Source organism: Mesorhizobium sp. M0047 (assembly GCF_040323315.1).
In the GTDB taxonomy this organism is placed as follows: domain Bacteria; phylum Pseudomonadota; class Alphaproteobacteria; order Rhizobiales; family Rhizobiaceae; genus Mesorhizobium.
Window position 1 is genome coordinate 281634 of record NZ_JAMYUW010000002.1, and the last position, 57671, is coordinate 339304.

Below are 57671 nucleotides of genomic sequence, written 5' to 3' on the forward strand. Positions count from 1 at the left end.
CGCCGAATTGGGCGTCATTGCATCCATGCAGCCGCCACATCCGCCCGGCGCGCTGAACTTCCCGCTGGAACCGACACTCTCGCGCATCGGCCGCGAGAGGTGGCCGCTGAGCTATGCCTGGCGCACGCTCAAGGATGCTGGCGCTCGCGTTGTGTTCGCTTCCGACTGGCCGGTGTCGCCGATCGATCCGATCCTGGGCATACAAGCGGCGGTGATGCGCAAACCTTGGGCAGAAGGCCTGCCGGACCAGAGTTTCTCGCTGCGTGAAGCGGTTGCCGGCTATACGGTCGAGGGCGCCTATGCCGAATTCGCCGAGCACCGCAAAGGCACGCTGAAACCCGGTTACATGGCCGATTTGGTGGTTTTGTCGGCGGATATCGAGAAGACGGCTCCGGCCGATCTGGACAAGGTGCGACCGGTGACGACGATCTGCGGCGGAAAGGTAACCTATCAGGCCTGACAATGGCATGAGGCTTGCTGGTGCATGGCTTGCTAGCCGAGATAATGAACTGAACTGTGATTCAATGCCGGACTTGCCAACCTACCGGCCATGTGGTCACATCGAACAGGGGAAGAGCTCCGCCAGCAAGAGCGGGGTCAACAGTGAGGCGTAATCGTGCCGGACAAACCGGGTCGGAATGCGATTGAAGTAGTAAACGTCAGCAAAATTTTCGGATCAGGTGAGGGGCAGGTCGCTGCCCTCGACACGGTCTCGGTATCCATCCGCGAGAACGAGTTCTTCACGCTGCTTGGCCCATCCGGCTGCGGCAAGACGACGTTGCTCAGGCTGATCGCCGGCTTCGACTTTCCAACGGCCGGTGAAATCCTGCTCTATGGCCAGGACATCGCGCCGTTGCCGCCCTTCAAGCGGCCGGTCAATACCGTTTTGCAGTCCTATGCGCTGTTCCCGCACATGACGGTGGCCGACAATATCGGCTTTGGCCTGGAGATGCTGGGCAAGCCGAAGGCCCAGATCAAGGTGCGCGTGGCCGAGATGCTGAAGCTGGTCAAGATGGAAGCACTCGCCGGTCGTCGCACCAGCCAGATCTCCGGCGGCCAACAGCAGCGCGTGGCGCTGGCCCGGGCGCTCGCGCCCCAACCCAAGGTGCTGTTGCTCGACGAGCCGCTCTCGGCACTCGACTACAAGCTGCGCAAGGAGATGCAGATCGAGCTGAAGCGGCTGCAGCACGAGACCGGCATCACCTTCATCTTCGTCACCCACGACCAGGAGGAAGCACTGACCATGTCGGATCGCATCGCGGTGATGTCATCGGGCAAGATCCTGCAGGTCGGCTCGCCCTGGGATATTTACGACAAGCCGGCGGAACGCTTCGTGGCCGACTTTATCGGCGAAACCAACTTTCTGACTGCCGCAATTGCCGGCGTCAGCGATGGAAAGGCTCAAGCGACGCTCAAATCCGGCGCGACGATCAATGCCACGGTCGCGGAAGGCTTCCAGCCGAAAGACAAAGCCACCGTAGTGGTGCGGCCTGAGCACGCCAAGCTGACCGCCGCCAAGGGCGATCTTTCCGGGACTGTGGAAAACATCATCTATTTCGGCACCGATACACACATTCACGTCCGTCTCGATAGTGGCGAGGATTTCACCGTTCGCCAGCAGAACACCCGCAGTGCAGGCTGCGGTTTCGAGCAAGGTGACAAGGTCGGCATTGCCATCGGCAACGATGCCGCACAGGTGTTGAGGGACTGATGGTAGCCGCCACACTCTCAAAAGCCGCTTTGTTCGAGACAGGGGCAGCCAAGGCCACGGCGCGGCGCAACCGACTGCTCTCCGTTCCGGCGCTGGTCATCATCGGCATTTTCGGAGTGCTGCCGCTAATCATCATATGCGTCTATTCGTTCCTCGTCGCGGCACCCTATGGCGGCGTACAATGGCAATTCTCGACCGACGCCTATCTGAACTTCTTGTTCCAGCGCGATATTTTCGACGACACGCTACAGTTCACGCCGGACTTCCTGATCATCTATTTGCGCTCGTTTCTGTTTGCGGTGGTGACGACGGTCATCTGCCTGCTGCTCGGCTTTCCCACCGCTTACTTCATGGCGACGCGGGCGCCAGCGCAGCGCAATTGGTGGGTGCTTTTGATCACCATCCCGTTCTGGTCGAACCTTTTGGTCCGCACGTTGGCGATCATGTTCATCATCCGCGACGAAGGCCTGATCAACAATGCGCTGATGGCATTGGGTGTGATCGATAAACCGATCACGATGCTTTACACCAATTTCGCCATCCAACTCGGACTGCTCTACGCCTTCCTGCCGTTCATGGTGCTGCCGCTCTATTCGAGCCTGGAGAAGCTGGACTTCCGGCTGATAGAGGCCGCGTACGATCTCTACGCGACACGCCGGCAAGTCTTATGGCGTGTGATCATCCCGCTGTCGCGGCCTGGCATTATTGCCGGTTGCCTGCTGGTCTTCATTCCCGCACTTGGCGCCTATGTGACCCCACTTATCCTCGGCGGTGGCATACATCTGATGATCGGCGATCTCATTGCCCAGCAATTCGGATCCGGGCGCAACTGGCCGTTGGGCTGTGCCCAGGCTTTGATCCTGATGGCTGCGGTGCTGGTGGCGCTCTTCTTCTACGTCCGCAACACGTCGGGGAGGATGCAACATGGCTGATCCCCGCAATATCGACATCAAGGACCAGCCGGGCTTCCGCTCTATCGCCATCATCTGCCTATGCGTGCTCTACGTGCCTGTCCTGATCCTGATGATCTTCTCGCTGAATAGTGGTTCGCTGGTCACGCAGTGGGAAGGTCTTACGCTCAGCTGGTACGGCAGTGCGCTGCTCAACGAGGAATTCCACAGCGCTGCCAAGAACACGATGATCATTTCGGTGACCGCAACGATCATCTCGACGATCACAGCCACTCTGGCTGCGATCGGCATGACCCGGGTCAAGCCGTGGCGGGGCTTGTCTACAGCCTTTATGATCATCAACCTGCCGTTGATGGTCCCGGAAATCATCACCGCGGTGGCGACGCTGTCCTTCTTTGCCCTGATTGCCGGAATGTTCGGGCTGAACTTCGGCATCGGCAACCTCATCCTCGCCCACACTGTTTTCTGCATTCCTTTTGCCTACATGCCGATTCGGGCGCGGTTGGAGGATATGGACCTGACGCTCGAATACGCGGCCGCGGATCTCTATGCGACGCCTTGGAATGCATTCAAGCGTGTGACGCTGCCCTTACTTGTTCCCGGCATAATGTCGGGTGCCGCACTCGCCTTCATCGTGTCCTTCGACGATTTCACCATCACACAACTCGTCGCGGGGCCAGGGCAGACGACACTGCCGCTCTATATCTGGAACCAGATCAGGCGGCCGATGACGCCGGAGATCAACGCCATCTCCACCATTTTGCTGCTGGTCTCGATCCTCTTCGTCTCAGTATCGTTCCTGATCGCGCGCCGACGCGCCAATTGAATTAATGGGAAGGCAAAGGAGAACAAAAATGTCTAGGAAGATGATGGCTGCCGTTTCGACGGCAGCGCTTTTGTGGGCACTGCCTGCGCTCGCCGATGGCGAATTGCATATCTACAATTGGGGTGATTACACCAATCCCAAGCTGATCGAGAAGTTCGAGAAACAGTACAATGTGAAGGTTACGCTGGACGACTACGATTCCAACGAAACCATGTTGTCGAAAGTGCGCGCCGGCAATTCCGGTTACGACATTGTGGTGCCCTCCGACTACACTGTGAAGATCATGGTGGACGAGGGCCTGCTCGAAAAGACCGAGCCCAACGCGATGCCGAACGGCAAGAATATCGATCCGCGTTTTGTCGACATCTATTGGGACAAGGGCCGCCACTACACCGCGCCGTGGCAGTTCGGCACCACGACTTTCGCGGTCAACATGGACAAGTTCAAGGGCGACATCGACACGCTCAGCATCCTCTTCGACCCGCCGGCAGAGCTCAAGGGCCAGATCAACGTGCTCGACGACGTCAACACCGTCATGCATGCGGCCGAGCGTTATGCCGGCGTGCCGCGCTGCGGTGCCGACAAGGCCAATCTGAAAAAGGTCAACGACATCCTGATGGCCGCCAAGCCGTCGTGGAAGACCTTCAGCTACGACACCATCACCAAGATCACCTCCGGCGACGTAATCGTGACGGAACAGTGGAACGGCGCGACCTACCGCTCGCGGCAGAAAATCCCCGCCATCAAGTATGCCTATCCGAAGGAAGGCATCGAAGGCTGGATGGACAATGTGGCGGTGCTGAAAGGCGCCAAGAACCTCGATAATGCCAAGCTGTTCCAGGATTTCGTCATGGCCCCGGAAAACGCGGCGCTGATCTCGGAATTCGCTGGCTATGACAACGGCATTGCCGGCAGCCACAAGTTCCTGCAAGCGGATTTCGCCAATTCGCCCGAACTCAACCCCCCGGCAGGTGCGCCGGCAGCGGAATTCGTTCCGCCGTGCCCGCCTGAAGTGGTCGAGATCTACAACAAGATCTGGACCAACCTGCGCAAGTAAGGCTCGGTTCAAAATCTTACGGAAGGGGGGCATCGGCCTCCCTTCTTTGCGCTTAGGAGAGGCTCAATGATGTCCTATCGCAACAGCGACCCGCGTCTGCCGATCATGCAGGGCTCGCCACCCGCCATGGTGGTTCCCAAGCTTGACTGGGACCGGCCGCCGTGGAACCGCTGGGCGTTCCAGCACATCCGCGAATTCCTGCCGACCGCCGAAGTCTGGCGCGGCAATGGCCATCGCCACCGTTTCGAACGCGCCGAGGTCGATCTCGACGGGCTGGCGGTCGAGGACAGCACAGGCGCGCCGACGACGCTCGCCGGGCTGCTCGACGAGACCTATACGGACGGCTTCCTGGTGCTCAAGGACGGCAAGGTTGCCTATGAGCGCTATTTCAACGACATGGGCGAACGCACGCTGCACCTGTCGCAATCGATGGCGAAATCCATCACCGGTTCGGTGTTCGGCATACTGGTCGGGCGCAACTTGATCGATCCGGCCAGGCCGGTGACGACCTATCTGCCGGAACTCAGCGCGACAGGCTGGGCCGGAGCCAGCGTCCAGCATGTGCTGGACATGACCAGCGGCGTTCGCTTCTCCGAGGAATATACCGACCGCTATTCCGACATCGGCCAAGTCGACGTCGCCACCGGCTGGAGCCCGTGCCGCCTGACAGCGACCCGGACTTCCGCTGGCCCTCGCATATGTTCGAACTGATCCTGGGCTTGAAGGAAACTCTCCGCCCGCACGGGGCTGCCTTCGAATACCGCTCGATTGAGACCGACGTGCTTGCCTTCATCATGGAGCGCGTGACGGGCAAGCGGCTGCCGCAGCTGGTTTCGGAAGAACTCTGGCAAAAGCTCGGCGCTGACGAAAGCGCCTGCTTCACCGTCGACAGCGCCGGTTATGCGGTGGCCGACGGCGGCTTCAACGCGACGCTGCGCGACTACGGCCGCTTTGGCCAGCTGATCCTCGACAATGGTGGCGGCGTCGTGCCGGCCGAATGGATCGAGGCGACACGCAACGGCACGCATGGGCCGGATTTCAGCCCCAGCCTGCCGGAGGGCAGCTATCGCAACCAGTTCTGGATCGAGGACCCGCGCTCGCGCGCTCTGATGTGCCGGGGCGTGTTCGGGCAGATGATCCATATCGACTGGAACACCGGAATGGTCGTGGTGAAGCTTTCGACCTGGCCGGATTTCAGCAATGTCGCCTATTCCATGGCAACGCTGAAGGCCGTGCACGCCATCGCCGCCGCGTTGAGCTGAGCCCGCAAGAAACGACCCGGGAAGAAACGCCATGACCGGCAAGACCGCGTTCGAGACCCGGTACGGCTTCCGCCGCAACGAGGTGCTGCTCGCCAACTGGCGCGAAAACCCGTTCAACCGATGGTCGTTCCAGAATCTTGGCGAACTGGTGCCTACCGCCCGCGTGGCGGCAGCGCCGGCTGGTGTCGAGATGCCGGTCCGGGACATGAGCGGCCTGCTCGACGAGAAGGTCACGGTCGCCAGCACACCGGAGACGGTGGCTGAATTTCTCGGGCGTTCGAGCACCGATGCGCTGACGGTGATGAAGGGCGGCAAGATCGTCGGCGACTGGTTCGCGCTGCACATGGATTTCGGCGCCCGCCATATCATCTTTTCGATCAGCAAGTCGCTGACGGCCATCATTGCCGGCATATTGGAAGGCGAGGGGGTGTTCGACCCGGAAGCGTCGGTGACGCAGTATATTCCTGAGGCCGCCGGCTCTGCCTATGGCGATGCGAGCGTGCGGCATGTGCTCGACATGAGCGTCAGCCTCGATTTCGAGGAAGCCTATCTCGACCCGGAGAGCGCATTCGCCCGCTACCGCCGCGCCACGCTGTGGAATCCTGGCGGCGGCAGGGAGAGCCTGCGGGAATTCATCCTGACCCTGCAGCATCTTGCCGAGCCGCATGGCCAGACCTTCCGCTACCGCTCGCCCAATTCCGACCTGCTGGGTCTGTTGCTCGAGAGCGCGTCCGGCCAGCGTTTTGCCGACCTGATGCGTGAGAAATTATGGCTGCCGCTTGGCACCGTCAGCGACGCTTCGATCAGCGTCGACATGGAAGGCACGGCCCGCACCGCCGGCGGCATTTCGGTGACGCCGCGCGACCTGGCGCGCGTTGGCGAGATGATGCGGCAAGGCGGGGTGGCCAATGGCCGACGCATCGTGCCGGAAGCCTGGGTGCGAGACACGGTTGCTACCGGCGGCAGTGCCGCCGCCTGGCAGCGCGGCACGATGCGGCCATTGTTTCCCAAAGGCCGTTACCGCAACAAATGGTACCAGACTGGACACGAAAACGGCGTCTATTGCGGCATCGGCATTCATGGCCAGTGGCTCTATGTCGATCCGAAGACCGAAGTGGTGATCGCCAAGATGTCGTCGCAGTCGGAACCGGTCGACGATCGGCTCGATGCCGAGATCGTCGCCTTTTTTGGGGCGCTGAGCCGCATGGTCTGAGCGCCGCATTAGCATGCGCATTCCTGTGGACCCGCCGGGCTGATCAAAGCGCGGCGGTTGGCGGACCGAGCATCTGCGCCTATGGTCCCCGCTCTTTCGACGAGAGCAGGAACGACATGGCATCCGACATCAAGCGCATCGCAGCCATCATCGCGGCCGAGATCAGTGCCCGGCCCGAACAGGCGGTCGCTGCGATCGAATTGCTCGACGAGGGCGCGACGGTGCCGTTCGTGGCGCGCTACCGCAAGGAGGTCACCGGCGGGCTGGACGACACGCAATTGCGCGACCTTGCCGAACGGCTTGCCTACCTGCGCGAGCTCGATGCCCGCCGCGACACCATCCTTGGCTCCATCCGCGAGCAGGGCAAGCTGACCGCAGAGCTTGAGGGCAAGATCGTCGCCGCCACCACCAAGGCGGAACTGGAAGATATCTATCTGCCCTACAAGCCCAAGCGCCGCACCAAAGCCGAGATCGCTCGGGAGCGCGGGCTGGGGCCGCTGGCGGAAGCCATTCTCGCCGACCGCTCGCTCGTTCCGGCCGAACTGGCGCTAGCTTATGTCAGCGAAGATGTTGCCGACGCCAAGGCGGCGCTCGACGGCGCGCGCGACATCCTGTCGGAACAGTTCGCCGAGAATGCCGACCTGATCGGCAAGTTGCGCACCCACATGAAGGAACGTGCTTTCATGCGGGCCAGGGTGGTCGACGGCAAACAAGAGGCCGGCGCGAAATTCTCCGATTATTTCGACCATGTCGAGCGCTGGGCGAATGTGCCGAGCCATCGCGCGCTGGCGATGCTGCGCGGCCGCAACGAGGAAGTGCTGTCGCTCGACATCGAGGTCGATGCCGACGACGCTTCGCCGGTGAAGCCGGTCGAGCGGATGATCGCCAATGCCTATGCCATCGGCGGCAGCCTGCCGGGCGACCGCTGGCTGATGGAGGTGGCGGGCTGGACCTGGCGCATAAAACTGTCGCTGCACCTGACGCTCGATTTGATGCGCGATCTGCGCGAACGAGCGGAAGAGGAAGCGATCCACGTCTTTGCCCGCAATCTAAAGGATTTGCTGCTCGCGGCTCCCGCCGGTTCTCGTGCCACGATGGGGCTCGACCCCGGCATCCGCACCGGCGTCAAGGTGGCGGTGGTCGACGGAACCGGCAAGGTGCTGACCACGACGACGGTCTATCCGTTTCCGCCGAGGAACGATGTGCGTGGCACACAGGCGGAACTCGCCAAGCTTATCCGCCTGCACAAGGTCGAACTGATCTCGATCGGCAACGGCACCGGCAGCCGCGAGACGGAAAAGCTGGTGGCGGACATGCTGTCCGACATGCCGGCGGACGGTGGCCCGAAGCCATTGAAGGTGATCGTTAGCGAGGCGGGCGCCTCGGTCTATTCGGCATCGGCGACGGCGGCGGCGGAATTCCCCGGCCTCGACGTATCCTTGCGAGGCGCCGTGTCGATCGCCCGGCGGCTGCAGGATCCGCTGGCCGAGCTGGTCAAGATCGAGCCAAAATCGATCGGCGTCGGCCAATATCAGCACGATGTCGACCAGTACCGGCTGGGACGTTCGCTGGAAGCGGTGGTGGAGGATGCCGTCAACGCCGTCGGCGTCGATCTCAACACCGCCTCGGCGCCACTCCTGGCGCGCGTTTCAGGTCTCGGTGCGTCACTCGCGGACGCCATTGTCGCGCATCGCGATGCGACCGGCCCTTTCGCCAGCCGGAAGGATCTGCTGAAGGTCGCCCGCCTTGGACCTCGGGCGTTCGAGCAAAGCGCCGGCTTCCTGCGCATTGCCAATGGCAGCGAGCCGCTCGATGCCTCGTCGGTGCACCCCGAAGCCTATGGCGTGGCGAAGAAGATCGTTGCCGCCTGTGGGCGCGATGTCCGTTCGCTGATGGGGGACAGTGCAACACTGAAGGCGCTCGACCCGCGCGTCTTCGTCGATGAGCGTTTCGGCTTGCCAACGGTGCGCGATATCCTGGCGGAGCTGGAAAAGCCCGGCCGCGATCCGCGTCCCGGTTTCAAGACGGCGACCTTTGCCGACGGCATCGACGACATCAAGGATCTGAAGCCCGGCATGCTGCTGGAAGGCACGGTCACCAATGTCGCCGCCTTCGGCGCCTTCGTCGATATCGGCGTCCATCAGGACGGGCTGGTGCATGTCTCGCAACTGGCCGACCGGTTCATCAAGGATGCGCATGAGGTGGTCAAGGCTGGCGACGTGGTGAAGGTGCGGGTTGTCGATGTCGACATCAAGCGCAAGCGCATTGCGCTTTCGATGCGCAAGGACGGGGGCGAAGGCGGGGCACCGCGCGGTGGGCCGCGCGACAATGGCGGCGGCAGGCCAGCGCCACGTGCACCGGCGCCGCAGCGCCAACCGGAGCGGCCCGCACAGCAAGGCGCGTTCGGCGCGGCGCTGGCCGATGCGCTGAAGCGGAAGTAGCTACCAAGCCAGAACTGCCGGCTCCTTCTCAACCTGACCCAGCAACCAGTCGCGAAAGCTGGCGACGGGGGGATGGCCGCGCTTGTCGTGCGGGACGACGAGATAGTAGGCGCTGCGGCTTTGCATCGGCTGGCCGGGCGCCAGCACGAGCTGGCCGCGATGCAATTCGCCTGCGATGAGGATCAGCGGCAACAGCGCCACGCCGAGGCCAGCCATGCAGGCCTGGGCAGCGGTGCCGAACTGTTCGAACTGCATGCCGGGTCCGCTCGGCGCGCTCAGCCCCTGATGCTCGAACCATTCGGTCCAGGCGCCGGGCCGCGTCGCCATATGCAGCAGCGGCAAGCGGCCGATATCGGCCGGTGAGGCGATGGCGCGGCCGGCGAGGAATTCGGCCGAGACCACCGGCGCCACCGTTTCGCGAACCAGAAGCGTCGAGTCGGCCTCCGGCCAGTCCGGCAGGCCGTAGTGGATTGCCGCATCCAGCCTCTCCCTAGCGAAGTCGAAGCGGCCGACGCGAGTGACAAAGTTGATGGTGATATCGGGATTGTTTTCGACGAAATCGGGTATCATCGGCATAAGCCAGCGCGTGCCGAAGGTCGGCAATATGGCAAGGTTCAGGATGCCGCTATGCCGATTGCTCATCAATCCAAGGGCTGCGTCACGCAACTGGCCAAGGGCTGAACGCACCGCGTCGGCGTAGATTTCGCCTGATGTCGACAGCCTGACATTGCGGCTGTCGCGCTCGAACAATCGGCGGCCGAACTGATCTTCCAGCAACCTGATCTGCCTACTGACCGCGCCCTGGGTCAGATCAAGCTCTTGGGCGGCGGCGGTGAAACTACCAAGGCGGGCCACAGCCTCGAAGGCGGCAAGGGCGCTGACGTTGGGCAAAAGGCGGCGCTGGACATTCATGATCCATTACTAACGCTCATTGATCGGTGAAGCAATTTCGTTTGATTTTTTCGGGGCGCGGGCCGATAAGCCGGGCCAAGTTTTTGCTTCATGCATGTCGTCATCCCAAAACCGCTGAATACTTTTGGGCGACATGCATTGGTTTGGGAGAACGCCATGGCTGCCGACAAGAATGCATTCGTCTGGGAAGACCCGTTCCTGATCGAGGACCAGCTTTCGGAAGTCGAGCGCATGGTGCGCGATAGTGCTGCGGCCTTTGCCGCCGACAGACTGGCGCCTCGAATCGAGGACGCCTATCTCAACGAGACCTTCGACACCGCTATCTTCCGCGAAATGGGCGAGGCCGGCCTGCTCGGCATCAACATCCCCGAGGAATTCGGCGGGCTCGGCGCCAACTATGTGACCTACGGGCTGGTCGCGCGGGAGGTCGAACGTGTTGACTCGGGCTATCGCTCGATGATGTCAGTGCAGTCGTCGCTGGTGATGTATCCGATCTATGCCTACGGCTCTGACGAACAGCGCAGAAAATACCTGCCCAAGCTTGCCAGCGGCGAATGGATCGGCTGTTTCGGCCTGACCGAGCCGGATGCCGGCTCCGACCCCGGCGGCATGAAGACGCGCGCCGAGAAGACCGCCAATGGCTACAGACTTTCCGGCTCGAAGATGTGGATTTCCAACGCGCCGGTCGCCGATGTGTTCGTCGTCTGGGCGAAGTTGAAGGGCGAGAACGGCAAGGACGAGATCCGCGGCTTTGTGCTGGAAAAGGGCATGAAGGGGCTTTCGGCGCCGACTATCGGCGGCAAGCTGTCGCTGCGGGCATCGATCACCGGCGAAGTGGTGATGGAAGGCGTCGAAGTCGGGGAAGACGCGCTGCTGCCCAACGCCAAGGGCCTTGGCGGTCCATTCGGCTGCCTCAACCGGGCCCGCTACGGCATTTCCTGGGGCTCGATGGGGGCTGCGGAAGATTGCTGGCACCGCGCCCGCCAATACGGTCTTGATCGCAAGCAGTTCGGCAAGCCGTTGGCCGGCACGCAGCTTTACCAGAAGAAGCTCGCCGACATGCAGACCGAGATAGCGCTTGGGCTGCAGGCATCGTTGCGCGTCGGACGGTTGCTCGATGAAGGCAAGATGGCGCCGGAAATGATCTCGATCGTCAAGCGCAACAATTGCGGCAAGGCGCTCGACATCGCCCGCCAGGCCCGCGACATGCATGGCGGCAACGGCATCCAGATCGGCTACCACGTCATGCGCCATGCGCAGAACCTGGAGACGGTCAACACCTATGAGGGCACGCATGACGTGCACGCGCTGATCCTGGGACGGGCGCAGACGGGGATACAGGCGTTCTTCTGAGCGTTCGGCAGCTGCTTAAATTAGGTGCACCGCAACATCTCTGCTTGGAGAATGGCCGCCTGATGTGTCAGGGTTCAGCGAAATCGTTTGAAACGCTGAATTCCGGGGCTTCATGGCAATTCTGGCAGCTGTCTATCACCTGACCCATTACAAGTACGACCGGCCGGTGGTTCTCGGTCCCCAGATCATCAGGCTGCAGCCGGCGCCGCATTCCCGCACCAAGGTGCTCAGCCATTCGCTCAAAGTCGAGCCGGCGAACCACTTCGTCAATCTGCAGCAGGATCCCTACGGCAACTTCCTTGCCCGCTTCGTCTTCCCGGAGCCGGTGACGGAGCTGAAGATCGAGGTCGACCTTGTCGCTGACATGACGGTCTACAATCCGTTCGACTTCTTCGTCGAACCATCGGCCGAGACCTTCCCGTTCGAGTACCCGGAAGAGATACGCGACGATCTCGCCATCTACCGGACGCCGGAGCCGGCCGGCCCGTTGCTTTCGGCCTTGCTCGGAACAATCGACCGCAGCGCGCCGAATACTGTCAATTTCCTCGTCGATCTCAATGCGCGGCTGCAGCGCGAAATTGCCTATATCGTTCGCATGGAGACCGGTGTGTTCTCGCCGGAGGAGACGCTTGCGGCGAAAAAGGGTTCGTGCCGGGATTCGAGCTGGCTGCTGGTGCAGATCCTGCGCAATCTCGGCATCGCCGCGCGCTTCGTTTCCGGCTACCTGATCCAGTTGAAGCCGGATCTGGTGGCGCTCGACGGGCCAGCCGGAACCGCCGTCGACTTCACCGACCTGCATGCCTGGTGCGAGGTCTATCTTCCCGGCGCGGGCTGGATCGGCTTCGACCCGACCTCGGGCCTGCTCACCGGCGAAAGTCATGTGCCGCTGGCGGCGACGCCGCATTTCCGCAACGCTGCCCCGATTTCCGGCATGGCGAGCTTCGCCAATGTCGAATTCGGCTTCGACATGCGGGTCGACCGCATCGCCGAGCATCCGCGCATCACCAAACCGTTCTCGGATCAAAGCTGGCAGGCGCTCGATGCGCTCGGCAACAAGGTCGATGCTGCACTGTCGGCCGGGGACGTGCGGCTGACGATGGGCGGCGAGCCGACCTTCGTGTCGATCGACGATTTCGAGTCGGCCGAGTGGAACACCGCGGCCGTCGGCCCGACCAAGCGTGAAAGGGCCGATGAACTGATCCGAAAACTGCGTGGGCGTTTCGCGCCGGGTGGTTTCCTCCATTATGGCCAGGGCAAATGGTATCCGGGCGAAAGCCTGCCGCGCTGGACCTTTTCGCTCTACTGGCGGGCCGATGGCGAGCCGGTGTGGAGCGACCCGTCGCTGATCGCGCGCGAAAAGAGCGAGGCCGATGTCGGCCCGAAACAGGCCGAAAGCCTACTGACCGCGATTGCCGGCGAACTCGGCATCGACAAAAGCATGGTCAGCGAAGCCTATGAGGATCCGGCCGAGTGGCTGCTCAAGGAGGGCAAGCTGCCGGACAATGTCGATCCGTCCAACTCCAAGCTTGAGGACCCGGAAGAGCGCAGCCGCATGGCGAAAGTGTTCGAACGCGGGCTGACCAAGCCGTCGGGTTACGTGTTGCCCGTGCAGCGCTGGAACAGCCAGGCGTCAGGGCCGCGCTGGCGCTCGGAAAGATGGCATACGCGGCGCGGCCGGCTGTTCCTGGTGCCGGGCGATTCACCCGTCGGCTACCGCTTGCCGCTCGGCACGTTGCCCTATGTGCCGCCGGCGCAGTTCCCCTACATCGTGCCGGTCGATCCATCGCTGCCGCGCGGACCGTTGCCCGCGCGCGAAGCCATATTGCCCGGGACGGCTCCGGCCGAACAGGAAGGCGCCGACGAGATGGCGCGCCGCCAGCAGGCGGCGTCCTTCACGGCGGCGACCGGCCAGCAGGATCGGGTGGAACAGGAGATCACCGAGATCGGCGGCGCGGTGCGCACCGCACTTTCGGTCGAACCGCGCGACGGCCGGCTCTGCGTGTTCATGCCGCCAGTCGAAGCGCTGGAGGATTATCTCGAACTGGTCGCGGCGGCCGAAAACGCGGCAAAGGCGATCGGCCTTCCCGTGCATATCGAAGGCTATGGCCCGCCGCATGATCCGCGCCTCAACGTCATCCGCGTGGCGCCCGATCCCGGCGTCATCGAGGTCAACATCCATCCGGCCTCGAACTGGCAGGATTGCGTGGCGACGACGACGGCGATCTACGAGGAAGCGCGGCAGACGCGGCTTGGCGCCGACAAGTTCATGATCGACGGCCGTCATACCGGCACCGGCGGCGGCAACCATGTCGTTGTCGGCGGCGCGACGCCCAACGACAGCCCGTTCCTGCGCCGGCCGGACCTGTTGAAGAGCCTTGTGCTGCAATGGCAGCGGCGTCCGTCGCTGTCCTATCTTTTCTCGGGCCTGTTCATCGGCCCGACCAGCCAGGCGCCGCGCTTCGACGAGGCGCGTCACGACTCGCTCTACGAACTCGAAATCGCGATGGCGCAGGTGCCGCATCCAGATCAGGGCGCAGCACCTTTGCCGTGGCTGGTCGACCGGCTGTTCCGCAATTTGTTGACCGACGTCACCGGGAATACGCATCGCTCGGAAATTTGCATCGACAAGCTGTTCTCGCCGGACGGTCCAACCGGCCGGCTGGGTCTTGTCGAGTTCCGCGGTTTCGAGATGCCGCCCAATGCGCGCATGAGCCTGGCGCAGCAACTGCTTGTCAGGGCGATTATTGCCCGCGCGTGGAAGAGCCCGCTCGATGGCCGCTTCGTGCGCTGGGGTACCTCGCTGCATGACCGCTTCATGCTGCCGCACTATGTCTGGGCCGATTTTCTCGACGTGCTTGACGACCTCAAGCTCAACGGTTTCGAGTTCAGGCCCGAATGGTTCGACGCCCAGCTCGAATTCCGCTTCCCGTTCTGCGGCGAGGTTCAGCACGCGGGCGTCAAGCTGGAACTGCGGCAGGCGCTGGAGCCATGGCATGTCATGGGCGAGCAAGGCGCGATCGGCGGCACCGTGCGCTTCGTCGATTCCTCGGTCGAGCGGCTGCAGGTCAAGACCGAAGGTCTCAATCCGGAGCGCCACGCGATCGTTTGCAACGGCCGCATCGTGCCCATGAAGGTCACGGACAATCGCGAAGTCGCTGTGGCGGGCGTTCGTTTCAAGGCCTGGCAGCCGGCTTCGGGCCTGCATCCGGCGCTGCCGGTCAACACGCCGCTGGTGTTCGATATCTATGACCGCTGGTCGGGCCGGGCGGTCGGCGGCTGCGTCTACCATGTCGCGCATCCCGGCGGGCGCAACTACGATACCTTCCCGGTCAACGGCAACGAGGCGGAGGCACGGCGCCTCGCCCGCTTCGAACCGCGCGGGCATACGCCGTCCGCCTATGTGCTGCGTGAAGAACAACCGGCGGAAGATTTCCCGATGACCCTTGACCTTCGGCGGCCGGCAAGACTCTGATCAGCGATGGCGAAGGGGAATCACAGACGAGTACGCGGCAAGCCGCAGATCCACAGCCTGCTGGAGCACTACCAGCCGATCGACGGCGTCGTCGACGAGATGGTCGACGCGTCAGGCAATCCCCGCCCGACATGGAAACACTTCATCGAGGCGCTCGACGAGCTGGGGCCTGAAAAGCTTGGCCAGCGATTTGCCCGTGCCGACCAGTATCTGCGCGATGCCGGTGTTTATTACCGCGTCTACGACAAGGCCGGCGCCAATGAGCGCGAATGGCCGCTGGCGCATGTCCCGGTTCTCATCGAAGAGAGCGAGTGGGCGGCGATCAGCGCCGGCCTCGTGCAGCGCGCCGAACTGTTCGAGGAAACAATCGCCGATATCTACGGGCCGAACCGGCTGGTCGAAAAAGGCATACTGCCGGCGGGACTGATCGCGGCGAGCCCGGAGTATTTGCGTCCCGTCGTCGGCACCAAGCCGGCCGGCGGCCATTTCCTGCATTTCTGCGCCTTCGAGCTCGGCCGCGGGCCTGACGGCCAATGGTGGGTGCTTGGCGACCGCACCCAGGCGCCGTCGGGCGCCGGCTTCGCACTGGAGAACCGTGTCGCCACCACGCGCGCGCTGTCCGATATCTATGGCGAGATGCATGTGCACCGCCTTGCCGGCTTCTTCCGCCGCTTTCGCGACGCGCTGATCGGCATGGCCAAGGAGACCGACGGCCGCGTCGCCATCCTGACGCCTGGGCCGCTCAACGAAACCTACTACGAACACGCCTATATCGCCCGTTATCTCGGTATCATGCTGCTCGAAGGCGAGGATTTGACCGTTTCCGGCGGCAGGCTGATGGTGCGCACGGTTTCCGGGCTGATGCCGATCAGCGTGTTGTGGCGGCGGCTCGATGCGGCTTTCGCCGATCCGCTCGAACTGCGAGCGGACTCGCAGATCGGCACACCGGGCCTGGTCGAGGCGATCCGCCAGGGTGCGGTTGCGACCGTCAATGCGCTGGGCTCCGGCCTGATGGAGACACGGGCGCTGCTTGCCTTCCTGCCCAAGATTTCACGCGCCTTGCGGGGCGAGGAATTGCTGCTGCCAAGTGTCGCGACATGGTGGTGCGGGCAAGCAACCGAACGTGCGCATGTGCTGGCCAATATCGATCGCATGGTCATTGGCCCGGCGCTGTCGACGAGACTTGCCTTCGAGGATGACGACCAGACGAAGCTTGGCTCGGCGCTGTCGGCCGGGGAGCGGGCGGAGCTGGTGTCGCGCATCGAACGCGATGGCGGCAACTTCGTTGGCCAGGAAGCGGTGACTCTTTCGACGACGCCCGTCTATGTCGGCGGCTGGCTGGAGCCCCGGCCGGCGAGCCTGCGCGTTTACCTGGCGCGAACGCCCGAGGGCTGGATGGTGATGCCGGGGGGCTTTGCCCGCGTCGGCCTATCGCTCGACCCGACGGCGATCGCGATGCAGCGCGGAGGCCAGGCGGCGGACGTCTGGGTGGTCAGCGAGCGACCGGTGGAGCGCGAGACGCTGCTGCCGCAAGAAGGCGACAGTTTCACGCGCACCAGGCCCGGTAGCCTGCCCAGCCGGGCGGCGGAGAACCTGACCTGGCTTGGACGTTATATCGAACGCTCGGAAGACACGGTGCGCATCCTACGTGCCTATCATGTGCGGCTGGCCGAAACCTCCGACCCGGATATGCCGCTGCTCGCCGACATCAGGGAGTATCTCCAACCTTTCGGCATCGACATCGAGACGGCGATCCCGTCAGGGCTGATCGGTACGCTGGATAGCGCGGTCTACAGCGCCGGTCAGATTCGCGACCGCTTCTCGCCCGATGGCTGGCTGGCGCTGAAGGACCTGTCGAAGACCATCCATCAGTTCGCAACGACGGTAGCGCCAGGCGACGACGCGACCCGGGCGATGACGGTCGTCCTGCGCAAGCTCGCCGGCTTTTCCGGCCTGCTGCACGAGAACATGTACCGCTTCGCCGGCTGGCGCTTCCTCGAGATCGGCCGGAGGCTGGAGCGCGGCATCCAGATCGCCCGTACGCTATCGCGGCTGACCAGCGCCAAGGCGCCGGACGGCGCGCTCGACATGATGCTGGAGATCGGCGACAGCGTGATGACCCACCGTCGGCAATATCCGGTGCAGGCCGGCCGGCGCACGGTGATCGATCTCTTGGCGCTCGACCCGCTCAATCCTCGCTCCATCCTGTTCCAGCTCGAAAGGCTGAAGGCCGAGATCGGCCTGTTGCCATCGCTCGGCGGGCAAGGGCACATGTCGCCGGCGGCGAAGGAAATCCTGCAGCTCAACACTGCCATCGCCATCAAGGAGCCTTCGGACATGACGGCGAAGGCGCTGGACGATCTCGCCCACGAAATCGGCGGCCTCTACAACAGCCTCGCCAAAGCCTATCTCGGCTAAGCAGGTTCCGGAACAAGAAAAGTAGGGCATGCTTTACGATATCAGGCTTCATCTGCATTACGACTATGCCGCGGCGGCCGGCGGCGGCCGCCATCAGATCCGCGTGCTGCCGTCGACGATATCCGGCGTTCAGCGCGTCATCGCGGCATCACTGTCCTTTGCGCCGGCGCCCAACGAGCGTTCTGATTTTTCCGACTTCTTCGGCAACAACGTCACCTCGATCGCCTTTCGCGAGGCGCATGAGACGCTCGACATAAGGATGAGCGCACGCGTATCGGTGTCGCGGCCCGAGCCCGGCCTCGACGTATCGCCCGATATCGGCAGGCTCAGGCAGGAGCTTGCTGCCGTGCGGTCGCTGGCGCCTGATACACCCCACCATTTCCTGACGGCCAGCATTCATGCCGGCATCGATGGTGCGATCACCGGCTACGCTCGCGATAGCGTCGCCGGCTCGGCCGCCGGCACGGCGATGAACCTGTGCAACCGCATCCATCGCGATTTCACCTATGACGGCGAGGCGACCACGGTGCGAACCAGGGCCAGCGACGCCTTCAAGTTGAAGCGCGGTGTCTGCCAGGATTTTTCGCATATCATGATCGCCGGCCTGCGAGGGCTCGGTATTCCGGCCGGCTATGTCAGCGGCTTCCTGCGCACCATCCCACCGAAGGGCAAACCCCGGCTGGAAGGCGCCGATGCCATGCATGCCTGGGTCAAGGTCTGGTGTGGGCGCGACGCCGGCTGGCAGGAATTCGATCCGACCAACGGCATGCGGGCCAGCAACGACCACATCACCGTCGGTTATGGCCGCGACTACTCTGACGTGGCGCCGATCGTGGGCGTTCTCAAGACCACGGGAGGGCAGGTCGGCGAGCAAGCTGTCGACGTCATTCCGGTCGTGCTCGAAAAGGCGTGAGATTCGGGCCGGCGCTGTCGCCCGCCCCCGGCTTTTCCGACCATGCGTGGAACCAGCAATCGGCCAGTGGCTTATCTACGGATATTTGCGCGGAGCTGACATGCTGCAGAAATCCGGATTGTCACACAGCCGGCCGGCTGACGGAGACACTGTGCCGAAAAATGGCACGCCCAGGAACGGGTCGCAAAGCTCGGCCGAACACGCGTCGCTTACCTATGTCAGTGATGCCGAGCCGGGTATCCGGCGGCTGAAGACAGGCAAGGGGTTTTCTTACAGAGGGCCGGATGGGCGGCCCGTCGCCGATGCTACCAGGGCGCGTATCGAGGCAATTGTCATTCCGCCGGCCTGGACGGATGTGTGGATTTCGCCCGACGCCGACGGCCATATCCAGGCAACGGGCAGGGACCTGCGCGGACGCAAGCAATACCGCTACCATCCGCAATGGGCCGAAGAACGCGACGGCGCCAAATATTCGAGCCTCGTCGCCTTTGCCGAAAGCCTGCCGACCCTGCGGCGCAGGATCGACAGCGATCTGCGCCGTCCCGGTTTGCCGTTCGAGCGTGTCGTCGCCGCGGTCGTCTGGCTGCTCGACAACACGATGATCCGGGTCGGCAATGCCGCTTATGCCCGCGACAACAAGAGCTTCGGGCTGACCACGTTGCGTGACCGCCATGTCGATATCGTCGGTTCAAGCCTGCGCTTTGCCTTCAACGGCAAGTCCGGCAAGGAGTGGAAGCTGAAGCTGGTCGACCGCCGTATCGCCAGGATTGTTCGCGGCGCGCAGGATCTGCCGGGCCAGAAGCTGTTTCAGTACCTCGATGACGACGGCAACAGGCGGCCGGTCCATTCAGAGGACGTCAACCGCTATATCCGTGAGGCGGCTGGTGACGCCTTCAGCTCGAAGCATTTCCGCACCTGGGGCGGCACCATCCACGCCGCATCGCTGTTTGCACAGACGGAATTGCCGGAAAGCCAGGCACAGCAAAAGCGGGTGATGAACAGCGTCGTCGACAAGGTCGCCGAGCGGCTGGGCAACACACGCGCGGTCTGCCGCAAATGCTACATCCATCCGCAGCTCTTCGAGGCGTGGTCAAAGGGGCGATTGCTGGACGAAATGGCGCAGGCCAACAAGCATAAGCGCTCGATCGATGGTCTGGACGATGAGGAAGCGCTCGTGCTGCGATGGCTGAAGCTACACGAAAGCTGACCGGCAGCGACGGAGCGTCGCCAAATCCGCCGCCTCGGGATTTTTTTATCGACGCCGTGTCGGGATCGGTCTTACTGTTTCGTCCTTTGACAGAGAAAAGGACCAACCATGCTCTACGCAATCCTCTGCTATGCTTCCGAAGATGTCGTCTGCTCCTGGAGCAAGGCACAGGACGACGAGGTCATGGCCAATCTCCGCGACGTCCAGGACAAATACGTCAAGGCTGGCAGGCTTGGCCCGGTGGCACGGCTCCTGCCGACCACGGCCGCGACGACGCTGAGGAGGGTCAAGGGCGAAGCGGTCGTCATCGACGGTCCGTTTGCCGAGACCAAGGAACAATTCCTCGGCTTCTACACGCTCGAATGCGGCGATCTCGACGAGGCCGTGGAGTTCGCCCGCGAACTTTCCGAGGTCAATCCGAGTGGCGGCTCCTATGAGATCCGGCCGGTCTCGGTCTTCAACCGCAACAAGGTCCCGGCATGACCGAACTTGCCTGGATCAGCTCGGCGATCAGCGCCGCCCGTCCGCAGGCAATGGGCGCGCTGCTGCGTTATTTCCGCGATCTCGATACGGCGGAAGAAGCTTTCCAGGACGCGTGCCTCAGGGCCATCAAGAACTGGCCGCAGAACGGCCCGCCGCGTGATCCAGCGGCCTGGCTGATCTTTGTCGGCCGCAACAGCGGCATCGACGCGGTGCGCAAGCGGGCCAAGCAGGCGCCGATGCCGGAGGAAGACCAGATCTCGGACCTGGAAGACGCCGAAAGCGATATCGCCGAGCGGCTGGACGGGGCGCATTACCGCGACGACATATTGCGGCTGCTGTTCATCTGCTGCCATCCCGACCTGCCGGCAACGCAGCAGATCGCGGTGGCGCTGCGGATTGTCTCGGGCCTCACCGTCAAGCAGATCGCGCGGGCCTTCCTGGTTGGCGAAAGCGCCATGGAGCAGCGCATCACCCGCGCCAAGGCGCGTATTGCGGACGCCGGCGTGCCGTTCGAGACGCCGGGCGCAGTCGAGCGGTCGGAACGGCTCGCCGCCGTCGCCGCCATGGTCTACCTGATCTTCAACGAAGGCTATTCGACCAACAGCGGCGAGGCGCCGGCCCGTGCGCCGCTGTGCGAAGAAGCGATCCGGCTGGCACGGCTGTTGCTGCGGCTGTTCCAGACCGAGCCGGAGATCATGGGGCTGACGGCGCTGCTGCTTCTGCAGCATGCGCGCGCACCGGCCCGTTTCGACGAGAGCGGCGAGATCGTGCTGCTCGAGGACCAGGATCGCAGCCTGTGGAGCCGCAAGATGATCGATGAGGGGCTGGCATTGGTCGACAAGGCGCTGCGCCATCGCAAGCCGGGCCCCTATCAGGTTCAGGCTGCCATTGCCGCGCTGCATGCACGGGCCGAAAAGGCCGAGGACACCGACTGGAACGAGATCGACCTGCTCTACCGCCTGCTCGAGCAGATGCAGCCGTCACCGGTGATCACGCTCAACCGGGCCGTCGCCGTCTCGAAGGTGCGTGGTCCAGCAGAGGCTCTCGCCATGATCGAGCCGCTGGAAGAACGGCTGTCCGGCTATTTCCACTTCTTCGGCCTCAAGGGTGGGCTTCTGATGCAGCTTGACCGGGGCGAGGAGGCGCGTGTCGCCTTTGACCGCGCGATTGCGTTGGCAAACACGGCGGCGGAAGCGGCTCATATCCGCATGCATATCGACCGGCTGATGAAGGACGGCGCCGCCCGCGCACCGACGCAAAAGGCAAACTGAGCGCCGTCCGCATGTCTGGCTCAATCGTGTCGCCTGGGCTTGGACCATGCCGGGGTGGCGATTCTTCCCCGAAACGAGTAATGCCACGCCATGACTGTGCCCGAAGTGCTGACCGGCACGCGGGCGACATTGCGCAAGCATTGGTTCAACGCCATCTGATGGCGATGGATCCGAAAGGGAAAAAATGACGATAGCGAAGGAAACGACCGAGCTTCTGGCGAAACTGGGTGTGGCGAAGGATGCGCTTGTCGGCGGTGACCTGATGGTGCGCAGCCCGGTGACGGGCGAGCAGATCGCGGCGCTTAAGACGATCTCGCCCGCCGATGCGGCCAAGACCATCGATGCCGCGCACAAGGCCTTCCAGGCGTGGCGGCTGGTGCCCGGCCCGAGGCGTGGCGAACTGGTGCGGCTGCTCGGCGAGGAGTTGCGCGCGCACAAGGCCGAGCTTGGCCGGCTGGTCTCGATCGAGGTCGGCAAGATCCCGTCCGAAGGACTCGGCGAAGTGCAGGAGATGATCGACATCTGCGATTTCGCCGTCGGCCTCTCCCGGCAATTGTACGGCCTGACCATCGCTACCGAGCGTCCCGGCCATCGCATGATGGAAACCTGGCATCCGCTCGGCGTCGTCGGCGTCATCTCCGCCTTCAATTTCCCGGTCGCGGTGTGGTCGTGGAACGCAGCACTGGCGCTGGTCTGCGGCGATGCGGTGGTGTGGAAGCCGTCGGAGAAGACGCCGCTGACGGCGCTTGCCTGCGAGGCGATTTTTGCACGCGCGGTAAAGCGTTTCGGTGCTGACGCGCCGCAGGGACTGGCGCCGGTGCTGATCGGTGACCGCGCCGTCGGTGAGATCCTGGTCGATCATCCCAAGGTGCCGCTGGTGTCGGCCACCGGCTCGACCCGCATGGGCCGCGACGTCGGCCCGCGGCTGGCCAGGCGATTTGCGCGCGCGGTGCTGGAGCTTGGCGGCAACAATGCCGGCATCGTCTGCCCGACAGCCGATCTCGACATGGCGCTGCGCGCGATTGCCTTTGGAGCGATGGGCACGGCAGGCCAGCGCTGCACGACGCTGCGGCGCCTGTTCGTGCATGACAGCGTCTACGATGCCCTGGTTCCACGTCTCAAGAAGGCCTACGAAAGCGTCTCGGTCGGCAATCCGCTGGAGACCTCCTCGCTGGTCGGGCCGCTGATCGACAAGGCAGCTTACGAGAACATGCAGAAGGCGCTGAAGGAAGCCGCCGCCCACGGTGGCAAGGTGACCGGCGGCACAAGGGTCGAGAATGGTCACCCGGATGCCTATTACGTGCATCCGGCCCTGGTCGAGATGCCCAGGCAGGTGGCCCCTGTAACGGAAGAGACCTTCGCGCCGATCCTCTATGTGATGAAATATTCGGATTTCGACGCCGTGCTCGACGAGCACAATGCGGTGGGCGCCGGCCTGTCGTCGTCGATCTTCACCCGCGACCTGCTGGAATCCGAGCGCTTCCTCGGTGTCGATGGGTCGGACTGCGGCATCGCCAATGTCAACATCGGCACCTCGGGCGCTGAGATCGGTGGTGCCTTCGGCGGCGAAAAGGAAACCGGCGGCGGCCGCGAGAGCGGCTCCGATGCGTGGAAGGCCTATATGCGGCGCGCCACCAACACGGTGAACTACTCAAAGGCACTGCCCCTCGCCCAGGGCGTCTCGTTCGATATCGACTGACGAGGGCCGCGTTGGGCATTGGCAGCTTTTGTGCCGGTAGCTTTTCACGATAGGAATTTTTTCTTGACTCCGTGACCTCAGCTATGTTACATATTCATCCATGGTGCTGATTTGCGCCAGTGACCCGCCGCGCAGGCGGGTTTTCTCGTTTTCGTCAGCCGCGCCGGCGAAGGCTGCGAAGGATAACCCGAGTTCGTTGCCCTGGGCATCTTCCGCACGGGGATGCCCAGCCGATCAGCTACCTGCCGGCTGGCCAAAAGCCGCGTCGAAAGAGGCATCGACTATGGCCAGCTTGGCGGCCTGGACGGTCATGTATTCCTGGTAGAAGGTGCTCGACACCCACATCACCGAATGGCCGCGCTGGCCGAGCCAGCCGATGCTGCCGAGATTCTCGGCAGCGCGCAGCTTGCGGGCAAGGTGGGTGCGCGACAGCTTGAGCCATTTGGCGAAATCGCCGATCGAAACCACGCTGGTCGCAATCCGCTCCAGGCCGGCATGATCGGGGTCGATGCCCGACATCAGCCAGTCCATGACGATGCCGCCATTGTTGAGCCAGATGAACAGGGAAAAGGTCTGGTTGGGTTCGCGCACCGGCGCGGAGGCTAGCAGGCCGTCCGCCACCAGAGGCTGCAGCCTGGCAACCATTTCGGGATGCTCCAGGAATCTGGCCAAGCGGTCAGCGCCGTCGAGGCGATCCAGCGTCCGCAAATGGGCAAGGACCCAGCCGGTAAAAGTCTGCACGGTTGCCGCTGTCGGCTGCAAGGGATGGGTACGGCCGTCGCCACCCGACACGTATTCGGCAATGTGGTAGTGCAGCATCTCCTTGATGAAAGCGTCGGCCGTGTTGCGGCTAGCCACCGCGTGCTGGTGCACGAACTCGATGAAACGCGATACCGTCAGCTCCTTGCGACGGTCATGCGGGTCGCGCCTGAAATGCATGGCGAGGCCGACATGGCCCATCAGCCAACGCTGCTGCGTGGCGAAAATCGAAGCCAGCCGCGGGCTGTCCTGATAAATCTGGATCAGCGCCAGCGACTGCTCCTGAACGCACCGATGCAACGCCGGATGGCCGGCAATGTCTTCCAATCTCAGCGCCATCTCCTGGTGTTCCGGCTCGACTCCAAAGCGAGTTGCGCTCCAAATTTTTCAGCCTTCGGCAGCTGTGTCCAGAGGGTATCAAATAGCGAGGTTAGGCCCTGTCCGGGTAGCGACCCGTTCATGACGCCCGCGCCGAAAGTCGCCGGAGGCGCCGTGTGATCATTGCGGCGCGCGGTCAGCCGTTTGGCTGAGCAAACCCTGGCATGCGCCGCCAGCCGGTTGGCTCGGCCGAAGATCAGCCGCAGACGCGGACCTCCTCGATCACCCTGTGGTGGTGGCGCCAGTGCTTGATCAGTTCGATGTGGCAGCGGTGATGCCGGTAGTGGCGGCGATATTCGCCGTCGCTGTAGTCGCCATATTGCGCGTTCTGGTCGTCATCATACTGGTTGTCGTAAATACGCCGGTCGTGATGGCGGCGAACGATGATTTCGCCATTGTCGAACTGATCATCCGGTGAATACAGGTCGTCCGGTGAATATTGGTCGTCGTCGGACTGGATAATCACGCTTGCGGCTTGCGTCGGTGCCACCACCGCGGCCGTTGCGGCGAATGCCAATACGGAAGCTAAAATCAATTTCTTCATTCGGTCCTCCTGCGAACTCAAGACCTATCAACTCGTGGACGAACCGGGCGTTCCACAGGACATCTACACGCTTTGCGACGCCTGGGACATCAAGCCGTTATCGGCGCCGGCCATGCGCTCCAGTTGGACAAAGGCCGTCAACGGCAGGTGGTCGGATGCAACCCGCGAAAGCGGCGTGTCATGCGCGTCGACGGCGGCAATCATGCCATGCCTGTTGGCCATGATGCGGTCGAGCGCCAGCAGCGGCAGGTTCGAGGGGAAGGTGGGGACCGCCGGCGGCTGCGGGCCGAACGACGCATGCAGCGTATTGAGCGCAGAGCGGTTGCCGAGGCGCCATTCGTTGAGGTCGCCGAGCAGCAAGGTCGGCTTTTCGTCCGGGCTGTTCATCAGGTCGAGTACGACACGTGCCTGCTGGGAGCGCGAGCGGCGCAGCAGGCCGAGATGGGCGGCGATGATGCGCAGCGTCTGGCTTCCATCGAGGTCGATCTCCGCCACCAACGCGCCGCGCGGCTCCAGTCCCGGAAGTCTGATCTGGTGCACGTCACGAACGACGCCCTTCTTGAACAGCAAGACATTGCCATGCCAGCCATGGCCCTTGCCGGTCGCGGAAATCGGCACCGGAACAAGGCCGGTTTCGCGCTCGAGCCGAGCCAGGTCGAGAAGCCCGATACGGTCGCCGAAGCGGTTGTCGACTTCCTGCAACGCAATGACATCCGGATCGATTTCGCGGATGACGCGGACGGTCCGCTCCGGGTCGAACTTCCTGTCGACGCCGATGCATTTGTGGACATTGTAGGAGGCAACCAGCGTGCCGGTGATGGCCGTGGTCTTGAGTGCGGCAACGTTTGCCTTCCGCATCCGGCGGTCACGAATGGATAACAGCATACTTGCCGGGAGGCTGCGTCCGGTCACGCGCATCGTGTGCCTACCATGGCCGCTGCTTTCACCATGCACTTCAGATAGAGTCTTTCAGTCCATATTCCATGATCGGCATCAAACTATCCGCCTAACACGTCGTTTTGGTAAAGATGGGTTCACTCTCATCCAGAGGCAGGGCTCAATCCATCTAGAGATAGGGCGAACCGAGCCAGAGGGCCCGGTCGAACAGTCTGATGAGGAACGGCCGGGCCTTCAACGCTTCCAGCGTGACCGGTACGGCCGTTGCGAGCGCCGACCGGATGCGCGCTTCGATCTCGCTGGCAAAGCCGGCATCAAGGATTTCGAGGTCGATTTCGAAATTCAGCCGCAGCGACCGGGCGTCAAGATTGGAAGAGCCGACATAGGCCCACACGCCGTCGATCGAAACCAGTTTCGAATGGTCGAAAGGTCCTTCCGTGCGCCAGACGCGGCAATAATGTTTCAGCACCTGGTCGAATTGCGCCGTCATCGCACGGTCGACCAGGAAAAGATTGTTCACCGCCGGCACGACGATGTCGATTTCGACACCTCGCCTGCCCGCTGTTATCAGCGCACTGATCAGTTCGCGATCCGGCAGAAAATAGGGCGACATCAGGCGGATCGATTTGCGGGCGACGGAGAATGCGCCGATCAGCAGCTTGTGGTTGGTCTCGTTGCTGGCGTCCGGGCCGGAAGCGACGGCCCGCACCAGCATCGGCACGCCGGGTGCCGGCGACAGCGGGGCAATACGCCACGCATCGTCCTTCAGCGCTTCGTTGGTGGCGAAGCGCCAGTCCTCGGCGGCGACCGAAAAGAGGTCGGCGACGACCGGACCGGTCACCCGGAAATGTGTGTCCCTGGCGCTGTTGGAGCCGGCGAATTCGGCGGAGAAGCCCTTGCGGATGTTCATGCCGCCGGTGAAGGCGGCGATGCCGTCGACCACGAGGATCTTCCGGTGGGTCCTGAGATTGGCGTAGGGCAGGCGCAGGCCCATGACGATGTTGCCGTTGAAGACATCGGCGGGGATTTTGGCCTCGCGCAAATGGCCAAGGATGCTGGGCACGGAGTAGCGGGCGCCGACGGCATCGATCAGCACGCGGACGGCGACGCCGCGCCGGACCGCGCCGGCCAGCGTTTCGACGAAGAGCCGGCCGACGGCGTCATTGTCGAAAATGTAGGTTTCGAGCAGGATGCTGCGTTCGGCGCCATCGATCGCCGCACACATGGCGGCATAGGCCTCGTCGCCGGTCTCCAGTACTTCTATGGCATTTCCCGGAGTGAGTGCGCGCCGCGCCACCCTGTCGCCCAGTGTTCTCAAGCCGGTGAACCGCTGCCCGTATCGCTCGACGATAAGGGCCTCTTCGGCGGCGACGTCGCGCTCAAGCTTGGCGGATACAGCGTTGCCGGCAAGCGGACGCTGTGCGGTGATCGTGGCGCGACGGATGCGGTTGATGCCGGCGACGGCATAGATCAGCACGCCGAGGATCGGCGACAGCACCATCACGCCGACCCAGCCGGTGGCGGCGCGGACATCCTCCTTGGTCATGACGGCGTGAACGATGCCGGCGGTCGCCATCACCACGGAGATGACCGCGAGAATTTGGGGCCAATGAGTCGCCAGGGTCTCCAACATGGCCGAGACTATCCAGCGCGCGATTGCAGAAGGCAATGCGGCCGATCATGTGCTGAAGTGATCTTGCCAGGCAAATTGCGATGGCAAGCGTTCGATATCGCGAAGAGATACTCAGTGCCGGCGACAGGCGGCCTGGCCGAAGAATTGTAACCTTGGGCAGAGCGGCGAAGCATAGAGACGAGCTGACGCAACGTCATTCCATGCAGCCTCCGGTTGTCGAAGGCTTCCTATGCTTGGCGGCGGACTTGTTGTATGCAAGCGGGAATAAAAAACAATGATGTAACGTTTCGGTCGAGGGCGAGGGGGGCCGCGAATGATGGAGTTCAACTTCGGCGGACCTCCTATGGGTGACGACGACGTCGAATTATCGGCCGAATGCCGGCGCCAGTTGTTGCCGCTCGTGCGCGAAATCGTTCAGGCGGCGGTCGCGGTCGGTTGGAACGAGGAGGATGTTCTTCTCGGCCTTGTCGAACTTGCATGGAATCTGTACGAGGAGCGTCGCGAGGATCAGCAATAGCTGGCGATATTCAGCAGGCCCGCAAGATCTTCGACTGCGTCCAGTATCGGACCTCCCTTTTCCCGGACAAAACGCTTTCTTTGCGCATGGAAGTTCTTCCATAGCCTTAGCATGTGCGTTAGTTTGATTCCCGGGTTGGTGGGCTAAAGGGGATTTCGAACGGCGAGGCGGCTGAGGCGAGGCCCATGAAACATGCGGAGACCTGGGAAGGCGGCGCTTTCCGGGGCGGCGGTCGGGGACGAGTATCCCGACCTGTGTTCGGCGTTATTGCGGAAAGTGCAAGCCCGAGAAGGGCAGCCCAGCGCGGGAGCGCGATGTCTCCGCGCGACTGGATCGCGGAAGCTTCTGGCGACCAGCATTCCTCAGGGATTTTGCCGGCTCGCATAACTGTCCGTGTTCGGCAAAGCCGGCCCGTGGGCTCTCGATACCGTCCGCCGCTGCCGAGCCGACCGGGATTGCCGGCGCCGGGACCGATTGACCGTTCAACGCTTGTCCCTCCGGCATATGATGCGTGAGAGCCGGCACAGGTCCAGTTCGATCAATCACGAATTGTTTTCGAGGGAACGACGTATGCCGCATCAGGTTGAGTTCCATTCGGGAAAGATCAGGAGGCCGAGCCATGCGGCGCCATGATGATCCCCGGGAACCGACTTCCGGGACCGATGCGACGCGACAGCCGACGCTGAACGTGAAAGGCGGGCTTTCGGTGCGCGGTGCGCGCCGCGTGCAGGAATTCCTGAACGAGAACTTTTCGCGCAAGCTGGCACTTTCCGAAATGGCCGCGGTTTGCGGGCTTTCGCCCTATCACTTCATGCGGGCTTTCTCGAAGACGTTCGGGGCGCCGCCGCACCAGTATGTTCTCGATCTGCGGCTGGACTTCGCGGAAAGACTGCTTCTCGACAGGCGCATGACCATCGCGGAGATCGCTCATCTCTGCGGATTTTCAAGCCAGAGCCATTTTACCACGATGATGAAGAAGTATCGCGGTGTCACGCCATTGCAAGCGCGGTCCGGAAAGCTTAGGCGGGAAGCTTAGGCGGACCGGTAGATTGCGCAAGTACTTTGACGCTGGCGGATGATCTCTTATTAAAGCGATTACTAAAGTAACGAGCCGTTAACCTCTACGGTCCTGCGCCGATGTTTTGTCACGAGACAGCAATTTCGTGAAATACCGCAAGCCAGAATCATGGCTTCTTAGCATCAGTTCGTATTGTCAGACATTTTCACGCCGACAGGCGGGCGGAGAGGGACCATGACCGACAATCACATTTCCAATGGCTCGTTTGCGCGGGCGGTGAATTTCGCCGGGCACTGGATCGCGGGCGCCGGTCATGGCTCTCGCTCGACGCGCCGCCGCCTGATGGCGGTGCTGCGCATGGCGCACCGCGTGCTCGGCCTCGGCCGCAAGAATATGGGTCTGGGAACGCTGGGCGTCGGCGGCAGTGTGCGTTCGGCCGGCGCGATCGGCGGCCTTGCCGCGCTCGCCGCGCTCGGCCTCTCCGCGCCGGCCCAGGCGCAATACCAGGCTGGCGGCGGTTCGGCGACAGGCGGCAACGCCGTCGCCATCGGTAACGGTGCCACGACGAATGGCAATAACGCCGTGGCGTTGGGCACCTCCAACAGTGCAACGGGCGACGCTACGATCGCCATCGGCTATTCAATGAGTGTCAATGGCCTCAACTCCATAGGCATAGGTGTCTTCGCAGGCGCAACCGGCGTCAATGCCCTCGCCCTGGGCGGGAATGCCAAGGCCAACGGGGACGCGGCAAGCGCCATTGGCGTCAATTCGGTTGCAGCCGCCGGCGCGGCCGCCTTTGGCCTGAACGCGCGTGCCGACGGAACGAACTCGACGGCGATAGGCTATGTTACCCGGGCGACCGGACTGCGCGCCACCGCGCTCGGGTTTGGTGCAACAGCGTCCGGGCTGGATTCGATTGCTCAAGGTAATAGCGCCGTCGCAAGCAACCAGAATGCCATCGCCATCGGCTTCCAGTCGACCGCGACCGCGGTCAACGCCATCAATCTTGGCAACCGAACTATTGCGGGAGGTGGCGCCCTTCAAGACAGCGCCATCGCCCTCGGCACGGACGTACTGGCGTCTCAGGTCGACGCCACTGCGATCGGACGCCAAAGCAAGGCAACGGGCACGGGCGCCACGGCGATGGGCCGGAACGCCAGCGCCTGGGGTAACCAGTCGATCGCGCTCGGCCTGGGCGCGCAGGCAGGCGTTCAGGCCAACACGGCCTTGCCCAATAGCATCGCCATCGGCACCAATTCGCTATCGTCTGGCGCTTTCGCCACCGCGATGGGCGCCGCCTCGACTGCGAGTGGCGCCAATTCGGCAGCCGTGGGCTTCCAGGCCCAGGCCGCCGGCGCCAATGCCGCAGCCGTTGGTCCCCAGGCAAATGCATCGGCATTAGACTCGGCAGCGTTCGGCAATGTTGCCACGGCTTCGGGCAATTTCGCTCTGGCCCTGGGCAATTCGGCCGTGTCGAGCGGAGTGGGCTCGGTCGCGGCGGGCTCCGGAGCCCAGGCTACGGACGTCTCCGCAACAGCAGTCGGCAACAACGCCACGGCGACAGCCGCGAGCGCAAGCGCGCTGGGCTTGGGTGCCACGGCGAGCGGTATAGACAGTACCGCTCTCGGCTTCGGCACCGTAGCCAACGCCGACAATTCGACTGCCGTCGGACGTCAAGCCCGCGCCACCGGACTCAACAGTACCGCGCTCGGCCGCGGCGCCCAAAGCAGCGCTGTGAATTCCATCTCTCTCGGCGCTGGGACGAGGGCAACCGGAATTAACTCCGTGTATCTCGGCTCGAGCACTTTTGCGACAAGCGCCAGCGGAGACAACGCCATCGGCATCGGCACGGACGTGACGGCATCCGACGCCGACGCCATTGCGATGGGGCGCGACAGCCAGGCGACCGCAACCAACGCCATCGCGGTCGGTCTACAGTCCGCTGCGCTCTCCGCCGACTCCGTCGCCATCGGCACGGGCGCGATCACCGATGGCGGCAAGGCCGTGGCCATCGGCTTCGGCAACCAAGCCTATGGCGACGGCGCGGTCGCCATCGGCGATCCGAGCTACGCCAGCGGCACCGGCGCCTTCACCGGCGGCGCCAACAACATCGCCAACAGCGACGGCACGGCGTCCGCCACCGCAGCCAACATGGCCAGCGGCGCGGTCGCCATCGGCAACAACAACAAGGCGATCGGGCAGGGCTCGGTGGCGCTGGGCAACGGCTCGACCGCCGGTGCCGCTGGCCTCGCCGGCAATGTCGCGCTCGGCGACGGTGCGACGGCGGCGGCGAGCTCCGGCGACGTGGCGCTCGGCTCGGGCTCGGCGACCACGACGGCGGTCGGCACGGCGAGCGGGGTGGTCAACGGTACGACCTACGCCTTCCAGGGCACCAACCCGCTCTCGACCGTCAGCATCGGCGCTCCTGGCGCCGAGCGTACGCTGACCAACCTGGCGGCGGGGCGCGTCAGCGCGCTGTCGACCGACGCGATCAACGGCTCGCAGCTCTTCGCCACCAACCAGGCGGTCGACGCCATCGGTGCTGCCATCACCAACATCAATATCGGCGGCATCAAGTATTTCCATGCCAACTCGACGGCGGCGGATTCCTTGGCATCGGGTACGGACTCCGTCGCGATCGGGCCCGTCGCGACCGCGACCGGGACGAACGCCATCGCGGCCGGCACCAATTCGAGCGCCACCGACGCCAATGCCTCGGCTTTCGGCAGCGGCGCCGTCGCATCGGCCCTCGACGCAACGGCGATGGGCTACATATCCAAGGCGTCGGGCCAATACAGCACTGCCGTCGGCGCCAACGCCAATGCGACAGCCACGTCCAGCACGGCGATCGGCCAGAATGCGTTTGCCACCGGCTTTCAGGCGGCGGCTCTTGGCGCGGGTGCGAATGCCGGCGCCCAGAATGCGCTCGCGCTGGGCGCCCTCTCCAGTGCCGGCAATGCAGGCGACGTCGCGCTCGGCTCGGGCTCGGTCACGGCCGTGGCGGTCGGCACGCCCAGCACCGTGATCAACGGCACGACCTATGCGTTCCAGGGCACCAACCCAACCTCGACGGTCAGCGTCGGCGCGGTCGGCGCTGAGCGCACCATCACCAACGTCGCGGCAGGGCGGATCAGCGGGTCCTCGACGGATGCGATCAACGGTTCGCAGCTGTTCGCCACCAACCAGGCCGTCGACGCCATCGGCACCACGCTCAGCACCATCGGCGGTTCCCTAACCAATCTCGGCAACACGATCGCCAACATCGCCGGCGATACCTCGACTGCTTATACCGACGCCAATGGCATCGGTATCCGCTATGCCCGCACCAACGAGGCGGGCCTGGCGCAGACCGATTCCTTCGCGCAAGGCGTCGGCTCCACCGCGGTCGGCTACCAGGCGACCGCGACGGGCGCCCGCGCCCGGGCGCTCGGCCGCGACAGCAATGTCAGCATCGACGGCGGCGTGGCTCTCGGTTCCGGTTCTGTTTCGGATCGCGCGGTAGCGCCCGCATCGGGATCGATCCTCGCCGGCACCGGCCTCGTTCCCTACAACACCACCGACCTGACACTGCTCGGCGCCGTCTCGGTGGGCACCTCCACCTCCTATCGCCAGATAACCAATGTGGCCGACGGCACGGAGGACCAGGACGCGGTCTCGCTTCGCCAGTTGAAGGGCGCGCTGAGCTCTTTCGCGGTGACAGGGACCAAGTATTTCCACGCTAATTCGACGGCATCGGACTCGCTTGCGGTCGGCACCGATTCGGTTGCGGTTGGCCCGCGCACGACCGTCAACGGCGACAACGGCATTGGCATCGGCAACGGCGCCATCGTGCAGCAGACGGCGCCGGGAGGCATCGCGATCGGCCAGAACGCGACGGTCAATCAGGCCGACAGCATTGCTTTCGGCACGAACTCGACCGCCAACGGCGCCCAGGCAATGGCGCTTGGCGCCGGCGCCACGGCCAACGAGCCGGGCAGCGTCGCTCTCGGCGCGGGCTCGACGACGGCGGCGGCGGTCGCCACCACCGGCACCACGATCAACGGCGTCAACTACACGTTTGCCGGAACCGCTCCGACGAGCACGGTGAGCGTCGGCAGCGCCGGCAACGAGCGCACCATCACCAATGTGGCGGCGGGCCGGATCAGTTCCACCTCCACCGACGCGATCAACGGCAGCCAGCTCTATGCGACCAACCAGGCAGTCGAGGCAGTGCAGGGGAGTGTCGGCGATCTCGCTGAATTCTCCGTCCAGTACGACAAGGACGTGGACGGCAACAAATCCAACTCGCTAACGCTTGCTGGCGGCGATCCGAACGCTCCGGTGGTCATCCACAATGTGGGGGCGGGCGTCGCGAACAATGACGCGGTCAACGTCAAGCAACTCAACGACGGGCTGTCGCTCACGCTGGCAGATTCGAAGACCTATACCGATCAGGTAGCAGGCACGACGCTCCAGCAAGCCAACAACTACACCGACCAGAAACTCGGCCAGCTTAATTCGGACATCAGCGGCATCCGGGACGAAGCACGGCAAGCGGCGGCCATCGGCCTTGCCGCAGCCTCGCTGCGCTACGACGACCGTCCCGGAAAGTTGAGCGTGGCGGCCGGCGGCGGCTTCTGGCGGGACGAGAGTGCGTTCGCCTTCGGCGCGGGCTACACCAGCGAAGACGGCCGTATCCGCGGTAATGTCTCGGGCACGGCGGCGGGCGGAGATGTCGGGGTCGGCGCCGGCCTCAGCTTCACCTTGAACTGAGGCGGGGATGAACAGACTGACCAGACATGCCGGCCTCGGGCTTGCCGCACTGACTTGTCTGGTGCTGTCGGGTAGCCTCGTGCAGGCTGCCGGGCAGGCAGGCTCGACATACAGGATCAAGCCCTCGGACGTGGCGGTCCCACCCGAGGTGAAACTGGGGGACTACCAGCGGACCATCCGTCCCTTCGAAAATTGGACGCTGATCTGCGACGAGAACCTCAAGGCCCGCAAGAAGGTCTGCAATGTCTCGCAGGTGATCGAGGACACATCCGGCAAGATGGCCTTCAGCTGGTCGCTTGCGGCCACGCAGGACGGCAAGCCGTACATGATCCTGCGCACCGCGCCGAACGCCAGGAGCGACGGCCTTGTGTCGCTGAAATTCGACGGACAGGCGAAGCCGATCGACGTTCACTTGAACGGCTGCAACGACGTGGTCTGTGTCGGCATGTTGCCGGTCGGGCCCGTGATGCGCCAGCAGATATCGCAGAGCGCGACGCCGGCGATCTCCTATTCGACCGTCGATGGCCAGACGATCACCGTGACCGCAACACTCAAGGGGCTGACGCAAGCCCTTTCGCCAATCAAATGACCGGGGAAGCATCATGAGCCAGCAGGACCAGTTCATGTCCGCAAAACGCAGCCCGACCGTCGAGCCGGATCGGCAGAGGCTCGCTGAGCCGCCGCGGCGGCGGTGGCCGCGCGTCCTCGCACTTTCGCTGATGGGGCTGACGATGGCTGGCCTGGGCTTCGCCGCCGCGAACTACGTCGCGATGACCAGCCTGATCGGCGGCGCGACGGCCGCACAGGCGCAGGCAGCCGCGCCAGCACTTCCGGACACGCCTTTCCTCGAGCACGTCAAGCAAGCCGGTGTGCAGGCCTGTTCTACGATCTACCCGGTGCTCGGGCAGATATTGACGACCGGCGCCAAATACAGCGTCAAATCGCTGTGGAACGACCAGGCCGCCGACAAACATGCCGTTCAGGCCTTTGTCGGCATGGACTATGCGACCGAGCGCTATAGCGGACCGGCCGCCGGCGTCGTTTTCGCATCGCCCACCGCTTCGGGTTGCGAGGGAGCGATGGTACGGGTGGCGCCGTTCGCCAGTCCGTGTTCCGAGATTCCCTCCGTTCTTCCGCAGGGCAGCAAGATCACCGACCATCTTGGCAAGGTCGAGGTGTACGAGCTTGGCGGGAACGCGGGTGAAGCCCTTCTCCTGCCGACAGGCAACAGCTGTGTGGTGATCTCCGTCGCTTCGGCGTCGAAGTGAGGACGCGAAGCTGATGGCGACGGCTCCTGCAGAGGATTGCTGACTATGAGATACGGACCTTTGGCTGCTGTTCTTGGCTTTGCCTTGCTCTGGGCCGGGCAAGTCATCTCGGCCGATCTGCCGGAAGCGCCGCCCGAACCGCCGGCGCCACCACCGCAGGAGGAAAAAGGCATCTGGGCGGCGATCGCCTACTCCAGCACCGACGTCAAATACGGCTTCTTCTGGGGCGCCGACAAGCGGCAGGAGGCGTCGGATATCGCGCTCAAGCATTGCAAGAACGCGGGCGGAGATAATTGCACCGTCGTAACGGTGTTCCGCAATCATCGCCATTGGAATGACGACGACGATACCGGCTTTCCCTACAAGCACTGCGGTGCCCTGGCCTTGGCCGAGAAGGCGAACGACCGGCAGTTCACGCCCTGGGGCGTGGATTCCGCCGAAACGCGTCGTGAAGCGGAAGACCTCGCTTTGCAGGCCTGCGAGGCGGCGGGAAGCAAATGCAAGATCCGCGAGTGGGTTTGTACATGAAGCGTGGCCTCAAGGCCGTCTCCGCGTGTGGGGCAATCGTATTCTCATTGATGTCGCCGGCTTTGGCCCAGCAACAGGTGGCGGCGGTTCCCGACGGACCGTCTTCGCTGCGCGAAGTCTATCAGGACTGGAGCGTGGCCTGTTCCGTCCGCGAGAAGGCGAGGGTGTGCTCACTTTCGCAGGACCAGGTCCAGCAGAACGGCCAGAGGCTTCTTGCGGTGGAAATCGCGGGACGCGCGGACGGTTCGACGACAGCTACCCTGCTTCTACCCTTCGGCATACTGCTCGACTCAGGCGTGACGCTCCAGATCGACGATCGGCCGCCATTGTCCCAGCAGCGCTTCAGGACCTGCCTGCCAACGGGTTGCCTCGCGGTCTTTGCCATCGAACGGTCGGTGCTTGGAAAACTGCGGGAAGGCTCGGTGTTGAAGCTCAATGTCACGACAGATGCCGAGACCCCGCTGACATTCCCGGTGTCGCTGCACGGGCTGACCGCGGCGCTCGACCGTATGACTGCGTTAAGCGCGCGTTGAGGGGAGCGGGGGTCAGCCTGTACCTCGTGGCGCTGTCCGAAATAGCGATCCAGCCCCGCTTCGGCCGTTAGTAGCCGGTATGATTCTGGCTGCATCGGCCAGCGAGCTTTCGTTTTCTTGTGCTTTCCCACACGTGGCGGCGTCCGGATACAACCCCAGCGGGCCGATATCTATGTGCCATTTTTGTTACATCCCGCCGCTCTTCTGATCTGAATCGCCGTTTTAGTGGCGGCTAAACCAATAATCGCTCACAAATTTCATGAATCTGTGAATAATCCCCCGACAGGTAGGCCTTGGCTTGGCCATAGCGCTCAAGTAATAGGGGCGCTGGGGAAACCGTAGGGTGGGTTCATATGAATACGACAAGCATGTCGACCATAGGCAAGCGCCTTGGTCTTTTGATGGCGGCCACCATGCTGACCTTCGGGGGCGCTCATGCGCTCACGCTCAAGGAGGCGATGGCCGTTGCGGTGGAATCCAATCCCGAGATTGGACAGGCAATCGAAAACCGCGAAGCCATCGAATTCGAGCTGCGGCAGGCCAAGGGGCTTTATCTTCCCAGTGTCGACGTCGAGGCATCGGCTGGCGTTCGCCGGCTCGACAATCCGTCCCGGCGGTCGCTTTCCATCGAAGACGACGCGCTCTATCCGGCTGAAACGGATCTTACGGTTTCGCAGACGCTTTATGACAGCGGCGCAAGGCGCGCCGAATTGAACCGCCAGGCATCGCGCGTCGATGGTGCTTCGTTCCGCGTGCTGGAACGCTCCGAATTCATCGGGCTGTCCGTTGTCCAGGATTACCTGGAGTACATGCTGCAGGCGTCGATCGTTGCCGAAGCGAAGAAGAATCTCGGCTTCCACCAGGCGATTCTCGGCGACATCCGGCAAGGCATTTCGGGCGGCGCGCTGAACGAGGCCGACCGCCAACAGGCCGAGGAACGGCTGTTCGCCGCCAAGGCGCGCATGCAGGAGGCGACCGAGGAACTGGAAGCGGCCAAGATCCGCTTCTTCAAGACCGTCGGAAAGCCACTGACCAGCCCTTCGAGGCCGGGCGATGTCTCGGCCGCGCTCCCACGCTCGCTTGACGAGGCAATAGGGTTGGCGCGGGAAAGCAATCCGCGCGTGCACATGGCCAACAGCGACATCGATGCCGCGGCCTCCCTCGTGGATGCTGCACGGGCAAAATTTGGCCCTTCCATCATCGCTGAAGGTCGTGCCCGGGCAGGAACTGACATTGACGGCGACGATGGCGACACCAGCGACCTGCAGGCGCGCGTGGTCCTGCGCTGGAATCTTTACCGCGGCGGTATCGACAAGGCCAACGAGCAGGAGCAGATCCGCCGCACCAGCGAACAGCGTCTGGCGCTGCATCAGGTTCAGCGCGAAATCGAGGAAGCCGTTCGCACCTCATGGGATCGCCGTTTCCGGCAAGCCGATCTGGCAAAGACCCTGAGGCAACAAGCCGCCTCCAGTGAGAAGCTGGTCGCTTCCTATCGCGAGCAGTTCAAAGTCGGACAGCGTTCGCTGCTCGACGTGCTCGACGCACAGAATACGCGGTTCAATACCGCAACGCTGGCTGATACCTCGTCCTATGCATCGCTGTTTGCCGAGTACCGGCTGCTGGCCGCGACCGGACAGTTGCTGAAAACGATGAACCTCAAGCCGGCGAAACAAGCGACGGCCTATGCGCGAACCGAGTTTGCGGCACCGGAAACCGCAGACACCGAGACCTATGCGCGGACGCCGTCGGAGCAGAAGAACGACCTGCCTTTCGACATTCTCGCCCCGGTGAGGAAGAAGTAAGACGGCGCAAAGTCCAGCGAGAGTTCCGACGGGCAGATCGTGAACCAGCAACCCCATATCCTGTCTCCCAAGGAGGCGTTCAAGGCCTGCTTCTCAGCCGTTGCCGGATATCTCGGCCGGCCGAGCGCGGAGACGGTGCTGTTCGCCGGCGTACCGCTGTCGGACACCCGAATTGAAGTCGACGACATCAGGCACCTTGCCGAGCGCATCGGCATGGAAGTCACCGAGTTCAGCCACCGCGATTTTCTCAGGGGTCGCATCGACCTGCCCGCCATCGTCTTTCGCGTCAGCCAGTTGCCCATCGCCCTGCTCGCGCAAACCGAAGACGGTGCGTATATCACCGCGCCCCAGGAAGACGGCCGCACCGCAATCGGCAGATCGGAACTCGCCGCCAGCTACATCAGCGGTGGAGCGTCCTTCTCGATCACCTATGCCAACGCGGCCGAGGGAATGACGGTCGGCTCGGCAGCCAAGATCGAGCGAAGACATTGGCTTACCGGAACGATGGGCGCTTTCTGGCGCACCTATTCGAAGGTCGTCCTGGCGGCGGTGTTCATCAACATGCTGGCCATAGCCTCGCCCATCTTCACGATGAACGTCTACGACAGGATCCTGCCGAACAAGGCGATATCGACACTGTGGGTTCTGGCAATCGGCATTGGCGCCGTCATCCTGTTCGACCTGCTTTTGAAGACGGCCAGGGCTTCCCTCATCGACTATGCCGGGCGCAAAGCCGATCTTCGGATATCGTATCTTCTGTTCGAGAAAGTGCTGAACTCGTCGCTGTCGGCGCGTCCCGGTTCGACCGGTGAATACGCAAACAGGGTCACGCAATATGAGTTCGTCAGGGAGTTCTTCACCTCGAACACCATCAGCGTGTTCATCGACACGGCATTCGTCTTCGTCTTTCTGCTCGTCATCTATGCGATAGGCGGCTGGCTGGTGATCATACCGGCGCTGGCCTTCGTGCTGTCGGTCATCGTCGGCCTGATCACGCAGCGTCGCATCGGCAAGCGCGTCGCCGCCTCGATGAACGAAGCTTCGCAACGCCAGTCCCTGCTGGTCGAATCCATCTCCACGCTGGAGACGATCAAGTCGCTGCGCGCCGAGGCGTATCTGCTGCGCAAATGGGGGGAGCACTCCAAGAACGCCGCCAACACCTCCGAGAAGATCAAGCAGCTTTCGGCGGCTGCGGGCAACATCACCCAGTCCATACAACAGCTGGTGACAGTCGCGCTGGTCGTGGCCGGTGCTTATGCCTTCTCTGAAGGGCATGTTTCGACAGGAGCGATCATAGGAACGGTGATGCTGGCGAGCCGGGCCGTGGCTCCGCTCGGCCAGATCGCCATCACGCTGTCGCGGTTCCGCCAGGCCATGCTCTCGTTGAGGATGGTGAACTCGATCATGGCTCAGCCGGAAGACCGGCCGGACACTGTGGGTTTCGTCAATCGCCCCATTCGCAGCGGGGCGATGGTGTTCAGAAACGTCGGGTTCGTTTATCCCGGCACGGAAAACGAGGTGTTGAGCGGCCTGAATTTCTCGGTGAAGCCGGGTGAGCGGGTCGGTATCATCGGCCGCATAGGATCGGGCAAGACGACGATGGGTCGTCTTATCGGCCGGCTTTTCCTGCCGACTTCCGGCGAGCTGCTGCTGGATGGGATCGATATTCGCCAGTATCACCCGTCCGAGGTTCGCGCCGCGGTCGGCATCGTTGCGCAGGCTGGCGACCTGTTCTCGGGCACCATCAAGGAAAACCTCCTGATGGCATGCCCCGAGGCTACCGACGAGCAGATCATCGAAGCGGCGAAGGCCGCCGGCGTCGACGATTTCGTCTCACGCCACCCGCGCGGCTACGACATGAATGTCGGCGAGCGCGGCACCAATCTTTCCGGCGGCCAGAGGCAGACGGTGGCGATCGCACGCCTGCTTTTGACCAAACCGAAAATCGTCTTTCTGGATGAACCATCGGGCTCGATGGACCTCGCATCGGAACGCCAGTTGATCAAGCAGCTCAAAGTCGCCTTTGACCGCGACACGACGCTGATCGTCTCCACACACCGGTTCAGCATGCTAGAACTGGCCGACCGCCTGATCGTCATCGAGCGGGGCAAGATCGTTGCCGACGGTCCGAAGGACCAAGTCATACAGGCGTTGCAGAAAACAAGCGCCTGATTGAACAAACAGTAATGCATCCAATGCGTTGGGGCGTGGGAAATGCTTGCCAGGGAAGATCGACCGCCGCTTTTCGCGTCGGCGTCCATATTCATCATAGGAGCGCTCTTCGTCGCTTTTGTCGCCTGGGCATCCTTTGCCGAAGTCGATGAGATCGCACGCGGCGACGGCAAGGTCATACCCGCTTCCAAGACCCAGGTCATTCAGGCGAGTGAAGCCGGCGTCGTTCAGGAGATCGCCGTGACGATCGGCCAGATCGTCAAGAAGAACGATCTCATCATCCGCCTGGACAACACGCTCAACACGTCCAGCCTCGGCGAGCAGCAGGCCAAGGCGCGCGCGCTGGAAGTGCGCATAGCAAGGCTGAAATACGAACAGGCCGGCAATCTGTCGGGCGCATTTCCGTGCCCTCAGGACATTCAGTCGATCGCTCCGCAAATCTGCGACAATGAACAGAAGCTGCTCATCGCCCGACGCGAGAATTCCGACAACAAGCTATCCGTGCTCAAGTCTCGCCTCGATCAGCGCGAAAAGGAACTGGCCGAGGCGATCGCCAATTCCGACCGTCTGACCAAGAACCTGGCCGTCAGCGACCAGGAGGCAACGCTGGTCGACGCGATGGTCAAGAAAGGCCTGATGGCAAGGACCGAGCAGCTCCGGGTGGAACGCGAGCAGACCGAACTCAACGGTCAGCTGAACCTGGCGGGCGAGACCATCAAGAAGGGCAAGGCGGCGATCACGGAAGCACAGCTTCAGGTCGAGGAACTCGGCCTGCAACTGCAGCAGGAGGCGTTGGACGACCTCACCCAGGCGCTGGCGGACCTTTCGGTGGTGGATGAAACCATAAGGGGGGCGACCGACAAGGTGGCCCGCACCGATATCCGGTCTCCGGTGGACGGCATCGTTAACACGCTGGAGCTGAACACGGTCGGCGCCTTCGTCCAGCCTGGCGCCGTGGTGGCCGGTATCGTGCCGACCTCCGAGACCTTGCTGGTGGAGGCACGGGTTTCGCCACGGGACGTCGCGTTCATCCGCCCCGACCAGGAAGCGCTTATCAAGGTCACCGCCTATGATTTCTCGATCTTCGGCGGCATCGAGGGCAAGGTTTCGAACATCACGGCAGACAGCCTGGTCGATCAGAAGACAGGGGAACCCTACTATCAGGTGCGCGTGTCGACGGACAAATCGACACTTCTGAGAGACGGCAAAGCCTATTCGATCATCCCCGGCATGATCTGTTCAGTCGACATCAAGACCGGGCGCAAGACGATCCTGCACTACCTCCTGAAGCCGATCAACAAGGCGCGTGAGGAGGCGATGAGTGAGCGGTAGCGCCAGCCTTCATCAACCCGATCGCGAGCGACTGCTGCCTTCGGTCACGGCCGAGGATTTTGGGCTGGAATTTCGGGTCGTGGCGCGCGGCGGCATACGACGCGGCATCCGTCTGGAGCGGGCATTCTGGATGGCGCTGAAGCACATGGCCGAAGTCCGCAAATGCACGATCGGCATGCTCATCGACGAGATCGCCGAAAGCCAGGCGCAGACAGGCAACCTGACATCTGCGATCCGGGTGGCCTGCATGCGTGGGTTGGGGGACGAGAACCTGACGTTGCGAAGGCTTGCGTCGATCAACACCATCAATGCCATACTGGTCGCTTGCCCGTCACCGGCCTTTGCGCTGGCATCGTCGAAGAAGATCCTGACGTTCAACGCGCCGTTCCAGCAACTGGTCAAGCGTCAACTGCCGATCGCCCCAAGCGATGATGCGCGCAACGACCTCAAGCTGGCGCTGGACCTCAATGTGGCTGATATCTTCGCGCGGCTCGATGCCAATGGCGAAACGCCGGTGGCCACCGGCTTTGTCATCGGCGCCGGCGAGCGTCGATACCGTGGGCAGTTGAATGCGGTGCGCGCGCCGGTGGTCGAGCCGGAGTTGCTGATGGCGTTCGTCTTCGCCGGCTAGACCGGTCCGCTCACCGGACGTTCGCTGCCAATCCCAGCGTTGACCGCCCCAGAGTAGACCTACGGCTGAAAACCTTCGCCCGGCGCGACGGTCGCGAAGCCACCCTTGATGTCGGCCATCTGGGCTTCGCCCTGTCTGGAGCCGTGGATCCAGGCCCGGTCCGTGCTGAACGAATAGAGCGGAACGTAATCCGGCAGATCGCTGTCGCGCATAACGGTGTTGCTGAGGCTGTCGAGAATGAAGGTGCCGCTACCCGTGCTCACCGACAGCACTGCGTGAAAGAAGCCTCTCTTGCGGTCCTGGAGAACGACCAGCGCCATGCTTTGCGTTGGGATGCCGGCCCTCAGCAGAGCCGTCATCTTGAGGATGGCGAAATCCTCGCAGTCTCCGGCCCGCCGTTCGAGGATTTCCGACGGCTTCGCCCAATAGTCGAGCTTGCCGTAGACGACGCTGTCTTTCCTGTAGGCGATCAGGTGATTTACGGCGCTGTTGACGAAGGACAGTTTCTCGCTGAACCCCTTGCCTTGGGCGACGGAGACCATGTCGGCGAAAGCCGCGCTCTTGCGCTCGCAGTCGCTGCCAGCCGAACAGGCGATGATTGCCCGATAGACAGGCGCCCAGCGAGCCGAGACGGGAAAATTGCGCATCGACAAGGCGACCGACCCGAACACGCCCGGAATGATCGATGCGGTCTGCACAGGGTCTATCCCGGCTTGCGCCATTGATGGGCTGTCGCCACGATCGGCAATCGCCGGACCATAGCTGCCGAACATCATGCCGATGCGGTAGGGGGCAGCAGGCTGCCAGGGCTGAGGCCTCGCCAGCGACACACCACCGAGGCAGGGCGGCGTCTGGACCCTTTCCAGAGGCGCGCCCTGTGCGGCTGCATCGCTGGAAATAGCGTTCGCGAATGATGGCCCTGCCAGGCCGACAAGCCCGATTGCCAGCAGGAGCACCTTGAGCCCGGTTTTTCCCAGAGCTGAGTTTTCTTTTTTCATGACGCCCACCTTTGACTGTGGACGCTACCAATCTTGTCTCAAATTATTGGAAAGGAAGGTAGGTAACTTTCCCCCAAATCACTTCGACTATTTTGCGTAAAATTTTATACAAATTTATACTTCCATTTACCAGACAATCGTGGCTCACCTCCATCCTTTCGGCATCCCACGGGCGCCAATGTATATCAGGTTATATTGTTGTAGTTTACCACGTGTAAAAAATGCCGAACCATGCATATCAGAGTATATGAAATAGCTTGCAGGACGGTTGCAAAGCAGAGGTCGCCACTGTCTCTTTCCGGGAAATGACGGAGGGGTTTCAGCAATGACCACCAATATCGATTTGGACAGCTTTTCGGGTTCCATGGACGACCATTCCGCGTCCGGTGAACACAACAGTCAGATTTCGCCGGCAGAGATGCAGGTCGCACAGGCAACGGCGGCACAGCAGCCCGCACCGGCAGCGTCCGAACCGGTGCCGGTCGATGTCGGCGCAGCGCCCGCCAAGGCGGAGGCGCCGGCGACGGCAAACGCACCCGCGGCGACGGCACCGCACGAATATGTGGCTGACGCCGGCAACATTGTAAAACTTCCGTCCAACGTTTCGATCGACAACATCAAGGTCGACGGCAACAACCTTGTGCTCGAACAGGCCGACGGCTCGGTGATCGTGATCAAGGACGGCGCCTTGCACGTGCCGACCTTCATCATCGGCGACGTCGAGGTGCCGCGCGTTGCCTTGCTGGCAGCGCTGGAAGCCAGCCATGTCGACGTTGCATTCGGTGCCGACGGTTCCATCTCGGCCGGCCCCGGCGGTTCGAATTCCAGTGCAGGCGGAGACTTCTCGGTCCCCCCCGGCGGCATCGGCGACGGCTTCGACCTGTCGGCCCTGCTGCCGCCGACAGCCTTGCAGTTTGGTCAATTGGACCGGCGCGAACTGTTCCCCTCGATCGTCGACAGGCAGGTTACAGTGACGGCCACGTCCTTGCTTGCTCCCAGCGAAGCGGCCAGCGAAACGGGCCTTGATGGCGGCCCGACACAATCGCCGGGTAGCGACGCACCGAGCCATTCGGAAACATCCAGCAAGGGAACGATCAGCATCGATGCACCGGACGGAATCGGGTCGATCGTCATCAACGGCGTCACCGTCACCGGTGTCGGCCAGCACATCCCGGGGGATTTCGGTTTCCTGACGATCGTCTCCTTCAATCCGACCACGGGCGCTATCGAATACAATTACACGGTGACCGAATCGGTCACGCATCCCTTGCAGGGGGATGGATTCAATCCCAACGACACGGTCCCGGACAATTTCAGCATCACTGTCACGGATGTCGACGGCGATACCGCCAGCACCACCTTTGCCGTCGCCATCGTCGACGACGTGCCGACGGCGGTTGCCGATATCGACAGCGTCGCCGCCGGCCAGTTCGGCCCCGCCACGGGCAATGTGCTTGTCGGCGGTACGGATGCGGGTGATGGCAATACCACCGACGGCGTTGCCGACACCCAGGGCGCCGACGGGGCGACGGTGGTGGGCGTTGCGGCCGGCAACACCAATACCGATGTCACTGACGCGGCTACGCTCGACGTGCCGTTCCAGGGCGCCTACGGCAAGCTGACGCTGCACAGTGACGGCAGCTATACCTACTTGCGCGACGCCGGCACGCCCGGCGGCGTCAACGACGTCTTCACCTACACGATCAAGGACGGCGACGGCGACACCTCGCACACCACGCTGACGATCTCGATCGGCAATTCGACGCCTGTCATCACCGACTTGACGCCGGAAGCCAGCGGCGGCGATGTCGTCGTCAACGAGGCTGCATTGAATGTCGGCACGCCGGGCGGGCCTGGGTCGGATCCGGCCAGCACGGCCGAGACCGGCGCCGGCACTTTCACCATCTCCTCGCCCGACGGCATCCATTCGCTGGCGATCGGCGGCAATGCCTTCATCACCAATGGCGCGTTCACCGCAGGCTCCTTCACCACCGCGCTCGGCAACACACTCAATGTGACGGCTTACAATGCCGCCACCGGCCAGGTGAGCTACACCTACACGCTGATCGACAACGAGGCGCATGACCCCATCCAGGGCACGAACAACCTGTTTGAGAACTTCACCGTCACGCTGACGGACCAGGATCTGCAGAGCACCGACGCCACGCTCTCCGTCAAGATCGTCGACGATGTGCCGACGGCGCATGACGAAGCCTCGCAGTCGATTGCGGAGGGTGCTCCGGCGCTGACCGGGACACTGGACTTCGTTGCGGGCGCAGATGGCGCCACGGTGACGCATGTCAACGGCACGCTGCTAATCTTTGATGCCGGCACGGGCTACTCGCAGTCGGTCGACATCGGCGCGGGCACCATCCAGGTGAAGGCGGACGGGTCATACTCGTTCACGCCGGATGCCTCGGTCGACAACAGCTCCGGTCCGGTGGCGGTCAACGCGACCTACACGGTGACGGACGGCGACCTCGACACTTCGACGGCCAACATCGCCTTCACGATCACGGACGGCGCAGGCCCGGCTGCGGGCGCTCCGATCACGCTGGCGCTTGACGACCAGAACCTGAGCGACGGCTCGACGCCGGCCGGCCCGGACTTCGCCGCGAACTCGATCACCTTCACGCCGGGCTCGGACGCGATCGCCTCGATCGCCTTCGGCACCGATTTGAGCGGGCTGAACACCGCCAACCTGACCTGGACCAGGGTGTCGGACACCCAGGTCGTGGGCAAGGACGGCGCCGTGACGGTGGTGACGCTCGACCTGTCGGTTGCCAACAATGTGGCGACGGTGACGGCGACGCTGAACAACAATTACGACGCCCATCCTGGCATCAACGCCGACGATCTGGTCAATCTGGGCCATCTCGGCGTGGTTGCCACCGATACGGACGGTGACCAGGCGACCGGCACGGTCAACGTGACGGTGTCCGACGACGTGCCGACGGCGCATGATGAAGCCTCGCAGAACGTCGCCGAAGGTGCGACGATCACTGGAACGCTAGACTTCGTCGCCGGCGCCGACGGCGCTACGGTGACGCATGTCGGCGGCACCGCCCTGGTCTTCGGAGGCGATGGCTATTCGCAGCCGATCGATATCGGCGATGGCTTGATCAAGGTCATGGCTGACGGCCATTACTCCTTCACCGCCGACAATTCGGTTGTCGGCACCGGCGCGGCTTCTGCAATTTACACGGTGACGGACGGCGACGGTGACACATCAACGGCCGGCATCAGCTTTGCGGTGACGGACGCCAATGTTCCGACCGGCGGCACAGCTGCGGCCTCGGTTGACGATGACGGCCTCGTCGGCGGCAATCCAGCGAGCACGATAGGGGACATCGACGCCAATACGGGCGAGTCCCCAGCGAGCCTCAGCGAAGCAGTCTACAACGGCACACTGGGTGGTAGCGTCGGCGGTGATGGAGCCGGCTCCAACGGCTTCTCGTTCGCGACGCTGGACGGTACTGGTGGCACTGTCGGCCAGGAGAGCGTAACCTATAGCTGGGACGTCGCCACCGACACGCTGACGGCAACGGGTCCGCGCGGCGATCTGTTCACGGTGCATGTGACGGACCCAGCAACGGGCGCCTACACCGTGACACTGCTCGACAACGTCCTTCAAGCTCAAGGACCGAACGACGAGAACAATGCGACGGTCGATCTCGGCTATGTGATCACCGATGCCGACGGCTCGAAGGCGCCTGGCACACTGACCATCACCTTTAACGATGATGCGCCGACGGTGGCGTTGGCCGACGTGGCGCTGCCGACGCTGACGGTTGACGAGAGCTACCTGACGGCTGCGACCAATGGCGGCATCAACGGCTCGGGCCAGGCGCCTGCCGGCTCGACGCATGCGGAAGCAACCTTCAGCGACGCCTTCACGGTGGCGACGGGCGCCGATGGCGGCACGACCAGCTATGCGCTGAGCGTGGCGGCCGGGCCGTCCGGCCTGGTCGACACGGCGAGCGGGCTGGCGGTGATCCTGACGGTCAACGCCAGCGGCGTGGTCGAAGGCCATGCCGGCGCCGGCGGCGCGCTGGTGTTCACGGTGAGCGTGGACGCCAACGGCAAGGTGTCGTTCGATCTCGACCGGGCGGTGCATGAGGACGGCGCCAGCAACACGCCGAACGACGGCACCAGCCTGTCGAACCTGATCACGCTGACGGCGACGGTGACGGACGGCGACGGCGACAAGGCCTCGCAGGCGCTCAACCTCGGCAGCCTGCTGACCATCAACGACGACGGCCCGACGATCGGGCTGAGCGGGACGACGCACGCGCTGACGGTCGACGAGAGCTACCTGACGGCGGCGACCAATGGCGGCATCAACGGCTCGGGCCAGGCGCCTGCCGGCTCGACGCATGCGGAAGCAACCTTCAGTGACGCCTTCACGGTGGCGACGGGCGCCGATGGCGGCACGACCAGCTATGCGCTGAGCGTGGCGGGCGGGTCCTCCGGCCTGGTCGACACGGCGAGCGGACTGGCGGTGATCCTGTCGGTCAACGCCAGCGGCGTGGTCGAAGGCCATGCCGGCGCCGGCGGCGCGCTGGTGTTCACGGTGAGCGTGGACGCCAACGGCAAGGTGTCGTTCGATCTCGACCGGGCGGTGCATGAGGACGGCGCCAGCAACACGCCGAACGACGGCACCAGCCTGTCGAACCTGATCACGCTGACGGCGACGGTGACGGACGGCGACGGCGACAAGGCCTCGCAGGCGCTCAACCTCGGCAGCCTGCTGACCATCAACGACGACGGCCCGACTGTATCGACCAACCTCGCCGTCCAGCTCGACGACGACGCGCTGGCCGGCGGCATCGCCGGCGGTACCGGCGATGTCACTCCCGACACGGCCAATACGACCGGGACGCTGGCGCACAGCTATGGCGCCGACGGCGCCGGCTCGACGCTGCTGACGGGTGCCGGCCTGCCGACCTCGTCGGCGACGGAAGGGGCTTTCTTCCAGACGGTGACCGGCACGCTGCTGACGATCAGCCAGATCCAGAACGGCATCGCGGTTGCGGTGGTATCGGTATCGCTGTCGAACACGACGGCGGGCGCCTATACGGTGACCCAGCTGCATGCGATCGACCATCCGGCGGGCGCCAACGAGAACGACGTGGCGTTCACGGTCGGCTACACGACGACCGATCATGACGGCGACACGGCGACGGGCTCGCTGACGATCAATGTCGACGACGACACACCGACAATCAGCAACATCCAAGACGCAATCATGCCGAACGTCAGCAATACCGACGTTCACGGCACTTGGCAGCCGTCCTTTGGAGCGGACGGGCCAAGCCTTACTTCAGCGATCAGCCTGGCTATGGGAACTGCCCCCTCTGGGCTGACCTACATTTTGACCGGCCAAGGGACGAATGGTGCTGGCGACGCCGTAACTCAAGTCGACGTAAAAAGTGGAACGACTACTCTCTACACGTTCTATGAGTATACGCACTACGATTCGGCAACCCATTCGTCCGAGATGTTCGCCTATACTAACCTCACGGATGCGCAGGGTGCCACCGGCGCGAACGAATACTTCACACTGACTGTCACGGCAGATGGAACCTATGACTTCCATCTCGTTACGAACAGCCTGCAGTCGACCAATACTTTTGACATAACGGGGGTTCACCCTGGCAACGGCAACTATGCCACGATCATCAACAACGTTGGCAGCTTCGGCAACGGTGCAGTTCCAGCGAGCGGCTACGACGTCCTTATCGACGGCTTCAACGCGTCAAACGTCAACGACAATGTATACATGAACAACAACGGACTGGGAATCGGCAACGGCAACCTGGACACGAACGAGACCCTGACCTTCAAGTTCGCTCTCCTTCAGGATCAGGTCTCGATGGCTATCGGGAAAAGCGGAAACGATGCGAATGAACATTTCCTGGTGACCATCTGGAATGCGGCGCACAATATCTCCGCCACTTGGAACGTGACACAAGCGGATGCCACGCCACTGATTATCGACGCGGCGCATTGGGGGACCAATGGATCGAATAGCGGGGCGTTCTTCGATTTCAGCGAAGCGGATGTAAAAAACATCTCGAGCGTCAGCGGTGAGGATCCCAAGCTCGTGATTCTATCGCTTACCTACAACTCGCAGACGGTCGTCAGCGACACTACGTTGAATTTTGCACTTGGCATCACCGATCATGATGGCGATGCCATCACGAGCTCGGACAATTTGTCCGTCTCTCTAGTCGGAACTCACACCGGCGCCGGCTATCAGGAAACCGGCACCACGACTGCCGAGGTCATTGGAACCAGCCCCGGGGCCGATACGATCAATGGCGGAACGGGTACGGGCGACACCGTCGACTACACCGGCAGCCTGGCAGCCATTTCGATCCATTTGGCTGATGATGGGCATGCCTCCGGCGCACCGGTGACATTCACCAATCCGGAAGTTGGCACCATCGGCGGCGGTAATGCCGCCGGAGATACCCTGACGGGCATCGAGGGATTGATCGGCGGCTCGGGCAACGACTATCTGTTCGGAAACGCCGGGGACAATTACCTCGCGGGCGGTATTGGGGCCGACACGATCAACGGCGGCGCTGGCAACGACCTTCTCATCGGCGGTTCCGGCCAGGACACCATGACCGGCGGTACGGGCGCCGATACGTTCAAGCTCGACGGGTTGGACATCAAGGACCTGATCACTGACTACAACGGTGCACAAGGCGACAAGATCGACCTGTCATCCCTGTTCGAAACAGCACCAGGGGGCAATATCGCGGATTTCGTGAAATACGATTCGGGAACACACACGCTCAGCGTCGATACCAATGGTACAACCGGCGGCGCCAATTTCGTGGACGTCGCCGTCTTGCAGAACGCACCTGTCGCCGGCACCATCAATCTGATTTACGACGACACGGCACACACACAACACACAGCCACGATCTAACGGCATGGTGCGCGGCCGCGTAATTATGTTATACACCGCTAATATTGAGGGGAGTTCATCATGAAACATTCTGCAAGACTGCTGGTTTCCGCTGCGACGCTGTTGCTGGCAGTCGGGTCGACGAGCTTTGCCGCCGACATCATCGAAGGTCCGGCGGTCGACTATTGCCGTACCGTCGGCACGTCCAACCTGGTGCTGACCGACAATATCGTCGATCTCAGGACGCAGGTGGTGAAGCTGATGGACGAGTCGGTGGCCGCCGCCAACAGTTCGGAGTGGATCAACTCGTCCCGGCCCGTCTTTGTCTGGGCGTCGGAGGCCAAGGTCGCTTGCGGCATGGCTTACGGCTACCTGAAGACGAACTACAAGGACGAAGACACGCTCAACAAATGCGAGTGTTTTCACGATCGCATGGTCGAGTACATGCACTGACCGGATAGGCGAAGCCACGCCTGTTGGCCGTCATGACAGCCGACGGATCATTCCTGGGCGCGATCGCCGGTGCGGTCGCGTTGATCGGCTTTGGCCAGGCCGTCACGCCGGCCCGCGCCAACTGGCTGGAACGACCTTCGGTGGAACAGTCCTCCGATCCGCTGCGACCGGTGCACTGTGAGCCGGCCACGCAGTGGACCCGGCAGACATTCAAGGTGTTTGCCAGTTGCCAGGCATCGATCTATGGCCTGGAACCGCTGCTGGCGCATGCCGTCATGGAGATCGAAAGCGGGTTCGATCCCGACGTGCAGGGCGCCGATGGCGAAGTCGGCCTGATGCAGGTGATGCCGGCGACGGCCAGGATGCTCGGCTTTCGAGGCTCCCTGGACGATCTGAGCGCACCGGCGACCAACATCGCGCTTGGGGTCAGATATCTTGCGCAGGCCAACAGGCTGGCCGCCGGCGATCTGTGCACCACCGTCATGAAATATCGCGCCGGGCACAATGAAAGCCGGTTCTCGGCCCTGTCAGTCCGCTACTGCCAGCGTGCGCGGGCAATCCTGGCAAGGGACGGCATCGACGTAACCGGCCCGCTGCCGGTGGCATCCTTCGGCTTTTCCGCATTTTCGCCAGGTGGCGGAGCTCCTGCCCAGGGAAAAAATGTGTGCGTGCGCCGTGTGTTCGTGCCCGGGCCGCGATACATGAAATGCGCCGACTATCGCAGCGCCGGGCAGGCACGACAGATCAAGGCGCTCAGGGCCAGGCTTTTCGGCGGTTAAAAGAAATGCAGACGGCACGGCAAGTCCGCCGTAACATGACTTGAAGGCCAGACCGGGAAGCCGGCGGCAAAGAGGGGTGGAGCATTCATGGAAGCTGGCCGACGGGTCCACTGTCCACGGACATGGGCAATTGCCCTTGCGCTCGCCATGATGGTGTCGGGCTGCCAATCGAAAGATCGCGTTTCCGAAGCGCTCGATCCGGCGGCGGTTGCCGTACCTGCCGGGCAGAATGCCGCCGCTGCTGCCGTACCTGCCGGGCAGAACGGCGCCGCTGTTGCCGTACCTGCCGGGCAAAATGCCGGCGCTGTTGCCGGTCCAGTCCAGGCGACCCAGTCGCTGGGCACAGGTCCGACGAAGATCACCATGCTGCTGCCGCTGTCCGCCGCCGGAACGGCAGGCGAAAACGGCAGGAAGATGCTCGACGCCACCAAGCTGGCGATGACGGATATCGGCAATGGATTGCTTACGCTGACGGTCGAGGACACCAGAGGCGACAGCACGCTGGCCAGCAAACTGGCGATAACCGCCATAACGACGGGGTCGAGGGCCGTCATCGGCCCGACCGAACTGCCGGCAGCCCAGCATATTGCCACGCTGTCGGGATCGACGCGGCCACCAGTTCTGGCGCTTGCCGATAATTTCGCCGGCAGCGCCGGGGTTTATGCCGTGCCGCTTGGCGAAGCGGACAGCGCAGCGGCGGGCGCTGCGGGACTGGCTGCGAAAGGCAGCAAGAAGTTCGTACTGCTTGTCGCAGCAGGCCAAAACGCCGGCGCTATCGAAAAGCGCGTCGCAAACAGCCTCAGCATCTACGGCGCGACACTGGCGGTCACCGTCCCGTATTCGGCCGGCGACGGTGGCGCGAAGGCGGTCGACGATATGGGCTCGCTGGTGGAAGCCCCCGACGCCGTCATCGTTGCCAGCGGCGATGGCAGTCCGTCGGCCATCCTGGCCGCCCTCAAATCAAAGGGCATTCCGGGGAAGAAGATCTCCGTCGTCGGAACGAACCGTTGGCTGGACCGTCCCATGGATCCGCTGTTCGAGGGGGCCTATATCGCCACGCTCGATCCGCGCGAAACCGGGCCGATCGCCGACCGTTTCATGACCGCATACAACTACCCGGCCGACGTCAATGTGGCCTACGCCTACGACATGGTTGCCCTGACCGCGGGGATTGCCAGCGCGGTCGGGCCTGAAGGCTTCAGCAAGAAAATTCTTGAAAATCCAAACGGGTTTCGTGGATCGACAGGCCTGTTCCGGTTTCGGGCCGACGGATCCAGCGAGCGATCGATGCCGTTCTATCGGATTGAAAAAGGTGCTCTCAAGCTGGTTGCAAAATCGACGTCGGGTTTCTGATCGGCGAGAAACCTTGAGAACCTGTTCGGGCTGATGGGCGGGTTTGTCCGCAGCCGCCAGGCGATCGGGCTCGGAAGCCTGCTGCTTCTGGCCGGCATCCTGCTGATCGGTCGGGCCGGGGCTTTGCTTTCGGTCGATCGGCCTGTCCTGGCCCCTTCGCAGGACGACACGCAGCCAATCCGACCGGCTGCGGCCATTACCGACGCACAACGCCGAGAGCCGGCGCGCACGGTTGCTCAAGACCTCATCGCCCCGCCACGGCTCGATCCCGCGGAGATCGAACGGGTCGAGCCCCGCCCGCCGCTCAGCGAGCTCGGCCTCGCGGTGCCCCCTAAGACGCCGATGCCTGGGGACTGGCGGGAGGTCTTGCTCTACCGCCCGATTGCGACATCGTCGGCGATGTTCGAATCCATGGGCCGGAAGGTGATCATCAGCGGGGTGCAAGGCATCGACCTCGACGGATCCTGCTCGTCTCACGCCGTCACCTGGCCCTGCGGCCAGCGCGCGCGCGCCGCCTTCAATTCGTGGCTCAGGGGACGCGCGCTCAAATGTTTCGTGCCGCCGGACGTCGAGCGTTTTGCCATCGCCGCACCGTGCAGCCTGGGCAAGCAGGATGTCGGCGCCTGGCTTGTCTCCAATGGCTGGGCCACGGCGATGCCGAACGGCCTCTATGGCAAGGCGGAGGCGACAGCCAGGGGTGCGGAGATGGGCATATTCGGCGCAGCGCAATAGCCGGCCATTCAACCCCTGATACTTGGTTTGTTAACCGTCACGGGCGAAGCTTTCCCCAGGAGCAAGCCATTTCGTCCGCAGCCTTTCATGGGGTCATCGCGCAATCGATTAAATTGCGAGGTTCCTTGAAACTGAAATTGCAACACACCGGCCTTATTACCAGCCCATCCACAGGAGATCGGCCAGTGACAAAGACATCGGCGAGCACCACCGCCCCAGCATGGAAAGGCGTCGTTTGGCTGACCTTTCTGGGAACCACGGGATTCCTGGCCCTTTCCGTCGGCCTCAACTATCTGCTGCTGTTCTCGGAGGCGCTGACGCCATTTGGGCGCAGTATGATCACGGCGATCCTGCTGCCGGTTATCCTCGGCGTTCCGCTTTTTCTGTTCGTTGGATTGAAGCAGATCGAGGTCCGTCACTATCGCCGGGAACTCGACAAGTCGGCAACTTTCGACACCATGACCGGCTGCCTGAACGGAGCGGTGTTCACATCGATGGTCGAACGAAGAACAGCAAGGCCGTCGTCGCCGGGGCCGAGATCCGGCGCCTTCCTGGTCATCCATTCGGAGCAGCTGCGGTCCATCAACCTGCGCTTTGGCCTTGAATGGGGCGACGAGGCCTTGCGGCTGGTCGCCTCGACCATACGATCGTCGGTGCGCACGGAGGACCTGGTTGGACGTATAGGGGCCTCGATGTTCGGGGTCTTCCTCTCGGGCGCCACCGAGGCGGAAGCCAGTGAAATCGGCGAGCGTATCCGGTCGCGCATCGCGCAAGTCTATTTCGCACCAAAAGGAACCGAGGATGCGCTGAGCGTCAAGGTCGGCGGCGTGGTGTTCGAAGACGAGGTGGAGTTCGCGGACATGTTCCGGTCCGTCGAGCAGCGCATGGCCGTCGTCCAGGACGGAGCCGCGTTCGAACTGACGCATCTCCACAGCTGACCGCCAGGCGCCGGGCGCCATTTAGCTGGGGATCGGCCGTTGATCGTCACCTCTCCCTGAAAGCCTCGGAAGCTGTCTTGGTGAGTGGCGAAAGAAGGTAATCGATCACACGGCGGCTGTCGGTCTTGATTTCCACGGTCACCGTCATGCCCGAAGTCAAAGGAATGACTCCTCCGTCTATATTCATAGCCTGTTCGTCGAGTGCGATGGTGACCGGGAAGACGAAACTCTGGGGCTGCCCAGCCTGGGTGGCGGGTGAGGCAGCCGTATTGGCGCCAGCAGTTGCATTGGCGAAACCGCGCTTGGCCTCCTGCTCCTCGACCGCTTCGGACGCAATGCGGGTGACCCTGCCGCGCAGCACGCCGAAGCGGGTAAAGGGGAAGGCGTCGACCTTGATCGCCGCGCTTTGGCCGGGTTTGACAAAGCCGATGTCGAGATTGGCCGGCCATTGTTGCCGGCATCGTGCCGCACAGCATGGCTGAAGAGGTCGCCATATTCCGCGGGAGCGCGGATCAATGGATGATCCTGGGTGAGCTGCGATACCGGCTGTCGGGCTTCTTCAACCTGTTGCAGCGCCTGCTCAAACAGCCGCTCGACAGTCGCGCGTACGCGCTTGTAACGGTAGATGCGGTTGCTGATGGCATGAGCACAGGCCTGCTCGACCAGCCGTGTCGGATACTTCCGGCTCAGCCCGACAATGCCCCACATCGCGCGCTGTCCGGGGCGTCCCTCGGCATCGAACATGTGTTGACACAGGGCTTTGGTTTGTGGGCCGATGGGCCGGCGTTCGCCAGCAGCACGGCGGTTTGCCGTGACGGATTGAACGGCCGTTCGTTGGTCGGCAGGACGACAGAACCGGGGTGCGTCATCCGGGGATGAATCCGCAGCAGCACATGGGTGTGGCGATCACGGATCTCGCTCGTGGAAGTGTAGATGCGCACGACGACCAGACTGCCGATGGCCGCGGGCCGCGCGGCGTAATAGCTCCCTGAGCAGGAGCAATGGCGAGTTGAAGTGCCGGCCTGTCAGCCGGACGTCAACAGCGTCAAGAACGAGGCGCCAAGTGCGTGTGCCGTGAACCCGTTATCAGCGACCGCTCGCTCCGGCGGACGTCGGTTCGCGTTAGCTTCGTGACTCAGGGTTCGCGGATGCTTTCGTCGAGACCACGCAGGAGCGGATAGAGGAAATATGACAATATCGTGCGGTTGCCCGCCTTGATCTCCGCGGATACCGCCATGCCGGGAATCAAGCGAAAACTGCTCGGCACATCACGCAGGTCGGTCGCGGTCAACTCCACCCGTGCCTTGTAGTAAGGACGCTGCTGCCCACCATTCTTCGGATCCGGCGTGAAGGTGTCGTCCGAGACGGTTCGAACCTTACCGGACAGGGTACCGTGCTTCTGGAAGGGCCACGCCTCGAGCTTCAGGCGAACTTCACTGCCGGGCTCGACATGGCCGACATCGAGCCCCCCGACAGAGACTTCTGCCTCCAACGGAGAGCCCAGAGGAACGAGGGTGTAGAGCGGCTCTGCTTCTTTCAAGACCGAGCCAACAGTGCGCTGCGCCACTTCGAGCACGATCGCGTCGGCGGGTGCGGTTAGCACCGTGACAGCCTTCCGCCGCACCGCCTTGTCGAGTTCTCTGGCCGCGGCATCGTGAACGCGGCGCACTTGGACCAGGTCCTCAGCGGTCTTCTGGCGGAACTCTGCGAGGTAAGCCGCTTCCTCGGCCTTCAAGCGCTCCACATTCTCCTCGAGCTCAGCCATGTTATTGCCCGCAAGCAGAAATTCCTGCTCGACCTGCAGCCGCTGACCTTTGGCAGAGAGATAGTCGATCTTCGAGCCGACCTCCCTCTTCACCAGAAGGTCCCGTATCGTCTCGAGATCCTTTGCCACGCCAAGGCGAACCTCCAATGCCTCGCGATCGGCGCTCTTGGTTGCCATCTGGGCTTGAACATTACGGATCTGCCGATCGTAAGAAGTCAGCTTTGCCTTGTTCTCCTCGATCCTCCGGATCCATATCGTCGACTGCAGGCGCGTTTCGTCATCCAGGTTTTGGGGCTTGTACGGCCGGTCGTCGAGCTCGGACTCGAGCCGCCCGATTTGCGCGGCGAGGCTCGCGACCTTTCCCCGCAATTGGTCGGCATCGGCTTCACTGAAAGTCGCGTCGAGGGTCGCCAATACGTCGCCTTTCCGCACGACGTCGCCCACCTTGGCGTCGATGCTGCGCACGGTCGAGATCTCGAGCGGCTGCACCACAATCATCGAGGCTGTCGTCACCAGCTTGCCCGGTGCGACGACGATCTCGTCGACCTTGGCCACCGACGCCCAAATGCCTGCGACCATGATGACCACGACAAGTACGTACAGTGTGGCCCCCAGGACCCAGGGCGGGCGCCGCTCGTCGATCTTGCGGGCATCGCTTTGAAAGTCTCTCACCGCTGGAAGGAGCGTGCTCATCGGGCAAGATGCCTGTTCTGCTGGTTCCATAGCTGTCGGTAAGTCATGCAGCGGGACAGAAGTTCGCCATGTTTCCCGTGATCGACGATCCGGCCGCGATCGAGCACGACAATGGCGTCCGCTGCGACGAGCGAGGACAGACGGTGCGAAACCATGACCACGGTTCGCCCCTCGGCAATGCGGGCAAGGTTTGCCTGGACGATCGCCTCGCTCTCGGGATCAAGCGCGGAGGTCGCCTCGTCCAGGATGAGGATGCGCGGTTGGCGCAGCAAGGCACGGGCGATCGACAGGCGCTGCTGCTGGCCGCCCGACAGGTTGGTGCCGCCCTCCTCGAGCAAGGTGTCGTAGCCCTGCGGCAGAAGCTTGATGAACTCGTCGGCGCCCGCCATTGTCGCGGCGTGGACGATCTCCTCCAGGGCCGCATCTGGCTTGGTCGCCCCGATGTTCTCGCGCACGGTGCCGCGGAACAGAAAGCACTGCTGCATGACGACGCCGACGTTGCTGCGCAGATGCGGGAGGTCGAGCTCGCGAATTTCATGACCGTCGATCCGCACCGAGCCCTGCTGGATCGGGTACGTGCCGCGCATCAGCCGCGTCAATGTCGACTTGCCCGAGCCGCTGCGCCCGACGATGCCGAAAACCGAACCGACCGGGATGGTCAGCGACACGTCGTTCAGGGCCGGCGGAGCGCTTTCGCTGTAGCGGAAGGTCACATGCTCGAACTCGACAGTGCCCGCGATCGGCGGGCGCAGGCCGCGCACATTCGGTGGCCGCTCCGGACTGCGGTTCATGATGTTGCCGAGCATTCGCACCGAGAGCCCGGCCTCCTGGTAGCCTTGCACCAGACCGACGATCTGTGAGAGCGGCGTGGTGACCCGGCCCGACAGCATGTTGAACGCGATCAGCGCGCCCACCGTCATCTGGTTGTCGAAGACCAGCAGGGCGCCGAAGCCGACGACCGCAACCGTCAGCAGCTTTTCGAGGAGCCCGATCACCGCCTGCGCCGAGGTCGAAATCCGCCCGACGTCGAACCGCGACTCGGCGGCCTGGGCGCAGAGCGCGTCCCAGTCGCGCTGGCGCAAGGGCTCGGTCGCCAACCCCTTGACCGTTTCCATGCCGTGGATG

Annotated in this window: 41 protein-coding genes and 2 pseudogenes (2 of these 43 cut by a window edge); 33 read left to right on the plus strand and 10 right to left on the minus strand. The window is 63.1% G+C overall.

Annotated features, from left to right (window positions below; all coding sequences use genetic code 11):
* The 8 genes and pseudogenes from NKJ89_RS03135 to NKJ89_RS03170 form a co-directional block, all read left to right on the plus strand.
* Positions 1-460: the end of an amidohydrolase gene (locus NKJ89_RS03135; protein ID WP_352599758.1), read on the plus strand. 1214 nt of this gene lie to the left of the window's left edge; the window shows 460 of its 1674 coding nt (coding positions 1215-1674); its start codon lies off the left edge, out of view; its stop codon occupies positions 458-460.
* A 156-nt stretch (positions 461-616) separates the two neighbouring features.
* A complete protein-coding gene (locus NKJ89_RS03140; RefSeq protein ID WP_352599760.1) occupies positions 617-1711 on the plus strand; it encodes an ABC transporter ATP-binding protein in 1095 nt (364 codons plus the stop codon).
* Positions 1711-2643 carry an ABC transporter permease gene (locus NKJ89_RS03145; RefSeq protein WP_352599762.1) on the plus strand — a complete coding sequence of 311 codons (933 nt, stop codon included), beginning with the start codon at positions 1711-1713 and terminating at the stop codon, positions 2641-2643. The genes NKJ89_RS03140 and NKJ89_RS03145 overlap by 1 nt, the downstream gene beginning before the upstream one ends.
* Positions 2636-3448: an ABC transporter permease gene (locus tag NKJ89_RS03150; RefSeq protein WP_352599764.1), complete on the plus strand. Its 813-nt coding sequence runs from the start codon at positions 2636-2638 to the stop codon at positions 3446-3448. The genes NKJ89_RS03145 and NKJ89_RS03150 overlap by 8 nt, the downstream gene beginning before the upstream one ends.
* Positions 3449-3476: 28 nt before the next feature.
* A complete protein-coding gene (locus tag NKJ89_RS03155; RefSeq protein WP_031260861.1) occupies positions 3477-4505 on the plus strand; it encodes an extracellular solute-binding protein in 1029 nt (342 codons plus the stop codon).
* A 66-nt stretch (positions 4506-4571) separates the two neighbouring features.
* Positions 4572-5767, plus strand: a pseudogene (locus NKJ89_RS03160) (serine hydrolase domain-containing protein).
* 31 nt (positions 5768-5798) lie between these two features.
* Complete coding sequence (locus NKJ89_RS03165; RefSeq protein ID WP_352599766.1) at positions 5799-6980, plus strand: serine hydrolase domain-containing protein; 1182 nt, start codon at positions 5799-5801, stop codon at positions 6978-6980.
* A 116-nt stretch (positions 6981-7096) separates the two neighbouring features.
* Entirely contained in the window at positions 7097-9421 is a 2325-nt protein-coding gene (locus NKJ89_RS03170) for a Tex family protein (RefSeq protein WP_352599768.1), read from the plus strand.
* Here the strand turns inward: NKJ89_RS03170 and NKJ89_RS03175 are convergent, their stop codons facing one another.
* Positions 9422-10333, minus strand: a complete 912-nt coding sequence (locus tag NKJ89_RS03175) for a LysR family transcriptional regulator (RefSeq protein ID WP_352599769.1) — start codon at positions 10331-10333, stop codon at positions 9422-9424.
* A 156-nt stretch (positions 10334-10489) separates the two neighbouring features.
* Here NKJ89_RS03175 and NKJ89_RS03180 point away from each other — a divergent pair, with 156 nt between their 5' ends.
* The 8 genes from NKJ89_RS03180 (at position 10490) to amaB (ending at position 23149) form a co-directional block, all read left to right on the plus strand.
* On the plus strand, positions 10490-11686 hold the full coding sequence (locus NKJ89_RS03180; protein WP_352599770.1) for an acyl-CoA dehydrogenase: 1197 nt from the start codon (positions 10490-10492) through the stop codon (positions 11684-11686).
* A 112-nt stretch (positions 11687-11798) separates the two neighbouring features.
* Positions 11799-15158: a transglutaminase family protein gene (locus NKJ89_RS03185; protein WP_352599772.1), complete on the plus strand. Its 3360-nt coding sequence runs from the start codon at positions 11799-11801 to the stop codon at positions 15156-15158.
* 6 nt (positions 15159-15164) lie between these two features.
* Positions 15165-17576 (plus strand): circularly permuted type 2 ATP-grasp protein, encoded by a 2412-nt coding sequence (locus NKJ89_RS03190; protein WP_352599774.1) that lies wholly within the window; start codon positions 15165-15167, stop codon positions 17574-17576.
* Between the two features lie 28 nt (positions 17577-17604).
* Entirely contained in the window at positions 17605-18489 is an 885-nt protein-coding gene (locus tag NKJ89_RS03195; RefSeq protein ID WP_352599776.1) for a transglutaminase family protein, read from the plus strand.
* Between the two features lie 100 nt (positions 18490-18589).
* Entirely contained in the window at positions 18590-19696 is a 1107-nt protein-coding gene (locus tag NKJ89_RS03200) for a DNA topoisomerase IB (protein WP_352599778.1), read from the plus strand.
* 108 nt (positions 19697-19804) lie between these two features.
* Positions 19805-20179: a YciI family protein gene (locus tag NKJ89_RS03205; protein WP_352599780.1), complete on the plus strand. Its 375-nt coding sequence runs from the start codon at positions 19805-19807 to the stop codon at positions 20177-20179.
* On the plus strand, positions 20176-21450 hold the full coding sequence (locus tag NKJ89_RS03210; protein WP_352599782.1) for an RNA polymerase sigma factor: 1275 nt from the start codon (positions 20176-20178) through the stop codon (positions 21448-21450). Before NKJ89_RS03205 ends, NKJ89_RS03210 begins: the two co-directional genes overlap by 4 nt.
* A 184-nt stretch (positions 21451-21634) precedes the next feature.
* A complete protein-coding gene (gene amaB, locus NKJ89_RS03215; protein ID WP_352599784.1) occupies positions 21635-23149 on the plus strand; it encodes an L-piperidine-6-carboxylate dehydrogenase in 1515 nt (504 codons plus the stop codon).
* Positions 23150-23383: 234 nt separating this feature from the next.
* Here amaB and NKJ89_RS03220 read toward each other — a convergent pair whose 3' ends face one another.
* The 4 genes from NKJ89_RS03220 to NKJ89_RS03235 all read right to left on the minus strand — a co-directional run bounded on the left by NKJ89_RS03220 (position 23384) and on the right by NKJ89_RS03235 (position 27360).
* On the minus strand, positions 23384-24247 hold the full coding sequence (locus NKJ89_RS03220; protein ID WP_352599786.1) for a hypothetical protein: 864 nt from the start codon (positions 24245-24247) through the stop codon (positions 23384-23386).
* 235 nt (positions 24248-24482) lie between these two features.
* The gene (locus NKJ89_RS03225; protein ID WP_352599788.1) at positions 24483-24830 is read right to left on the minus strand and encodes a hypothetical protein; all 348 of its coding nucleotides are present in this window, start codon (positions 24828-24830) and stop codon (positions 24483-24485) included.
* 63 nt (positions 24831-24893) lie between these two features.
* A complete protein-coding gene (locus tag NKJ89_RS03230; protein WP_352599790.1) occupies positions 24894-25748 on the minus strand; it encodes an endonuclease/exonuclease/phosphatase family protein in 855 nt (284 codons plus the stop codon).
* Between the two features lie 148 nt (positions 25749-25896).
* The gene (locus NKJ89_RS03235) at positions 25897-27360 is read right to left on the minus strand and encodes a phospholipase D-like domain-containing protein (protein ID WP_352599792.1); all 1464 of its coding nucleotides are present in this window, start codon (positions 27358-27360) and stop codon (positions 25897-25899) included.
* Positions 27361-27673: 313 nt separating this feature from the next.
* On the opposite strand from NKJ89_RS03235, the gene NKJ89_RS03240 reads away from it, so the two are divergent.
* From NKJ89_RS03240 to NKJ89_RS03290, 11 genes are all read left to right on the plus strand, one after another.
* Positions 27674-27877 carry a hypothetical protein gene (locus NKJ89_RS03240; protein ID WP_352599794.1) on the plus strand — a complete coding sequence of 68 codons (204 nt, stop codon included), beginning with the start codon at positions 27674-27676 and terminating at the stop codon, positions 27875-27877.
* A gap of 619 nt (positions 27878-28496) precedes the next feature.
* Positions 28497-28913, plus strand: coding sequence for a helix-turn-helix transcriptional regulator (locus tag NKJ89_RS03245; protein ID WP_023761637.1), 417 nt, complete (start codon positions 28497-28499; stop codon positions 28911-28913).
* 216 nt (positions 28914-29129) lie between these two features.
* The gene (locus tag NKJ89_RS03250) at positions 29130-33647 is read left to right on the plus strand and encodes a YadA-like family protein (RefSeq protein WP_352599796.1); all 4518 of its coding nucleotides are present in this window, start codon (positions 29130-29132) and stop codon (positions 33645-33647) included.
* 7 nt (positions 33648-33654) lie between these two features.
* A complete protein-coding gene (locus NKJ89_RS03255) occupies positions 33655-34236 on the plus strand; it encodes an invasion associated locus B family protein (RefSeq protein WP_023760603.1) in 582 nt (193 codons plus the stop codon).
* 13 nt (positions 34237-34249) lie between these two features.
* The gene (locus tag NKJ89_RS03260) at positions 34250-34915 is read left to right on the plus strand and encodes a hypothetical protein (RefSeq protein WP_023760604.1); all 666 of its coding nucleotides are present in this window, start codon (positions 34250-34252) and stop codon (positions 34913-34915) included.
* Positions 34916-34960: 45 nt separating this feature from the next.
* Positions 34961-35443, plus strand: coding sequence for a DUF4189 domain-containing protein (locus tag NKJ89_RS03265; RefSeq protein ID WP_352599798.1), 483 nt, complete (start codon positions 34961-34963; stop codon positions 35441-35443).
* Positions 35440-35976, plus strand: a complete 537-nt coding sequence (locus tag NKJ89_RS03270; protein WP_352599800.1) for an invasion associated locus B family protein — start codon at positions 35440-35442, stop codon at positions 35974-35976. The genes NKJ89_RS03265 and NKJ89_RS03270 overlap by 4 nt, the downstream gene beginning before the upstream one ends.
* 353 nt (positions 35977-36329) lie before the next feature.
* Positions 36330-37778, plus strand: a complete 1449-nt coding sequence (locus tag NKJ89_RS03275; protein ID WP_352599802.1) for a TolC family protein — start codon at positions 36330-36332, stop codon at positions 37776-37778.
* A 39-nt stretch (positions 37779-37817) separates the two neighbouring features.
* The gene (locus NKJ89_RS03280; RefSeq protein WP_352599804.1) at positions 37818-39950 is read left to right on the plus strand and encodes a type I secretion system permease/ATPase; all 2133 of its coding nucleotides are present in this window, start codon (positions 37818-37820) and stop codon (positions 39948-39950) included.
* Between the two features lie 42 nt (positions 39951-39992).
* Complete coding sequence (locus NKJ89_RS03285) at positions 39993-41282, plus strand: HlyD family type I secretion periplasmic adaptor subunit (protein ID WP_352599806.1); 1290 nt, start codon at positions 39993-39995, stop codon at positions 41280-41282.
* On the plus strand, positions 41272-41913 hold the full coding sequence (locus NKJ89_RS03290) for a ribbon-helix-helix domain-containing protein (RefSeq protein WP_023760610.1): 642 nt from the start codon (positions 41272-41274) through the stop codon (positions 41911-41913). Before NKJ89_RS03285 ends, NKJ89_RS03290 begins: the two co-directional genes overlap by 11 nt.
* A gap of 59 nt (positions 41914-41972) precedes the next feature.
* Here NKJ89_RS03290 and NKJ89_RS03295 read toward each other — a convergent pair whose 3' ends face one another.
* Positions 41973-42911: a transglutaminase-like cysteine peptidase gene (locus NKJ89_RS03295; protein ID WP_352599808.1), complete on the minus strand. Its 939-nt coding sequence runs from the start codon at positions 42909-42911 to the stop codon at positions 41973-41975.
* A 325-nt stretch (positions 42912-43236) separates the two neighbouring features.
* Here NKJ89_RS03295 and NKJ89_RS03300 point away from each other — a divergent pair, with 325 nt between their 5' ends.
* The 6 genes from NKJ89_RS03300 (at position 43237) to NKJ89_RS03325 (ending at position 54088) form a co-directional block, all read left to right on the plus strand.
* Positions 43237-49854 carry a DUF5801 repeats-in-toxin domain-containing protein gene (locus tag NKJ89_RS03300; protein WP_352599810.1) on the plus strand — a complete coding sequence of 2206 codons (6618 nt, stop codon included), beginning with the start codon at positions 43237-43239 and terminating at the stop codon, positions 49852-49854.
* 60 nt (positions 49855-49914) lie between these two features.
* Positions 49915-50286, plus strand: coding sequence for a hypothetical protein (locus tag NKJ89_RS03305; RefSeq protein ID WP_352599812.1), 372 nt, complete (start codon positions 49915-49917; stop codon positions 50284-50286).
* A 32-nt stretch (positions 50287-50318) separates the two neighbouring features.
* Positions 50319-51065 carry a lytic transglycosylase domain-containing protein gene (locus NKJ89_RS03310; RefSeq protein ID WP_352599839.1) on the plus strand — a complete coding sequence of 249 codons (747 nt, stop codon included), beginning with the start codon at positions 50319-50321 and terminating at the stop codon, positions 51063-51065.
* Between the two features lie 87 nt (positions 51066-51152).
* Positions 51153-52418, plus strand: a complete 1266-nt coding sequence (locus tag NKJ89_RS03315; protein WP_352599813.1) for a type 1 periplasmic-binding domain-containing protein — start codon at positions 51153-51155, stop codon at positions 52416-52418.
* Between the two features lie 33 nt (positions 52419-52451).
* Positions 52452-53150 (plus strand): thermonuclease family protein, encoded by a 699-nt coding sequence (locus NKJ89_RS03320; protein ID WP_352599815.1) that lies wholly within the window; start codon positions 52452-52454, stop codon positions 53148-53150.
* A gap of 185 nt (positions 53151-53335) precedes the next feature.
* A complete protein-coding gene (locus NKJ89_RS03325) occupies positions 53336-54088 on the plus strand; it encodes a GGDEF domain-containing protein (protein WP_352599817.1) in 753 nt (250 codons plus the stop codon).
* A gap of 46 nt (positions 54089-54134) precedes the next feature.
* Here the strand turns inward: NKJ89_RS03325 and NKJ89_RS03330 are convergent, their stop codons facing one another.
* The 4 genes and pseudogenes from NKJ89_RS03330 to NKJ89_RS03345 form a co-directional block, all read right to left on the minus strand.
* Complete coding sequence (locus tag NKJ89_RS03330; RefSeq protein ID WP_502904076.1) at positions 54135-54518, minus strand: beta-barrel domain-containing protein; 384 nt, start codon at positions 54516-54518, stop codon at positions 54135-54137.
* Positions 54449-55074, minus strand: a pseudogene (locus NKJ89_RS03335) (IS21 family transposase); the annotation flags it as partial. The pseudogene NKJ89_RS03335 and the gene NKJ89_RS03330, both read right to left, overlap by 70 nt.
* A gap of 149 nt (positions 55075-55223) precedes the next feature.
* Positions 55224-56546 (minus strand): HlyD family type I secretion periplasmic adaptor subunit, encoded by a 1323-nt coding sequence (locus NKJ89_RS03340; protein WP_352599819.1) that lies wholly within the window; start codon positions 56544-56546, stop codon positions 55224-55226.
* Positions 56543-57671 carry the 3' portion of a peptidase domain-containing ABC transporter gene (locus NKJ89_RS03345; protein ID WP_352599843.1) on the minus strand. 1010 nt of this gene lie beyond the right edge of the window, so the window shows 1129 of its 2139 coding nt (coding positions 1011-2139); the start codon falls outside the window, past its right edge; its stop codon occupies positions 56543-56545. Before NKJ89_RS03345 ends, NKJ89_RS03340 begins: the two co-directional genes overlap by 4 nt.

What these genes read in the sequence shown, in the direction of transcription:
- NKJ89_RS03145 (WP_352599762.1), top strand. Translation starts at nt 1,711, where the DNA reads ATGGTAGCCGCCACACTCTCAAAAGCCGCTTTGTTCGAGACAGGGGCA.
- NKJ89_RS03150 (WP_352599764.1), top strand. Translation starts at nt 2,636, where the DNA reads ATGGCTGATCCCCGCAATATCGACATCAAGGACCAGCCGGGCTTCCGC.
- NKJ89_RS03155 (WP_031260861.1), top strand. Translation starts at nt 3,477, where the DNA reads ATGTCTAGGAAGATGATGGCTGCCGTTTCGACGGCAGCGCTTTTGTGG.
- NKJ89_RS03165 (WP_352599766.1), top strand. Translation starts at nt 5,799, where the DNA reads ATGACCGGCAAGACCGCGTTCGAGACCCGGTACGGCTTCCGCCGCAAC.
- NKJ89_RS03170 (WP_352599768.1), top strand. Translation starts at nt 7,097, where the DNA reads ATGGCATCCGACATCAAGCGCATCGCAGCCATCATCGCGGCCGAGATC.
- NKJ89_RS03175 (WP_352599769.1), bottom strand. Translation starts at nt 10,333, where the DNA reads ATGAATGTCCAGCGCCGCCTTTTGCCCAACGTCAGCGCCCTTGCCGCC.
- NKJ89_RS03180 (WP_352599770.1), top strand. Translation starts at nt 10,490, where the DNA reads ATGGCTGCCGACAAGAATGCATTCGTCTGGGAAGACCCGTTCCTGATC.
- NKJ89_RS03185 (WP_352599772.1), top strand. Translation starts at nt 11,799, where the DNA reads ATGGCAATTCTGGCAGCTGTCTATCACCTGACCCATTACAAGTACGAC.
- NKJ89_RS03190 (WP_352599774.1), top strand. Translation starts at nt 15,165, where the DNA reads ATGGCGAAGGGGAATCACAGACGAGTACGCGGCAAGCCGCAGATCCAC.
- NKJ89_RS03195 (WP_352599776.1), top strand. Translation starts at nt 17,605, where the DNA reads ATGCTTTACGATATCAGGCTTCATCTGCATTACGACTATGCCGCGGCG.
- NKJ89_RS03200 (WP_352599778.1), top strand. Translation starts at nt 18,590, where the DNA reads ATGCTGCAGAAATCCGGATTGTCACACAGCCGGCCGGCTGACGGAGAC.
- NKJ89_RS03205 (WP_352599780.1), top strand. Translation starts at nt 19,805, where the DNA reads ATGCTCTACGCAATCCTCTGCTATGCTTCCGAAGATGTCGTCTGCTCC.
- NKJ89_RS03210 (WP_352599782.1), top strand. Translation starts at nt 20,176, where the DNA reads ATGACCGAACTTGCCTGGATCAGCTCGGCGATCAGCGCCGCCCGTCCG.
- amaB (WP_352599784.1), top strand. Translation starts at nt 21,635, where the DNA reads ATGACGATAGCGAAGGAAACGACCGAGCTTCTGGCGAAACTGGGTGTG.
- NKJ89_RS03220 (WP_352599786.1), bottom strand. Translation starts at nt 24,247, where the DNA reads ATGGCGCTGAGATTGGAAGACATTGCCGGCCATCCGGCGTTGCATCGG.
- NKJ89_RS03225 (WP_352599788.1), bottom strand. Translation starts at nt 24,830, where the DNA reads ATGAAGAAATTGATTTTAGCTTCCGTATTGGCATTCGCCGCAACGGCC.
- NKJ89_RS03230 (WP_352599790.1), bottom strand. Translation starts at nt 25,748, where the DNA reads ATGCGCGTGACCGGACGCAGCCTCCCGGCAAGTATGCTGTTATCCATT.
- NKJ89_RS03235 (WP_352599792.1), bottom strand. Translation starts at nt 27,360, where the DNA reads ATGTTGGAGACCCTGGCGACTCATTGGCCCCAAATTCTCGCGGTCATC.
- NKJ89_RS03240 (WP_352599794.1), top strand. Translation starts at nt 27,674, where the DNA reads ATGATGGAGTTCAACTTCGGCGGACCTCCTATGGGTGACGACGACGTC.
- NKJ89_RS03245 (WP_023761637.1), top strand. Translation starts at nt 28,497, where the DNA reads ATGCGGCGCCATGATGATCCCCGGGAACCGACTTCCGGGACCGATGCG.
- NKJ89_RS03250 (WP_352599796.1), top strand. Translation starts at nt 29,130, where the DNA reads ATGACCGACAATCACATTTCCAATGGCTCGTTTGCGCGGGCGGTGAAT.
- NKJ89_RS03255 (WP_023760603.1), top strand. Translation starts at nt 33,655, where the DNA reads ATGAACAGACTGACCAGACATGCCGGCCTCGGGCTTGCCGCACTGACT.
- NKJ89_RS03260 (WP_023760604.1), top strand. Translation starts at nt 34,250, where the DNA reads ATGAGCCAGCAGGACCAGTTCATGTCCGCAAAACGCAGCCCGACCGTC.
- NKJ89_RS03265 (WP_352599798.1), top strand. Translation starts at nt 34,961, where the DNA reads ATGAGATACGGACCTTTGGCTGCTGTTCTTGGCTTTGCCTTGCTCTGG.
- NKJ89_RS03270 (WP_352599800.1), top strand. Translation starts at nt 35,440, where the DNA reads ATGAAGCGTGGCCTCAAGGCCGTCTCCGCGTGTGGGGCAATCGTATTC.
- NKJ89_RS03275 (WP_352599802.1), top strand. Translation starts at nt 36,330, where the DNA reads ATGAATACGACAAGCATGTCGACCATAGGCAAGCGCCTTGGTCTTTTG.
- NKJ89_RS03285 (WP_352599806.1), top strand. Translation starts at nt 39,993, where the DNA reads ATGCTTGCCAGGGAAGATCGACCGCCGCTTTTCGCGTCGGCGTCCATA.
- NKJ89_RS03295 (WP_352599808.1), bottom strand. Translation starts at nt 42,911, where the DNA reads ATGAAAAAAGAAAACTCAGCTCTGGGAAAAACCGGGCTCAAGGTGCTC.
- NKJ89_RS03300 (WP_352599810.1), top strand. Translation starts at nt 43,237, where the DNA reads ATGACCACCAATATCGATTTGGACAGCTTTTCGGGTTCCATGGACGAC.
- NKJ89_RS03305 (WP_352599812.1), top strand. Translation starts at nt 49,915, where the DNA reads ATGAAACATTCTGCAAGACTGCTGGTTTCCGCTGCGACGCTGTTGCTG.
- NKJ89_RS03310 (WP_352599839.1), top strand. Translation starts at nt 50,319, where the DNA reads ATGACAGCCGACGGATCATTCCTGGGCGCGATCGCCGGTGCGGTCGCG.
- NKJ89_RS03315 (WP_352599813.1), top strand. Translation starts at nt 51,153, where the DNA reads ATGGAAGCTGGCCGACGGGTCCACTGTCCACGGACATGGGCAATTGCC.
- NKJ89_RS03320 (WP_352599815.1), top strand. Translation starts at nt 52,452, where the DNA reads ATGGGCGGGTTTGTCCGCAGCCGCCAGGCGATCGGGCTCGGAAGCCTG.
- NKJ89_RS03340 (WP_352599819.1), bottom strand. Translation starts at nt 56,546, where the DNA reads ATGAGCACGCTCCTTCCAGCGGTGAGAGACTTTCAAAGCGATGCCCGC.